Origin of the sequence: Confluentibacter flavum, from assembly GCF_002843175.1 — a bacterium.
GTDB classification, from domain to species: domain Bacteria; phylum Bacteroidota; class Bacteroidia; order Flavobacteriales; family Flavobacteriaceae; genus Confluentibacter; species Confluentibacter flavum.
Window position 1 is genome coordinate 1 of sequence record NZ_PJEO01000042.1, and the last position, 57,671, is coordinate 57,671.

Consider the following 57,671-nt stretch of genomic DNA (forward strand, 5'->3'; position numbering starts at 1 on the left):
ATTCGAAGAAAATACCTCGAGGCTCTGCCTCGGGGACAATAGAGGAAAAGTTTGAAAAACGGATGGTTTTTCATAACACTTTGAAAAAGTGTAGTTTTGAACTATGGATGATCATATTTTAAAAAGACATAACAAAACATTACTTCTGTATCATTTAGTTTTTCCTGTAAAATATAGGAATTCAGTTATTACAGAGGAAGTTGGATTTGGTTTGAAAGAAATATGTATTGATTTGTCACAACGCTATGAAATACATTTTGTGGAAGTTGGTTATGAAGAAAACCATGTTCATTTTTTAATACAAAGTGTTCCCAGTTTGTCGGTGAGTGAAATTTGTATGAAAGTAAAGAGTATCACGGCGAAAGAAATTTTCAGACGATTTCCTGAAGTGAAGACAAAGCTTTGGGGAGGAAACTTTTGGACAAGTGGTTACTATGCAAACACAGTAGGTCAATACGGGAACAAAGATGTTATCAAAAAATATATTGAAAATCAAGGTAAAGAAATAAAATATCAAAAGGTATATGAAGCTCAGCTTACACTTTTTGATTTCTAATACTTCGGGGCTCTGCCCCGGGGTAGTTTATTATGAATTGAGTACCTTGTTTCAAAAACAATACAAAATGAAAGACAGTAAAAAATTATATAAGGTCGCTTTTGGATTGGCTGTTTTTACCATTATCTATAACATTTTGGAAGGCTTGATATCGACCTATTTGGGATTTGAAGATGAAAGCTTAGCCCTTTTTGGTTTTGGTGCGGATAGTTTTATTGAAGTGATTTCTGGTTTGGGAATTGCCCACATGATTTTAAGAATTCAAAGTAACCCTGAAAGCAAAAGGGATGGTTTTGAACGTACCGCTTTAAGAATCACAGGGTTTGCTTTTTATATTTTGGTTGTTGCACTGGTCATAACCAGTATGTACAATATATGGATAGGGCATAAACCCTTAACCACCTTTTGGGGCGTTATTATTTCGGCCATCTCCATCGTGGTGATGTGGGCTTTGGTGGCTTGGAAACGCCGTGTGGGCAACCAACTAAACTCGGCACCTATTTTGGCAGATGCCAATTGCACCATGGTTTGTGTGTATATGTCCGTTATTTTGCTTGTAAGTAGTGGTATTTATGAACTGTTTGGCATTCTTTATATAGATAGTTTGGGGACGCTCGGTCTGGCTTATTTTGCATTTAAGGAAGGCAAAGAATGTTTTGAAAAAGCCAAAAACGATACACATTGCTGTTGTGATTGAAACGTATATGGAATGCTATTCTATATATTTAAAGGCATTTGGTTATTAACGTGTAATGACATTATTTTCTTAATAAAGGGTGTTGTGGTGTGTTGATTTTCTGATATAAATAATTTAAATTCGTTTGTTGGTGCTGAACTTGTTACAGTGTCTTTGGATATGAATATTAAAACAATTTAAATCCTCAAAACGTAAGCAGGCATAGATAAACTAAATACAAAACCTTTAACAAATTAACTTGACGCAACATCTATTCTTTAGTTTAGCGATAATATTATTTATTTCTAATTCAAATGCGCAAACAAATAATCTTACACCCGAGCAACAACGACTCACTTTTATTGTTGGCAGTTGGACAATCGATGGAAGTGAAAAAACTTATATTGAAACTTGCGATTGGATCCAAGGAAATCATTTGCAGTGTCTTTCCGTCGATAACGAAAATGAGAAAACCCGTAAATCTGTTAGTTACTTCACATATTCTCCATCGGAAAAAATCTATATTTACTATGGATTATATAGTGGTGGAGGTTCGCGAACATTGCGCGGTTCATGGATTGAAGATAGATTTAGCTTCGAGGGTCAACAACAAACAACTGATAAACTTACGAGATATCGGGTTACAATGAAACCTAACCAAGGTATGATTGATTTTTTCGAAGAACGCTCCATAAATAATGGAGAATGGAAGGAAATCGCAAAATTCCAATACAAACCTGCCAACTAAAACCTCCGCTTTGCGAAGTTTGCAACTTCGCATATTTAATTAATTAAAAAACAGCTACGAAGTCAGGGACTTCGCAGAGCTGGTGCTTAAGAGGACGAAACACGCTTCCGCACACTTCCATAAGACAAAGTATTTTACTGAACACTCCTGCTAACTTTTCCACTGCAATACATTTCTTGTAAATTCATCTTCCAAACACCAGTTAATACACCGCTAGCGCTCGTTTGTAACGAGTGCCTTCGTAGTAAATCAGTTATAAAACAAAAAATAGATTATATGCATAACAATCCAGTGGAAAGCAGTTTTAGAAATAGATAGCACTGGTTTTTTTGACTAATTGTAATTGGGCACTCGTTGCAAACGAGCGCTAGCAGCAGGGACGTAATAGGACGAAACACGCTTCCTCACTCTTAAAACAATAGCAGAAAACCACAGAATTTATAAACTTACATAAGACAAAGTATTTACTGAACACTCCTGCTCACTATGGCACTCTGCAATACATCTCTTGTAAAATTCATCTTCCAAACACCAGTTAAAAAATGTGAATACTGTAAATCTTCACAGTAATTACATAACTCATTTATAAGTCTATAAACTATCTTGTAGGATATTATTTGTTTAATTAATTTTTTCATCAAGAAAAAAAAATACTGGTGTATATATTTTAGTGTGACATTTAATATATATAAAACATTTAAAAAACTAATGATATGGCTAATAAGAAAATCTCCGTATTGGTTGGCAGTCTGAGAGAAGGCTCATTTAACAAAAAGATAGCGACCGAAGTCATGAAATTGGCTTCCCCGAATTTAGAATTAGAAATCGTGGAAATTGGTCAACTTGTATACTATAATGAAGACTTAGATCAGGGAAACCCACCACAGGAATGGGTGCAATTCAGAAACAAAATAAAAAATTCGGATGGATTTTTATTCTTCACCCCGGAATACAACCGGGGCATTCCTGCTGTTTTAAAGAACGCTATAGACGTAGCTTCAAGACCCTATGGCAAAAATAGCTGGGCAGGAAAACCTGGTGCTGTGGTAAGTGTTTCCATTAGTGCTTTGGGGGCATTTGGAGCCAATCACCTTCTTCGCCAATCGATGGTGTTTGTCGATGTTCCCATGATGCAACAACCTGAAGCCTATATTGGAAATGCACAAAGCTTATTTGATGAAGCAGGCACTTTAGTAGAGGACACAAAAACCTTTCTTCAAGACTTTATCAGGGCTTACGAAAGCTGGGTGAATAAATTTTAACGCCACCCAATACATCGTAAAATATGGGGCCATTAGAATCCAATAATTAAACCTTCAAAACTCACTCATTCCCAAACGCCTTCATTTCCTGTAATGGCTCAAGCGTCTCTTCACTCCCCCAAATGGTATTATCAAACTTGGTTAAGGATTGGTAAGGTGTCTTTTTTTGTTGTGTAATACTATTGTAATCATTTAGCGTTGTTGCTTTGGTGTTGGTTATTAAAAGTTCTTCTTTAGTACGGTTGCTGCCTTCTATGGTAAAGTCGGTGCTTAATTTATAACGGTCTTTGCTATTTTCAATAAGCGTTAAATCCCGGCTTACGTAAAAATAGCTGCCACTTTCATGTTTTATATATTTGGGTTGGTAGGTACTATCATTTTGTTTTTGATAAAGCACCAACCCACTGTTTAGGTTTTCTTCATATTTAACACCAAGCAAAAGCTTCAAATTCACTTTGCTGCCATGTCGGTTTTCAAAATAGCTGTACGTGACCTTGGTAACGGCATAATCGCCATCGGTGACATACAATTTGCCACTGTATTTTGCTTTACCTTTTCTGGGTTGGTAGCTTATAATGTAGGTGAGCTGTTGGTTGTAAACGGTCATATCGTCTATGGTATAGTCATATAAGCGTGGGTTTAAAATAGTCATTAAAAACGAGTTATTATAAAATCTCGAATATCTTAGTAAGCCTTTAGTAGCTCCCTTTAGGCCGTTGATGTCAAATTCTTCTTTTTCCTCTTTTTTTTCCTCTTTTTTTATTTCTGCAAACGACAAGGAATCTTCAATTTTAAAGAGCCCGGTTTTTACTTTATAGGTTTTGGTGGTATCTAAATAGCGCAACATGATATTTTTAGCACGCTCCTGAACCTTGTCTATCGAGAAATCTTTATTGTGGTCCAACAATTTGGTGGCTTTGCTCACGGTGAGTTTGGTGGAGTCTTTGGTTTGGGTGTACAATGTGCCCTTAAAATCTATATAATGAACCGTTTTACTATTCCTAATGGCATTGGTCAACGCTTGTAAATCGGTATTCACCTGCTCCAATTGTTGCTTTTTAACTTGTGACGCTTTATCGATTTCAAAGTTGAGGTTTTCAAAATCGACATAATCGGCTACTCTTCTAAAAATGTCATATTGCCTTAAGTCGGTACTATAATTTTTGTTTGCATGGCGTTTTACACGGGCAATAATGGAATCGATGTTTGGTGTTTTATTGCTGAGGTACACTTCGTCAAGTTGGTTAACGGCTGGTTCTAATTCAATGCTGTAATTTAGGGATTTTATATCGGCAATAGTCAGCGTTTTGCTGCCATAACCCATGAACGATATGAGGATGTTTGTGTTTTCTAAAGCATTAGGATTAATGGTAAAATAACCTTCTTCATTAGAAATAACACCACTGTAGTTGCCCGTTTTTATAGTGGCAAAAGGAATTGGGGCTTTGGTAGTTTTGTCAATTAATTTGGCAGTGATGTTTTGTGCCGATATTATTTGCAAACCAAAACAAACAATGAAGGGGAATACTATTTTTTTCATAACAAATATGTTCTTTATAAAAACGATTTATAAGCTGAAACGTTACAAATAAAAACAAATAAAACCGAGCAAAAATAGCTCGGTTTTTACTTTTAACGTACTTTAACTTTTAAAATTTAAAATTAAGCTTGGCATAGTAATAAGCACCACCAAAACCCATTTGTACAGAATCCCAGTAACCACCAGCTTCTGTCCAATCATCTTGTTGGTCGGGGTAGATGTTGAAAAGGTTGTTGCTACCTACATTCAATTTTAAGCTTTCTGAAAGTTTAAAGCCTAAATTTAAATCCGTTACTATTTTTGCGCCATAAGTATCGGTTGCAGCTATGATTTGTTCATTGAAACCACCGTAATCTGCAGGGTCTTCATACATTTGGTAATCCAATAATTCGACCTCACTAAATCTGGTAAACGTTAAAGCGGCATCAAACCATTTTTTATCGTAATTAAGATTTAAGCTCATCTTGCTATTGGGTGCCGACGTTAATAAAAAAGCTTTGTCGCGTTCGCCAAAAAAGGTTTGTTCGTCTAATGTGCCATTTTTTACTTTATCAATTTTCATATCGTTAAAGTTGCCCAAGAATGTGGCACCAAAAGAACTATCACTATCTAAATTGGTTTTATAAGCTAAAATAACATCTAAACCAGTCGTTTTTGTATCGGCACCATTGGCAAAAAACTGAGCTGCCTCCACATTGGGTATTTGTGGTGCATCAAAATTACCGGTAAGTACAATACGATCCTTAACTTGTATGTAGTATCCATCAACTGTGGCTGTAAAATCGCCAAATGTAGCAGTAAAACCTAATGCTGTGTTGAGTGCTTTTTCTTCTTTTAACGGACCAATACCAAAGGAAGCTGTAACCGGACTGTTGTTTGGAGATAATAAAGATTCTAAAGCAACACCACCCACAAAGTTCGTGAACCTTAAGTTGTAATATATTTGAGCTAACGAAGGTGCTCTAAATCCTGTGCTGATAGAACCACGAATATTAATATTATCCGTAGCTTTTAAACGAGCTGCTAATTTTCCGTTAACAGTGCTTCCAAAATCGCTAAAGTTTTCAAAACGCGCAGCAGCACTTAATAAAAAAGCATCCGTTATATCAAATTCTGCATCAGCGTAAAGCGACAAATTACTTCTACTTCTATCAACGACATTCGCGGGGCTATACCCTGGAAAACCTTGGGAGCCACCAGGACGGGGATTACCTTCATCATCTTCAGCTTGTGTTTGTGTGCTTGGGTCTGTAATTAAAATACCATTTTCGGTGTATGTCCCATACGAAGCTTCTTCACCCGCATAAATCATAAATCGTTCTGTTCTATACTCAGCTCCAAACGCTAAGTTCATACCACTTAATACATCATCATAGTATTTTGAAAAATCAAAGTTGATGGTATTTTGACTTAGGCTATGTCCGCCCGCATCAAAATCGGTTGGCGATACATCCTCCAAAGAAGCGTTGAGCGTTCCTTTTATATAGTAATGAAAATCGTTTTTTCCGTAGGTATTACTAATATCAATTTTCCAACCGCTTGCTGTTGTTGTTCTTACGCCAGCAGCAACAGAATTATCAATGATATTTGAGGTGATTCTTGGTGTAAATCCGTTAGGATAAATAGATTCCACCACACGTTCACCGCCATTTCTTGTAAATGCAAACGCATCGGTGTCTCGGTAATTTCTACCTCCAAACGCATATATCTCCGTATTTTCAGAAACGGGAATGGCTAAGTTTCCAAAGAAATTAAAAGCATCAATTGAGGCTTCACCAAAACCTTTTCTAAAATCGAAAGCAGGGCGTAAGGTTTTATTTTTGCTTAAATATTCCGTGGTAAAATTAGCATAACCTTCTTCACCAATTTTAAAACCATAATTAGTGGTTACTTTTACAGAGCCGCCATCAAAATTTCTATCTTTTCCAATGGCATTGCCATCTTTATCGGTATCTAGTCTATATCCATCTGTGTTCCAAGCGCCATATTCGCCAAAATCACTTGTATTCACATCAGCGTTTGTGCTATAGGCGCCATAACTAACACTTCCAGTGAGTTCATCAACATTATCTTTTAAAACAATATTGATAACACCCGCAATGGCATCAGACCCATATTGTGCCGAGGCACCATCTCTAAGAATTTCTATTCTTTTAATGGAAGAAGCAGGAATGGCATTAAGGTCGGTTCCAGTATTTCCACGACCTCTAGTGCCAAAAATGTTTATCAAAGACGATTGATGTCTTCGTTTACCATTAATTAAAACAAGGGTTTGGTCGGGGCCTAAACCTCTTAAAGATGCAGGATCCACGTGGTCCGCGCCATCAGAACCCGTTTGTTTGTTCGCATTAAATGAAGGTGCTGCATATTGAAGCATTTCATTGATTTCAACTTTTCCCACTTGGGTAGTCACTTCAGAAACATCAATAACATCGATGGCTACAGCAGTATCTACAGCTGTTCTTTTTGGACTACGGGAGCCAACTATAAAAATTTCATCTAGAGTTTCACCATCCTCCAAGGTAACATCTAGAGTGGTTTGATTATTTACAGCGACGCTTAAGGTGTTATAGCCTACATAACTAAATGTTAAGGTCGCATTGCTGCCAACATCAATCTTGTATTTACCATCAAAATCTGAAGTAGTCCCATTTTGAGTGCTTTTCTCTACAATATTAGCTCCTGGGATTGGAACTCCATTAGCATCTTTAACAATACCGGAAACAGTTTGTTGGGCAAAAGTGGTTGCTGCTGTTAGAAATAGAAACAGGAATAATTTTTTTTTCATATTAAAAGGTTGTTTGAATTAGTCAAGACTAAGATATGTTAAAGTTTTATGAAAAACTATACGTAAATGGCAAAATATCAACATAATATTAATCAAAACATAATTTTAACTGGTTATAATTCATTTATTGCTATTGTAAAAAAATTATAAATTACTGTTAATATAGTCTATATTTGCACTCGCAAAATCTCCCATCCTCAATCCTTCCCAAAGAGAAGGAAGCAAGATGAAAAAATAAGTATAATTTAAAATTGCCCTGAAATTCCCTTTCCTCAGAAAGGACTAGGGATAGGAACATGAAACACCCATGAGAATAGCATTCACACACACGAGGATGATTGTTGAGGGTGTTGCAGCTGACAATTAAAAAACAATAAAAATCAACAGATGAAACACCCATGAGAATACAATCATGCATACGGATGATTGTTAAGGGTGTACCATCTGACAATTAAAAAACAATAAAAATCAACAGATGAAAGCAGGAATCGTAGGATTGCCAAACGTAGGGAAATCAACCTTATTTAATTGTTTGTCCAATGCCAAAGCACAAAGTGCCAATTTTCCATTTTGTACCATCGAACCTAACATAGGTGTTGTCAATGTACCAGATGCTAGATTGGAAAAGCTTACCGAATTGGTAAAACCAGTCAGGGTACAGCCAGCAACCGTAGAGATTGTTGATATTGCTGGATTGGTTAAAGGCGCTAGTAAAGGTGAAGGATTGGGTAACCAGTTTTTGGCAAATATTAGGGAAACCGATGCGATTTTGCACGTGTTGCGATGTTTTGACAACGATAATATTGTACACGTTGATGGCAATGTAAACCCGATTAGGGATAAGGAAACCATCGATATGGAATTGCAGTTAAAGGATTTGGAAACGGTTGATAAAAAACTGGAGAAGGTAAAACGTGCTGCTAAAACAGGCAATAAAGACGCCCAAAAAGAAGAAGCCGTTTTAATGAAAATCAAGGATAATCTGGAAGCAGGTGTTTCTATACGCGCCTTGGAATTTAGCGAAGATGATTATAACGATTTTGTAAAACCAACACAGTTTATTACAGAGAAACCAGTGATGTATGTTTGTAATGTGGATGAAGAGTCTGCCGTTTCTGGGAATGCTTATGTAGAATTGGTTAAGGAAGCTGTAAAAAATGAAAATGCGGAAGTATTGGTGTTGGCTGTGGCTATTGAAGCCGATATTAATGAATTGGATGATTATGAAGAACGCAAAATGTTCTTGCAAGACATCGGATTGGATGAAGCGGGTTCGGCTAAATTAATTCGTTCTGCATACAAATTATTGAACCAACAAACCTATTTTACCGCTGGTGTTAAAGAGGTGAGAGCATGGACGATTGATATAGGAGCCACAGCGCCACAAGCTGCAGGAGTTATCCATACCGATTTTGAAAAAGGATTTATTAGAGCCGAGGTGATCTCTTATAATGATTACGTGACCTACGGTAGTGAGGTAAAGGTAAAAGAAGCAGGCAAAATGCGTGTTGAAGGGAAAAGCTATATTGTCAATGATGGTGATGTGATGCATTTCTTGTTTAATGTGTAAACTATTATCAGTAATAGGCCTATTTTTGTCCCCATTCCATAATTAAATAAAAAAATTGGTTTTTTGTAGGTAAATATTTATTTTATACGTTATTTTGTAATGTAAATACCTCAGAAATAGTCATGCCACTAATTGAAATACATACCCTTATTAATGCCGATGTTAAAACCTGTTTTGACTTAGCTCGGAATATTGATATTCATCAAGAATCGTTACGGCATTCCCAAGAAAAGGCTATTGCAGGAAAAATATCCGGACTCATAGAATTGGGTGAATGGGTGAGTTGGGAAGCGAAACATTTTGGTATTGTACAGCACTTAACATCCAGAATTACCGAATTTGATTCGCCCCATTATTTTGTGGATGAAATGGTTTATGGAGCATTTAAATCGTTTAGGCATGATCATATTTTCAAAAAATTGGACAATCAAACACTTATGGTTGATACATTCGATTTTGAATCTCCTTTGGGTATTATTGGTCAGTTGGCTAACCAGTTATTTCTTAAAAGATATATGGCCAACCTTTTAAAAACCAGAGGCAATTATTTAAAACAAAAGGCAGAATCGCTTAAAATTGATTAAATGAGCATCGTAATCTGTCAAATTTCTGCATTTTATTGAAAAAACACAGGGCTATCTTCGCCTCATGGGAATAAAAAAACCGACTACATTTATATATGGTGTTCTAATAGGACTTTTAGGAATTGTCCTTTTTTCATCCAAAGCAGTGATGGTGAAATTAGCGTACCAATACGATGTTGATGCCATAAGTATTCTGTTGTTGCGCATGTTATTTGCATGTCCTTTTTACATCATCATAGTCCTGTGGAACAGAAACAAACAAGCGCACGTTGTTTTAGAAAACAAGGATTACTATTGGATTGTGTTCTTTGGTATGATAGGCTATTACTTATCAAGTTACTTCGATTTCGTGGGCTTATCATACATTAAGGCGAGTTTAGAGCGTATCATATTGTTCTTGTACCCAACGATGGTGATTATTTTTAATAAGGTTTTTTTAAAAAATCGGATAACAAACGTTCAAATAGCAGCTATTATTTTAACGTATATAGGTATTGTAATCGCCTTTGGGGATGAGGTAGCTATTTCTGGAAACGATACTTATATTGGTGGATTTTTTATATTGCTAAGTGCCATTACCTATGCATCCTATTTGGTGGGCAGTGGTTGGTTAATTCCGAAATTTGGCGTCATGAAATTCACATCCTATGCCATGATTGTGTCCTGTATCTGTGTGTTTGTCCATTATTTAATAATTAAGGAAACCAGTATTTTTAGTTATACTTGGGAAGTTTATCTTTTAGGATTTTTAATAGCAATATTTGCCACAGTAATCCCCTCATTTCTAGTGTCTAAATCGATAAAAATGATTGATTCTTCAAATTTTGCCATTATTGCTGGTGCTGGGCCTATTTCAACCATCATTCTAGCGGGTATTTTTTTAGGTGAACAATTAACCTGGTTGCAATTGTTTGGTGCCTTGGTAGTTATTTTTGGTATTTTATTGGTATCGTTGAAAAGAGTTAAAAGTTAAAAGTTAAAAAAGTTTCAAAGCCTCAGAGTTTCAGAGAATCAAAGTTTCTGGGCTTCAAAGTTTAAATTGTTATTACCAACCAAGACCCAGAACCCAAAACCCAACACCCAAAACCTTGAACCCAAAACCTTGAACCCAGAACCTTGGACCCAGAACCTTGGACCCAAAACCTTGAACCCAAAACCTTGAACCCAAAACCTTGAACCCAAAACCCACCAACGAACTTATCAAAAAAATATTGTTAATTACTTTGTGTCATGGCAGTTTCTTTTTTTAAACTGAAATACTATATTAGCGTTCCCTCACAGAACATGCCAAAAGATATATGATCGAACAAACCAACTACACAGAAGACAATATACGCTCGCTAGACTGGAAAGAACATATTCGTATGCGTCCAGGGATGTATATTGGTAAATTGGGTGATGGGTCTTCTCCAGATGATGGTATTTATATTCTACTAAAGGAAGTTTTAGACAATTCCATAGACGAGTATGTTATGGGAGCTGGCAAAACCATTGAAATTTCCATTCAAGGCAATAAAGTGAGCGTACGCGATTATGGTCGGGGTATTCCTTTAGGAAAAGTGGTTGATGTGGTTTCCAAAATGAACACAGGAGGCAAATACGATTCTAAAGCTTTTAAAAAATCGGTTGGATTGAATGGTGTGGGTACAAAAGCCGTTAATGCGCTATCCTCTTTTTTTAGGGTAGAATCTACAAGGGATAATAAATCGGCTTCCGCAGAATTTGAACAGGGAAACTTAATCAATCAAGATTTACTGGATGATACGACAAGAAGAAAAGGCACCAAGGTGTCTTTTGTTCCAGATGAAATCATCTTTAAAAAATATAAGTATCGTAATGAATATATCATTAAGATGCTTAAAAACTATGTGTACCTAAATACAGGGTTGACCATCGTTTACAACGGTGAAAAGTATTTTAGTGAAAACGGCCTTAAAGATTTATTAAGTGAAAACATCAATGAATCGGATAGAGCTTATCCAATCATCCATTTAAAGGGTCACGATATTGAAGTGGCCATGACTCATAGTAAAACACAGTATAGTGAAGAGTACCATTCGTTTGTAAACGGACAAAACACCACGCAAGGAGGAACGCATTTGGTGGCTTTTAGAGAAGCATTGGTAAAAACCATTAGGGAGTTTTATGGGAAAAATTACGACCCGTCCGATGTGCGTAAATCTATTGTGTGTGCCATTGCTATTAAAGTCATGGAGCCCGTTTTTGAAAGTCAGACTAAAACAAAGCTAGGCTCAACCGATATGGGTGGGGATCTTCCAACGGTAAGAACCTATATCAATGATTTTTTAAAAACCTATCTGGATAACTATTTGCATAAAAACCCAGAGGCGGCAGATAAAATTCAACGCAAAATCCTTCAGGCAGAACACGAGCGTAAAGAATTATCAGGCATTAGGAAATTGGCAAAAGATCGTGCCAAAAAAGCCAGTGTTCACAATAAAAAATTACGTGATTGCCGGGTGCATTTGGGAGACATTAAAAACGATAGAAGTTTAGAATCCACCTTATTTATTACTGAGGGAGATTCTGCATCAGGAAGTATTACAAAGTCACGGGACGTCAATACACAAGCCGTTTTCAGTTTAAAAGGAAAGCCGCTTAACTGTTATGGTTTGAGCAAAAAAATTGTTTATGAGAATGAAGAATTTAATTTGCTTCAAGCAGCATTAAACATTGAAGAATCCTTAGAAGATTTAAGGTATAATAATGTGGTAATAGCAACCGATGCGGATGTAGATGGCATGCATATTAGGTTACTACTCATCACTTTTTTTCTGCAGTTTTTTCCAGAAGTTATAAAAGAAGGCCATTTATATATTTTACAAACGCCCTTATTTAGGGTTCGAAATAAAAAGGAAACCATCTATTGTTATTCTGATGAAGAACGAAGGGACGCGATTGAAAAGTTAAAACCAAAACCAGAAATCACACGATTTAAAGGACTTGGTGAGATTTCGCCTGATGAGTTTAAGCATTTTATTGGTGAAAACATTCGGTTAGATCCTGTGATGTTGGATGATAACATGTCCATCGAAAATTTATTGGAGTTTTATATGGGTAAAAACACACCTGATAGACAAGAGTTTATTATTGATAATTTAAAGGTAGAATTAGATATTATTGAATAAAAGGTATCCAAAATTATCTATTTGTTATTTTAAGATTAATAAAATGAGAATTTGATTTAAATTTTAGTTAAATAGAATTAAAATACAGAAGTTTAGACGTAAATTTGTACAAAAAAGTCAAATTAATATAGCCTGATTAATTCAGGCTTTAAAACTAAACAGATATGTTATATTCAAAAGAAACTAAATTGGTAAGAAGAGAGGTTTATGATTTTGTAACGGCATTTAATAGAAATATAAGTAAAGCCAAAGATAAGCCCTCAGGAAAAACGATGCTTACTGGTAGGCCAAAAAAATAGTAATAATTAATGATTGAAAACGGTAACGATTTAATTAACGAACAAGACGAACCAAAAGAAACCATTACCCGAGTAACGGGCATGTACAAAGATTGGTTTTTAGATTATGCTTCCTACGTTATATTAGAACGTGCTGTCCCGGCCATTGAAGATGGTTTTAAACCTGTGCAACGCCGTATTATGCATTCCATGAAGGATTTGGATGATGGGCGTTACAATAAGGTGGCAAATATTGTGGGTCATACCATGCAATATCACCCACACGGTGATGCTAGTATTGCCGATGCCATGGTTCAAATCGGGCAAAAGGATTTATTAATAGATACCCAAGGAAACTGGGGCAATATCTTAACGGGCGATAGTGCTGCGGCATCCCGTTACATTGAAGCACGTTTATCTAAATTTGCTTTAGACGTTGTTTACAATCCGAAAATTACCGAATGGCAGTCATCGTATGATGGCAGACGAAAAGAACCTGTAAATTTGCCGGTCATGTTTCCTTTGCTATTGGCACAAGGGGGCGAAGGGATAGCGGTCGGACTTTCAACAAAAATATTACCACATAATTTTATTGAACTCATCGATGCCTCCATCAAGCATCTAAAAGGAAAAAGCTTTACACTTTTTCCAGATTTTCCAACGGCTGGCATTGCCGATTTTTCAAATTATAATGATGGTTTGCGCGGTGGACGTGTTCGTGTAAGGGCCAAAATATCGCAGCTCGATAAATATACATTGGTCATCACCGAAATTCCGTTTGGAACCAATACCTCTACGCTGATCGATTCTATTTTAAAAGCCAACGATAAAGGCAAAATAAAAATCAAAAAGATTGAAGATAATACCGCAGCCAATGTTGAAATTTTAGTGCATTTACCGCCTGGCATTTCTCCAGATAAAACCATTGATGCCTTATATGCTTTTACAAGTTGTGAGACGCCCATATCGCCTTTAGGTTGTGTTATTGAAGACAATAAACCATTGTTTGTGGGGGTTTCGGAAATGTTACGCCGTTCTACCGATAATACGGTGCAGCTTTTAAAGAGTGATTTAGAAATAAAATTAAAGGAGCTAGAAGAACAATGGCATTTTGCTTCTTTAGAACGTATTTTTATTGAAAAGAGAATCTATCGTGATATTGAGGAGGAAGAAACTTGGGAAGGTGTTATCAGTGCCATCGATAAAGGATTGCAACCACATATCAAACATTTAAAACGTGCGATTACGGAAGACGATATTGTGCGTTTAACGGAAATCAGAATCAAGCGTATTTCTAAGTTTGATATTGATAAAGCCCAACAAAAAATTGAAGCTTTAGAAGACCAAATCGCAGAAGTAAAACATCATTTAGCACACCTAATAGAGTATGCCATTGCTTATTTTACTAGACTGAAAAATGATTATGGTGAAGGGCGGGAGCGTAAAACCGAAATACGGGCTTTTGATGATGTAGATGCCACAAAAGTGGTTATCCGAAACACAAAACTATATGTCAATAGGGAAGAAGGTTTTGTGGGCATGTCGCTTAAAAAAGACGAATATGTTTGCGATTGTAGCGACATTGACGATATTATTGTATTTACCGGAGAAGGGAAAATGATGGTGACCAAAGTGGATGCCAAAACCTTTGTTGGCAAAGACATCATTCACGTAGCTGTTTTTAATAAAAAAGACAATAGAACTATTTATAATATGATTTATAGGGATGGGAAAAGTGGCCCATCGTATATAAAACGATTTGCGGTAACGGGCATTACCCGAGATAAAGAATACGATTTAACCAACGGAAACAAATTATCCAGTATTTTATATTTTTCGGCCAACCATAATGGGGAAGCAGAGGTTGTTACTATTTTGTTACGTCAGGCGGGAAGTATCAAAAAGTTAAAATGGGACATTGATTTTTCAGATATTATTATTAAAGGAAGAGTTTCTAAAGGGAATTTGGTTACCAAGTATTCCATTAAAAAAGTAGAACTTAAAGAAAAAGGAATATCCACTTTAAAACCTAGAAAAATTTGGTTTGATGATGCCGTGCAACGTTTAAATGTAGATGGTAGAGGCGAACTTATCGGCGAGTTTAGAGGTGAAGATCGTATTTTAATCATTAACCAATCGGGTGTGGTTAAAACGATTGTTCCAGAAATTACAGCCCATTTTGATGATGACATGATTGTGTTGGAAAAATGGATTCCCAAAAAACCAATTTCAGCCATTTATTATGATGGAGAAAAAGAACGCTATTATGTGAAACGTTTTTTAATTGAAAACGAAAATAAGGAAGATGTTTTTATTTCCGAGCATGAAAAGTCACAATTAGAAATCGTCTCAACTGATTGGCGACCTATGGCAGAAGTCATTTACGTCAAACAAAAAGGTAAAGACCCAAAAGAAACGCAAATAGTCAATCTAGAGGATTTTATTGCCATTAAAGGTATAAAAGCCATTGGAAATCAATTAACGACGGATAAAATAAAGCAAGTTAATTTATTGGACCCGTTGCCTTATGAGGCTCCTGAGGAAATCCATGCCGACGAAATAGAGGTGGTTGATGAAGAAACTGTTTTAGATGAAGATTCTCAATCCACGGATTCTGACAGTAAGAACGATGATGATGATGAAGAGGGTTTTCAAATTGATGGCGAAGGACAAATTACTTTATTTTAATGATTACCAACTTAAACTATCACCTTCCTTAAGTAGCCAAGTATCAACAAGACCTGCATTAACTTCTAAAACATATTTGGCAGGAATGTTTGATGGCAATGAAGTTTCATCAAAGGGTTTAGCATCTTTTTGATAGCTCACAATTTTTTTGTTATCATCAATATAAATGATGTCCAAGGGAATTTGTGTGTTTTTCATGAAAAAATAGCGTTCCCTAACGTCATCAAAAACAAATAACATTCCTTGATTGGTTTTCATGGAGCTTCTATACATTAAACCTGTTTGAATATCATAATCCGTATCAGCAATTTCAATATCTAATGAAATTTCGGTAGAATCGGTTGCGATTTTAAATATAGTCAGGTCACCTTCTTTCGTAAATGTAACTTCAGTTTGTTTGATAGACTTTTTTTCATCCTTACAACCTGAAATACTATGAAGTAACATTCCTAAGCTTAAATAAACAACTATATTCTTTTTTAAATACATATTGAACTCATTATTTTACGGGTACTTTTGGTTTGTAAACAAACATAAAATAAAGACCGATGATGATAAAAGGAATACTTAACCATTGTCCGGTATTCAATCCATACCAATTAATATATTCCTCACCTTGCGGCTCTTTGAAAAATTCCACAAAGAAACGAATGGTCCAAAGCAACACTAAAAACAGACCAAATAGATAGCCCGTTTGATCCCTTTTTTGGGTTTTAGAATAAACAAACCACAAGATTAAAAATACAAATATATAACAAAAAGATTCATATAATTGTGCTGGATGCCTGTAAGGAACAGCGTCCAATAAATCAGCAAACTGTGGATTTTCTATAAGGGCATTGTAAGCTTTTTGAACGTCTTTAATACCTGTTAACTGGGTGATTTCATATTTGTTATAGTAGTCTTGTATAAAGCGGACACCAAAGTTAGAATCGGTTACCTTTCCAATAATTTCAGAATTAATAAAATTCCCTATTCTAATAAAAACGGCTCCTGAAGCTACTGAGATAACAACCCTGTCCAATATCCAAAGCAATGATTTATAATTATATTTTTTTCTATATAAATACATGCCGATAATAATACCAATGGCAGCGCCATGACTTGCCAAGCCTTGAAATCCTGTAAATTCAATCCCATTTTTAAAACTGAATGGTAAAAAAATGCTGAAAAAATCTTCTGAAATAAGTTCCGATTGATAAAACAGTACATGACCTAAACGAGCACCTAACATGGTCGCTAGAACAGTATATATAAATAAGGGATCTAAATAGTCTAAATCTATTTTTTCTCTAATGAAAATACGCTTCATAATATACCAACCCAGAATGAACGCGACAACCCACATAAGGCTGTAAAAATGGAGGTTAAAGTTGCCTACTATGTTAATGGCCGATATAGGATTCCAATCAAATTTTAATAAATACATAGATTCTTATTTCAAAATTTCTAAAATTTCAACTTCAAATATTAAATTGGTCTTTGGGGGAATATCTCTATTTCCAGTTTCACCATAAGCTAAATGATAAGGGATAAAAATCGTAGCTTTATCACCAACACTTAATTGTTTTAAACCTTCTTTAAATCCGGGTATCATTCTGGCATCTGGACCAATTTCAAAAATGATAGGTTCATACCCATTCGCTGCTTTTTGGCGGGGATTAACAGCATCAAGCGCTTCTGCGGTTTCTAGTTTGCTAGTCCCCAAGAGTTTACCGTCTTCAAAATAAACAGTATAATTCCCCAATATTTTATGGGTTTCAGTCAGTTTTTCACCTGTGCCTTTTTCGGTAATAATATATTCTAAGCCAGAAGGGAGGGTGGTTGTTTTTTCTTTTTGTGTATTGAATTTTTCTTGGTTAGACTTTAGCAAAGCCGCCTTCTTTTCTGCTTTTTCTTTTTCTATGCGTTCTATTTCCGCAAAATGATTTTTAAAAATACTGGCAGCATTAAACGATTTCGCTTCTTTACCTTTTCTAATAATATTTAATTCTTCAATAACAATAGCTTCTAAAGGCTTATTGGCGGGGTCAGTTTTTACATTAGAAATGGAATCCTGGACATCAATTCCCAGAACCAATTCACCAAAAATAGTATGCACATTGTCTAAGGAAGGTTTTGGTACTTCGGTTATAAAAAACTGACTTCCATTAGTATTAGGTCCTGAATTGGCCATAGATAATATGCCAGGTTTATCGTGTTTTAAATCAGGTTTAAATTCATCATTAAATTTATATCCTGGACCTCCCATGCCATTCCCCATAGGATCACCTCCTTGAATCATAAATCCGTCCATAACACGATGGAAAATAAGTCCGTTATAAAATTTTTTGCCCTTGTGCGTTTCATCAACAAGCGTGTTAGTGCCTTCAGCAAGCGACACAAAATTAGCAACCGTTATAGGTGTTTTGTCATAAAATAATTTAGCAACCATCGTGCCTTCGGTAGTAACAAATTCAGCATATATACCATCCTTTAAATCTGGGTATTGTGCCTTACATGACGAAAATCCTATTACAAAAATCAGGGATAAACTTAGAAGCTTTTTAAAAATTCGCATACATTAATCAGATTGGTTTTCAGTAATTGAATGAACGGTAACTTCGCACATAAGCGGTATGTTAGTTCCAATTTTATTTAAATCGCCATAATAACCATATGCTTTTTGGGAAGGAAATAAGAAGGTAACGGTTTCGCCGGTTTTCATAAGTTTTAATCCTTCACGAAGCCCCGTAAATAATTCTTCCTTATCCATGACATAGGTTTTGTCTTTAATATCGTCTTTGGAATATATTAAAGAACCATTTAAGTCTTTAACGTCATAATCGTAATTAATAACATCACCAAATTCAGGAGTCTCTAAGCTGTCACTTTCTACTTTAGTATTGTAATAATACCAAAAACCACTTTTGGAAGCAATGTAATCTTTCTTTTCTTGCTCCATTAATTTTTTAATGGTTGCTTGTTCTTTGGCGTTTAATTTTTTGTTCCTTTCTACAGAAGCATCAATGAATGAGCCTGTTTTTACAGAAACTGGTCTTCTGGCTTCTGGCATTTTACAGCTAACAAAAGCTAAGAAAAGGAGTGCTAGGGTTAGTAATTTATTCATTATTTAGGGCTTTATTATAATTAGGCAATATACTAATAAATTTTTCAACTGTATCTTTTAAGGACAAATGGCTTTTGCCTCCAGCAGCATTGGTATGGCCGCCACCTTCAAAATGAGTTCTAGAAAATTCATTAACAGAAAAGTCTCCTTTGGAACGCAACGATATTTTAATAATACCTTCTTGTTTGTCTTCAATAAAAATAGCAGCCATCACAATATTGTTTAATGACAAACCATAATTAACAACACCTTCCGTATCTCCTTTTTTGTAATTGTATTTATTTAATTCTCTTTGGGATAAAGTAATATAAGCCGTTTTGGATTCTGGAATAATTTTTAAGTTGCTAAGTGCACACCCTAAAAGTTGTAGTTTTTCATACGTATTGGTATCATAAACATTATTATGGATTTGGGAGTTGTTGGCTCCTTTTTCAATCAGGTTTGCAACGATGCGGTGTGTGTGGCTTGTCGTACATGAAAATCTAAATGAGCCAGTATCGGTCATAATACCAACATATAAACAGGTAGCAATATTAGCATCAATGTTGTTGGTATCTCCCAACATATCAATAAAATGATATACCATTTCGCAGGTAGAACTCATGGCAACATCCGAAAAAATGTAAGCAGCAAAGTCATCCGGTGCTTGATGATGGTCTATCATTATTTTTATGGCATTGCTTTCAGTTAAAACAGGTTCCATATTGCCGGTTCTATGCAAGGCATTAAAATCTAGGGTAAAAATAATATCGGCTTTTTGTATTAAATTATCACATTCTTTTGTTTGGGAATCGTGTTTTAAAACGGTGTTGTCGCCCGGTATCCACTTTAAAAAATCTGGATAATCATTAGGTGCTACTACGGTCGCTTGGTGATTGCATTTTTTGAGGTAATGATATAAACCAAGCGTGGCACCCATAGCATCACCATCAGGGTTTTTATGCGGAACAATAACAATCTGTTTTGGGGACGCCAATAATTGTTTAATTCGTTCAATATCTTGTTGTGTCATAGGAAGCGAAGATACAATTTTTTTAAAATTGGATTAACTTGTTTTAATGAGAAATACGTTACTTTTGCACCGAAAATTACAAATAGGGTTTCTAATATATTTTCTAAATACTTAGTTTATAATTTCATGAACTCCTAGTTATCAAATAGTTAAAAAATTGAATAATTTAAAATAAAAAAATGGCAACAAATAGAACATTTACCATGCTAAAACCAGATGCTGTTGAAAAAGGGCATATTGGTGCGATACTTGAAAAAATTTCAGCATCGGGATTTAGAATAGTGGCAATGAAATTAACACAAATGACAAAAGCTGATGCGCAATCTTTTTATGGAATTCATAAAGAACGCCCATTTTTTGGAGAATTGGTAGACTATATGACTCGCGGACCTATTGTAGCCGCCATTTTAGAAAAAGATAATGCTGTGGAAGATTTTAGAACTTTAATTGGAGCCACAAACCCAGCCGATGCTGCCGAAGGTACGATACGCAAAATGTATGCTGCATCATTAGGTGAAAATGCGGTACATGGAAGTGATAGTGATGAAAATGCCGCTATTGAAGGTGCTTTTCATTTTTCAGGAAGAGAGATGTTTTAAAAAAGCGAAACATCTTTATATTAAAAAGCCTGCTAATTAGCAGGCTTTTAAATTTCTCAAAAGTTAAAATAATAGATAATGTATATATATTAGATGACTTTTACGTTTACTGCGTTTAACCCTTTTCTACCTTCCTGTAAATCAAATTCAACGGTATCGCCTTCGCGAATTTCGTCAACTAATCCAGAAATGTGAACAAAATGCTCTTTTTTCGAACCATCTTCGACAATGAATCCAAAACCTTTAGACTCATTAAAGAATTTTACGGTGCCTTTACTCATACTTAAAAAATTAAATTTGTTATAATAACAAATATATAGAAAAAATTATTGGAGCAACAAAAAAAGCCTGTCAATTAATTGACAGGCTTTTTTTTGTAAATTGTTAAAGTATATATTAGATTACTTTTACGTTTACTGCATTTAGACCTTTTTTACCTTCTTGTAAATCAAATTCTACTGCATCACCTTCACGAATTTCATCTGTTAATCCAGAAATGTGTACAAAATGTTCTTTGTTGTTGCCATCTTCAGTGATAAATCCAAAACCTTTAGAATCATTGAAGAATTTTACGGTACCTTTACTCATTGTTATAAATATAAAAAATTAAGTGACAAAGATATAACTATAATTGATAATAACTAGTTATTTTTTAATTAATATTTTTTTAATTAATATAATGATAGTTATTAACGTAGCACTATTTTTTTAATTAAAGGCTTTCCTAGGGCTTCATTTAGCATAGAAATAATCTTCTCTTTTCCGTAGCTTAATTCTTCTCGAAGTACGCTAGAACTCAGTTGTACATAAAGAACATCACGCTCCAATTGTACCGATGTTGTATAATTATTAACCCCATTGCCCATTAAGTCGGCCCAAGCATCGGCCACATTAACTTTATTTAGCCCTGTTTCCAATTTATTGGTTTCAACAAATTCTTTAAGGGCATCGGAAATACTGATATGTTCGTTATGGCGTTTTGGCATTATTTTTTATTAAGGGGTTGGACTTAATTTTAAATACTAAATTCATATAATTTTTTCACATGCTTTTCTTTTTGATACCAATCGTTATAAACTAATTCTAAGTTTTTTACTTCAAAAGAACCAAAATCATAATGTCTATATGCTTCAATTATTTTTAAAAATGCTGGTTTATTATTTATTTTATTTTGAAATCTAACAACTGTAGTATGGGCAGTTTGTAGGGAATAACGTTTGTCTATACTTTGCTGTAAGTTACTATTTTTAAAGTTCTCTCTTAAATTATTTCTAATAAGATTTAAAAAATTGGTATTCATAAAACCTTGAATCATGATACATGAAGGTGATGCAGTAACACCTTTAAATTCAATTTTAATTTTAGAATTTTTAACTAAGCTTTTGGATATTAAATTAATGTATTCTGAAATATTGATGCGTTCTAACTGAAAACCGTTATAGCATGAAATGATAGACATAACCGTCACATGAATATCTGAATTCCCATAAAAATATTGATATGGGTCTATCGATTTAAGTTCATTTAAAAATTTTTGAATATCATTTTTAACTTCAACAGAAGGTCTTGTTAAAAGTGTTATACCGAACCTGTTGTCTAAAGGTGAATTTATTAAGTGGTCAATTTCGTAATCGTCATCCTTAATTTTAATTATGGAATCGGCATAAAGCTTATTATAATGTTCTTCCAGATTCATTTTCTAAAGCCTAAACATTTCATAAGATTGATGCACTTGTTTGATAACATCTTCAGTACGTTCTGCATGAGTATCGCTGATAAATAACTGCCCAAAATGTTCATCGTTGACTAATTTAATGATTTGGGCAACACGATTTTCATCTAATTTATCAAAAATATCATCCAATAATAAAATAGGGTTTACGCCACTTTGTGCTTTTATAAAATCGAATTGCGCCAATTTTAAAGCAATTAAAAATGATTTTTGTTGCCCTTGACTTCCAAATTTTTTAATAGGGTGCTCCTTAATATTAAAACTTAAATCGTCTTTATGGATACCAACATTGGTGTATTGTAAAGCCTTGTCTTTATTAATGTTGTTTTGTAAAAGTGTGTTTAGGTCGTTGTCGAATAGATCGCTTTCATAAACCAATTCTACAAATTCTTTATCGTTGCTTATGACTTTGTAGCGCGACTTAAAAACAGGGATAAACGCCTTTAAAAAAGCAGCTCGTTTTTCAAAAATACGTGTACCATAGTCTGTTAACTGATTGTTGTAAATATCAATGGTGTCCGCATTAAATGTGTGGTTCAAAGCAAAATATTTTAAAAGCGCATTGCGCTGAGCCAATACTTTGGTGTATTTTATTAAATCTGATAAATAATTTTTATCACTTTGGGAAATGACGCTGTCAATGAATTTTCTGCGGGTGTCGCTACCTTCAATAATAAGGTCTCTATCGGTGGGTGAAATGATAACCAAAGGCAACAATCCGATGTGGTCGCTAAACTTGTCATATATTTTCCCGTTGCGTTTTATTACTTTTTTTTGTCCACGCTTTAAGCTAACCACTATTTTTTCGGTGTTATCATTTTTATGGTAATCACCATTAATGACAAAAAAATCTTCATCATGTTTTATGTTTTGGGTCGCTACCGGATTAAAATAGCTTTTCCCAAAAGATAAATGGTAAATAGCATCTAAAACATTCGTTTTTCCTATGCCATTGTTACCTACAATGCAGTTTATCTTGTCGTTAAAGACAAATGATTTGCTATCAAAATTTTTATAATTAAGAAGTGAAAGCGATTTTAAAATCATATAAATAATAACTTATGGGGTATTTGGAGTGCAAACTCGTAAAAAGAACTGCAAATTATTGAAAAATATCAAATAAATACCCTTTTAGTTATGAAGAAAAATTATATTTTTGCGGCGCATTAAAATACAATACATGGCAACTTATAATAAAAGAGGAAACAGACCAAAAACAAAAGAAGAGATACAGCAGAATATTGAAGATGGTTCTACAACTGCTGAGGTTTTTAATACACTTGATGAAACTGCTTCAAAAACAGAAGCCTTCGTTGAAAAGAACCAAAAATATATTTTTATTGTAATAGGACTTGTTGCAGCAGTTGTACTTGGGTATTTAGGCTATAATGAATTTATAGCAAAACCAAAACAAGTGGAAGCTATGAACGACATGTTTCAAGCTCAGAAATATTTTAATGAAGCTGTAAATGGTGTTGAAAAAGATTCTTTATTCAATTTGGCATTGAACGGTGGCGAAGGTAAATATGGCTTCTTGGATATTATTGAAGAATATAGTGGTACCCCAGCGGCGAATTTAGCTAACTATTGCGCGGGTACTGCCTATTTAAGATTGAAAGATTACAAAAGGGCTGTTGAGCATTTGGGTAATTTTAAAAGTGATGATGAAATATTGGCCCCATTGGCAAAAGGAAATATTGGTGATGCATTTGTGCAATTAAATCAGCCAGAAGATGCTTTAGATTACTATGAGCAAGCGGCCAATATGAGAAATAACGAGTATACAGCGCCCATGTACTTATACAAAGCTGGCGCTATTGCTTTAGAATTAGGTAGAGCGGATAAGGCATTAACTTATTTCGAAAAAATTAAAGAAGAATTTCCTAATTCGACTGAAGCAGCAACTATTGATGTATTTATAGGAAAAGCGCAAGTGTTGGCAAATAAATAATATGGCAACAGCTAATAAAAACTTATCAGATTACGATAAATCTACAATCCCAAACGCGAAAGATTTTCGGTTTGGGATTGTTGTTTCTGAGTGGAATGATACGATTACCGAAGGCCTATTTCAAGGTGCTTATAGCACGCTTATAGAGAATAGTGTGTCGCCAGAAAGTATTATAATTTGGCATGTTCCAGGAAGTTTTGAGCTTATTTATGGTAGCAAAAAAATGCAGGAGCAAATGGTTGATGCTGTTATTGCCATTGGAAGTGTGATTCAGGGGGAAACCAAGCATTTCGATTTTGTTTGCGAAGGTGTTGCCCAAGGCATAAAGGATTTAAATGTGTTGCACGATACGCCCGTCATTTTTTGTGTCCTTACAGATAATACCATGCAACAGGCCATAGACCGCTCTGGCGGTAAACATGGAAATAAAGGGACTGAAGCTGCCATTGCTGCTATTAAAATGGCTGATTTGCGTAAGAACGCTTAAATAGAAGTTACAAAGTTTCAAAGTCTCAAAGACTCAAAGATTCAAAGTTTCTGAGCCTCAAAGTTGCAAAGTGACTAAGATTCAAAGTTTCTAAGCAGTTTTTAGTTTTAAAATTTTACCCTGCAACTCTGCAACTCTGCAACTTTGTTGCTTTGAAACTTTACACCTGTATAACCGTGTAACTCTGTAGCTCTGCAACTTTGCAACTTTGTAACTTTGCCACTTAGTAACTGTTAACAATTTTTAGCAATTCCTTTCCTAGTTTCTATCTATTTTTAAGTATTTTTGAGGTATAAGCAATACAGCTATTTTGTTTCATCAGCGTAAAAATAAATCATTCAATTATAAACCTAGATTTTCTAGAGAAACAAATTCAGATACGAATCAGGTAAACACTGATAAAGACACGGATTTTGTTTCTAAATGGAAACAAGGTAGCCACTTGAATAACCGCAAAGTAAAAGGTGGCATGTCAATGAAAATACTGATATTGGTTTTGGTATTATTATTGATTTGTATGTATGTATTGGAAAAAAAATACATGTAACAAAAACCGTAAAATCATGGGACTTTTAAAATTGCGTAAAAACAAAAAATTCAGTTATACACCTCGTTATTTTGATGATAAAGGAGAAGGTAGTCCTTTTGAAATTAAGCATAAATTTGATGAGTACAGAAAAACGGTTGGTAGTAACAACGGACTGAAAACAAAATTCACCAATGCTATAGACGATTTAAAGACAAATCCAGATAAAGAAGCCAATAAACGTATATTGATTATTGCGGCTATTCTGATTCTTATATGCCTTTTTATCATCGGATTCGATTTATCCATTTTCTTTTCAAAGTAATTCATGGCAGACATTATACAACTTTTACCAGATCATGTGGCTAATCAAATTGCTGCAGGAGAGGTTGTTCAACGTCCGTCTTCCGTTGTTAAGGAACTTTTGGAAAATGCCATTGATGCCGAAGCAACTACCATAAAACTTATTATAAAAGATGCTGGAAAAACCCTTGTTCAGGTCATAGACAATGGTAAAGGAATGAGCACCACCGATGCCCGACTTAGTTTTGAGCGTCACGCCACCTCTAAAATCCGTACAGCCGACGATTTATTTCAACTCCATACCAAAGGGTTTCGTGGGGAAGCATTGGCGAGCATCGCAGCCATTGCCCATGTGGAATTAAAAACCAAACAAGAGCATGATGACGTTGGTAATGCCATTATTATAGAAGGCAGTAGCATTGTTTCCCAAGATATTGTAGTTACCCCAAAAGGGACATCCATTTCGGTAAAGAATTTATTTTTTAATATTCCAGCGCGTCGTAATTTTTTAAAATCCAATGCTGTGGAATTGCGCCATATTATTGATGAATTTCATCGTGTTGCATTGGCGCACCCTAATATTTCATTGTCGTTTTTTAATAACGGGAGCGATGTTTTTAACCTTTCAATGGGTAATTATAGACAACGTATTGTTAGTATTTTCGGAAACAAAACCAATGAAAAATTAGTGCCTGTTGAAGAAACTACAGAGGTTTTAAAAATATCTGGATTTGTAGGCAAACCCGAATTTTCTAAAAAAACCAGAGGGGAACAATACTTTTTTGTAAATGATCGATTTATAAAGAGTGGCTATTTAAACCATGCCATATCGTCTGCGTTTGATGGCTTGTTAAAAAACGGTTTACACCCCAGTTATTTTTTATATTTAACCGTAAATCCACAAACCATAGATATCAATATCCATCCCACAAAAACAGAGATTAAGTTTGATGATGAACATACTCTGTATGCCTTATTGCGTTCGGCAGTGAAACACAGTTTGGGACAATTTAATATTGCACCGGTACTGGATTTTGAGCGAGACCCCAATTTAGATACGCCATATGATTATAATAAATCTGAAGCCAATAACCCAGTTATTGAAGTAGATAGAAGTTTTAATCCGTTTAAAGAGTCTTATAACCCTGGGAAACAAACAACAGCATTTAAAACCCAAACCTTAACGAATTGGGATAGTTTGTATGTCGGATTAGAATCAAAGGGAAACGATTTTAGAAAAGAATTTAGTGAAGTTCATTTTGAAAGTGAAGAATCCACGGAATCCATATTTGGTAGTGATACGCAGGCTGAATACGTTCAAACCACATACCAACTTCATAATAAATACATCGTTAGCACAATTAAATCGGGGATGCTTATTTTAGATCAATACAGAGCGCATCAGCGTATTTTGTATGAAGATTTTCTTAAGAGCATGACTATCAAAGAGGGGATGAGTCAGCAATTATTATTTCCGCTAGAACTCCATTTTTCAACAACAGATATAGACATCATTAAACAGTTAAAACAAGATTTGGAACATGCCGGTTTTGTGTTTTCAAACATTCATAAAGATCTTGTTGAAATTATGGGGTTGCCGGTTAATATTCCAGAACATGATGTGCGTAATATTTTAGAATATTTAATAAGCGATGTAGAAAATGAAGTGCCTGATAGTAATTTTAGTGCCACCGATTTATTGGCAAAATCCATGGCAAAAAGTTTGGCGATTAAAAGAGGACAATCACTTAAAAAAGATGAACAAGAACATTTGGTAAATAGCCTGTTTGCTTGCAAAGAACCTAATGTGTCACCCAATAATAAAGCAACGTTTATTACCATGAGCGTTGATGAATTGGATAAAAAATTTATATAGAGTATGATGAGGATTTCAGATACCGTGAAACATTTAATAATCATTAATGTGATTATGTTTATTGGCACCCTAACCATCGGTCAAGGTGTTTTATTTACAGATTGGTTTGCCATGTATTTTCCACAAAACGAAGCGTTTAAACCTTGGCAAATCATCACCCATATGTTTATGCACGGCGGTGTGATGCATATATTTTTTAACATGTTTGCCTTATGGATGTTTGGTTCTCCAGTAGAATATTATCTTGGAAGCAAACGATTTTTATTTCTTTATATATCAGCGGGATTAGGAGCTGTTGCGTTACAAGTAGGTTATTATTACATGGAATATTTACCAGCGTTTAATAACTTAATCAATTCTGGATTAACCTCTGACCAGATTTCACAAATGCTATCTACCAATAAGGTGTTACAAGGGGTTAGTCAGTCTCAATTTTATGAACTTCAACAAATATTTCCCATTTTTAATGCGTCTATGGTAGGAGCGTCAGGTTGTATCATGGGAGTTATGGCAGCTTTTGCCATGATGAACCCCAATGCAGAACTCATGCTTATTTTCTTGCCTATTCCCATAAAAGCTAAATATTTTATTCCTGGTATTATTATTTTAGATTTAATTTCTGGTGTAACGGGTCAATCGTTTTTCAGTCCGAGTAACACGGCTTACATGGCACACGTTGGTGGTGCCTTAACCGGATTTTTAATTATGTGGTATTGGAAAAAAAATCAGTTTAACAAAAATCGCTGGAATTAAAATGACATCACTCGCTCAAGATATAAAGACTAAGTTGGCACGCTTGAACGTGTTAGAAAAAATCATTGCTGTTAATGTCATTATTTTTCTCTTTGGTTTTGTTTTATCACTAATAATGGGATATTCAAATGGTGTTAGTTTAAGTTGGTTAGAATTACCAAGCGATTTTGAAACGTTTATTCTAAAACCTTGGTCCATTATTACCTATGCATTTGCGCATTACGATTTTTTCCACATCCTTTTCAATATGCTATGGCTGTATGTGATAGGGCAATGGTTTCTTAATTTGTTTAATCCGAAACTCGCATTAAACGTCTATTTTTTGGGAGCTATTAGCGGTGGACTCTTATTTATGATTGGTTATAATATATTCCCTAGTTTATTAGCAACATCCAGTTTAGTTGGTGCTTCAGCTTCGGTAAGAGCCTTACTTATTTTTCTTTGTGCTTATATGCCTAATAAAGAACTTCGATTTTTTACAATCAATCTTAAATTGTGGTACATTGGTCTAGCAATTGTTATTGTTGATGTTATTGGACTTTTCGGACTCAATACAGGGGGTAATTTGGCCCATCTTGGAGGAGCGTTGCTTGGTTATGTGTATGCAAAACAATTTGCTAAAGGACACGATATAGGTAAAGGATTTGGAAAATTTATGGATGCTTTTGTTGATTTTTTCAGTTTTTCAAAAAAATCGCCATTAAAAACAGTCCATAAAAATAAAAGTAAAGTCGGTGGTTATACTAAAGCCGATTTTGATGAGTTTAATCATCAGAAAAAGATTGATGTTATTTTAGATAAAATTAGTAAAAGTGGTTATGAAAGTTTAACTGCCGAAGAAAAGGAATATTTGTTTAGAGCTGGTAAATAGATTATGCGAAAATTAAGCCTTATTGATAAAATTATATTTGTTTTAAATATCATTGGGGCTACTTTACTGCTGCTATCTTACATATTGCCTTATTTGCCCCCAAAAGCATTTTTTGTATTTTCTGTACTTAGTTTGGGTGTCTCGGTGCTTATGATAATCAATGTGTTGTTTTTTATGTATTGGTTGTTCAAATTAAAAAAGCAACTTATATTATCATTAGTGATTCTTTTAATTGGGTACATAACGTATGGCTCGTTGTATAAATTTTCATCTTCTAAAAATATTGGGCATGTCAACAATATTAAAGTGATGAATTATAACGTTAGGTTGTTTAATTTATATGAGTGGATTCCCGAAGACAATATAGATATTAAAATACTGGATTTTATTAAAAAAGAGTCACCAGATATTTTGAATATCCAAGATTATCATCCCAATCCTGACGTGGATTTTTCTTTTTTTAAATATAAATATGAAAAACTCTCTGGAAAAAAATTAAAAAGCGGACAAGTTATTTTTTCTCAATATCCCATTATACATTCGGGGTCTTTAGAGTTTCCAAATACGGCTAACAATGCCATATTTGCTGATGTTGTAAAAGGGAAGGACACGATTCGGATTTACAACATCCATCTTCAATCTTTAAAAATTGATACCAATGTTGAAAAGTTGAAACAAGAAAACACATCACATCTATTTAACCGTGTGGGGTCAACGTTTAGAATGCAGCAAAGCCAAACCGAGCTGTTTTTAGCACATAAGGAAAAGTGCAAGTACAAAATGATTATTTCTGGCGATTTTAATAATACCGCCTATTCGTATGTGTATAGATGTATTAAAGGCGATTTAAATGATACTTTTATTGAAGCTGGTAATGGATTTGGACGGACGTATGATTTTAGGTTTTTTCCCGTTAGAATCGATTTTATGTTTGCAGACGACGCTTTTGCTGTCAACGGATTTAAGACGTATAATGAGCATTATTCTGATCATTATCCGATTATGACTAAGTTGAGTTTAGAGGATTAACTTGTCATTGACTTCGTCGAATCTTCGATTTCCTGCGCAGACAGGAATCTATTTTGTCAATATTCGTGAATTCGTGGCAACTTTTCACATAAAAGAACAATCCACGAAATCCGCTATTATGTGAATCACCAACCCCAAAGCGACTAATCTAGATTTCTTCGGAAATAAAAGAAACACATAAAACGTCATGGCATAATAGGAGTGAAGTGGATGAAATCCAATACTGCATCTATTCGGGTCAAAAATAGGGGTTGCCAACAGATGATCTAAATCAATCAAAATACCAGCCAACATAACTAAAAACGCCTGTTTCCATTGCGATTTATACCAAATCAAAGCCACAAAAAGTGGTAACAATAGATGACATCCGTAATGGGCAACAGTTTGTATCATTATAAAGGTGATAAAGTTTGAGATTCCAAATAATTCAATGCGTTTGGGCCTTCATTAAAAAGTAAATCCAGAATGCTTAAATTATTTATAAAACCATGCTTTTCTTGAAAGACTTGGTTGTACATTTCAAAAGGTTTTAAATAGTCTTTTTTGGCATCTACCAAATATCTATAATCGTCTATGCCTTCAACTTCTTTTTGATAGATTGTTGTCTTTGATGTGTTTAATTCCAATTGCAAACAATCGCAAACGGTTTCAAAACAATTGAAATTGAAATCTAAAATATAATTGTTTTTTTTTTGAAATAATGGCTGAAGCTCATCTTCATAATACTCAAAAAAAGGTGATGTTCTGTAAGCTGACAATAATGATTTCCAATGGTGGTCTTGCCATTTTTCTTCATTGAATATTTTTACGTCTTTGTATTTCTGACGGTTTTTTTGAGTATGAATAACGGGGATGTTTAAAGCTAACTTTCCATTGGCCGCATATATATAGGTGCGATTTCTATAAGTTTGTTTTAAAAAATTATCATCCATTTCAAACACGACTTCATCTGTATCTACCATGGCGACAAAGTGGGAGATATTTGGAAAATATGTTGGATGGATTAAAATATTTTCCATTCAGAATTTTAACCCTCTTTATCAATTACTACAGATTTGGCAACATAGTCATGGATTGCTTTTTTCTTTTCATTTCCAGTAATAGTTAAGAGTGAAATCCATCCTAAAGTTACTTTAAATAAAAATCTGATAAAAGCATTCGGGAAGGAAATATATTTGTCAAATTCTCCATCTTTTCGCACCGTAATTTTTGATGCTGAATGCCCAATTGTTCCACCATTCATACTAGTTAATAATGGGTCATATAATACGAAAATTATAACAGAAACAATAATTTTCACAATATTTGGTATGGAATCAAATAACGCAAATATTTCAGAGGTTAAATAGATTGCACCAACTAAAATTACAGAATCAATGAAAGCAGCTTTAATTCTATTTGCTACTGATGAATATTTTTTTTCTGTCCCAATTGTTTTGACAATTAGTTTCTCTCTGTTTTTCTGAAACCACTTATTAAATAAAATAAAAGCAACTAGTAAAATTAGAAAAGGAATAAAAAAAGAGGTTGCTTTTCCACTATCATTAACGGTTGTAAACATGCGTTCCCAACGAATCTTATTAAATCCTTGTCCGAAACTATTCCAACTCATCCAAATAAACACAGGTTTTCCAACTACGTGGGTAAATGGCACTAATCCCCAAGCTCTAGCATCTAAGGAGTTATGACGATTGTCACCCATCATCCAATAGTAATCATGCTTAAAAGTATACGTGGTTGCCACCTTACCATTAATATAAATTTGCTTATTTTTTACTTCCAACGTATTGCCTTCGTATTCCGAAATAGCACGTTTGTATAGTGGCAATACTTCTAAATTAATGTCTATGGTTTTTCCAGCTTCTGGAATGTATAAAGGACCAAAAAAATCATTGTTCCAATTATATTGTGGGTTATGAGGGAATATACCTGGGTCTCTTTCACCTTTTTCCTGTATGTTAGGTGTGATACTAACGACGTTAGGATTGTTTTTGAAATTTTTTAAAGCTTCATCTGAAATGGCTGAAAAATAATAGGTGTTTTGATTGTTTATGATTTGAAATCTATCCGTAATATCATACCTGTTAGCCATAAACATAGGGTCAAACTGACTTGTTTTTGGCTGAACGAAATAGCTAAATTGTAAATGGGCTCTATCGGGTAACTCATTCTTTTTTCCATTGATGTAAACATAGCCCGCTCTTACTTCTAAGGAATCACCTGGAACACCTACACAGCGTTTTACTAAATTTGTTTTTTTGTCTATGGGTTTATAATAATTCCTATCTGGTTGAAAATTATTCATATCCAGCAGCGTGTCTGCGGGCTGATTAAAAACCACAATATCGTTTCTTTTTATTTTTTGGAACCCAGGAATTCTTAAATAGGGGAGTTGTAATTTATTCATCCAGGAGTCACTTCCTTTATGGTCGTCAAATAAATAAGATTTTACGTTTAATTTAGGAATCGTATCATGAACCATAGGTGCAGCAACCGTTGTCATTGGTACTCTGGCACCGTAATGGAATTTACTAACAAATAAAAAGTCGCCCACCAATAAGGATTTTTCTAAGGACGATGATGGAATGGTAAATGGTTGAATAAAATATGTATGTACAATAGTAGCGGCTACAACAGCAAATAAAATGGAACTTGCCCACTCACCTGAACTTGATTTTGGGTGCAAGCTTCTGTCTTTTACATGTTCAACATGGGTGAAATAATTCAAATAATAATTATAAAATCCAAAAGTAATGATGGCTAAAAACGTGTCTATAGGTTGGTTTTTACCAAAACTTCTGGCAGTTTCTACCCATACCACGATAAACATGATCAGGTTTACTACAGGTAAGAACATTAAAATAACCCACCACCACGGTCTGTTTATTATTTTCATCAATATCACACCATTGTAAACAGGAACAAAAGCCTCCCATGCTTGTCTGCCTGCTTTTTGGTATAACTTCCAAGTGCCCAATCCATGGATCACTTGAATAATCAAAATAAATATTAACCATTGTGTTAGCGTCATAATCGTAATTTTTTAATTTATAAAGTTAGTGGGTTGGCATGTAAACCTGTTACACGGTTGTAATGGATTAACCAATATTTAACACATCATTCATGGTAAATATACCTGTTTTTCCAACAATCCATTCTGCTGCAATTACAGCACCAAGAGCAAAGCCACCCCTGTTGTGTGCCATATGCTCAATGGTAATGGTATCTACATCACTTTCATAAGTAACGGTATGGGTTCCAGGAACATCTTCTATGCGCTTTGCAATGATAGGAATTGTGTTCTCATTTCCTTCATGCAATGCCCAATTTTCGTAAGTACTGTGTTTAGCAATTATGTCATTCGCTAGAGAAATAGCCGTTCCGCTAGGCGCATCCAACTTTTTTGTATGATGAATTTCTTCTAAAGAAATATTGTATTGCTTTAAATTGCTCATCATTTTAGCGAGTACTTTATTAAGCTCGAAAAAAATATTTACGCCCAAACTGTAATTTGAAGCATAAATAAAAGCCCCTTTTTTTTCTTTGCAAAGTGCGATGGCGTTATCGTAATCATGTAACCAGCCTGTAGTACCAGAAATAACGGGAACCTGATTGTTTAAGCACATGGAAATATTATTAAAAGCTACATCGGGGATACTAAAATCTATGGCGACATCGGCTTTTGTAATATCGTAGCCGGTATCGTCTTTATCAACTTTTAAAACAATCGTATGCCCACGTTTTATAGCAATTTGCTCGATGGTTTGTCCCATTCTTCCGTATCCTAGTAAAGCTATATTCATTTCTTTTTTAAAATTTAAAATTTAAAGTTACCCCAGTCTGACCTTTACCATCTATTTCATTTAATTTGTAATGCGGCGTTAAAGTCAGATTTTCATCAATATTATATTGCATCAAATGGGCATCAACGTTGGCGTCAATGATGTTTAATGCATAAAGACCAACTGTAATTAAAATGGAAAGGTCTTTGTTTCTTCTGTAAAATTCTTGTCCACGCTCTAAACCTTCTGTAGTTACTCTTGGACTTGCTAATGGATTGCCTTGGGCATCAAAATAGAATTCATCATTTTTAAAACCGGCCAGCCTACTTTTATAAGCATCTCGGTATCGGTTGTATTCTTTATTATTTGTTGTGTAAAAATAGACACCTGTGCCTATAGCCCCAAGAACGATAGGTATTTTCCAGTATTTTTTATTGTAAGCTTGTCCTAAACCGGGTAATATAGCTGAATAAAAAGCAGCTCTGGCTGGTGCTAATGCGTCAATGGGTTTGCTAATAACTATGGTAGAATCTATAATGACCTCTTTTGGTATGCTAATTTCTGTAGAATCTTTTTCTTGGGCTATCAATGAATGACAAAACAAACAAGAACACACAAAAATTACCAGAAATTTATTTAGCACCTTCAACTAATTTTTTTAAACGGTTAAAATCTTCTTCAGAATGAAAAGGAATCGTGATTTTTCCTTTGCCATTGCTAGAAACTTTAACGTCAATTTTGTGTCCAAAGTATTCAGAGAACACTGGAATACCATTTTTCACAAAATTTGGAATTGCTTGATTTTCAGTATTTTTTGATGGCGTTTCAATATTTTTGGAAACATTGAAATTACGAACAAGTGCCTCGGTATCTCTAACGGACAATTGTTTTTCCAATATTTTCTCGTAAATATCCAACTGGATTTTTTGGTCTTCAATATTTATAATGGCACGTCCGTGACCCATAGAAATAAAGCCGTCCCGAATCCCTGTTTGAATAATGGGATCCAACTTAAGTAAGCGAAGGTAATTGGTGATGGTTGAACGTTTTTTGCCAACACGTTCACTCATTTGTTCCTGCGTTAAATTAATCTCATCAATTAATCGTTGGTATGATAAGGCAATTTCAATGGCATCTAAATCCTGGCGTTGGATGTTTTCAACCAAAGCCATTTCCAGCGATTCTTGGTCGTTGGCAATTCTTATATATGCAGGAATGGTTTCCAATCCAACAATCTTGGAAGCTCTAAAACGACGTTCTCCAGAAACTAATTGGTATTTGTTAAATCCAGATTTTCTAACGGTTATTGGTTGAATAATACCTAATTCCCTAATGGAAGAAGCTAATTCTAAAAGTGATTCTTCACTAAAATTGGTTCTTGGCTGAAATGGGTTTACCTCAATAGCATCTAAATCCAATTCAATAATGCTACCAATTACTTTGTCAGCATTTTTATCTTTAACAGACTGTATGTCGTTGCTAGGGTCTTTTAAAAGAGCGGACAAACCTCTACCTAAAGCTTGTTTTTTGAGTGCCTTAGCCATAATTTAAGAGTTTTTATCAATAATTTCTTTTGCCAAACTTAAGTAATTACTAGCTCCTTTGCTAGATGCATCGTAATTAATTATATTTTCACCATAACTAGGTGCTTCGCTTAGCCTTACATTACGTTGAATAATGGTTTGGAATACCATATTATTAAAGTGTTTTTGCACCTCTTCAACAACTTGGTTTGACAATCTTAAACGTGCATCGTACATGGTAAGCAATAAGCCTTCAATATCTAATTCTGGATTATGAATTTTTTGAACACTTTTTATCGTGTTTAACAACTTGCCCAAACCTTCCAATGCAAAATATTCACATTGTATAGGAATAATAACTGCATCAGCTGCGGTTAATGCATTAAGAGTTAATAAACCTAAAGAAGGGGCACAGTCAATGATGATAAAATCATAATCGTTTTTAATGTCGGCCAATGCTTTTTTAAGCATGTATTCGCGAGCTTCCTTATCAACAAGTTCAATTTCAATAGCCACTAAATCTATGTGGGACGGGATGATGTCTAAATTAGGCGTATTTGTTTTTATTATGGCTTCTCTGGCTGTGCTTGAATGTTCTAAGAGTTGATAGGTACCTATTTCTATGGATTCAACGTCTATTCCTATTCCGGAGGTTGCATTTGCCTGAGGGTCAGCATCAATAAGTAACACTTTTTTTTCTAAAACACCAAGAGAGGCTGCTAAGTTAATAGATGTTGTTGTTTTTCCAACACCTCCTTTTTGGTTTGCAATGGCAATGATTTTACCCATCGAATGATTTGGTTTTATTAGCGGTAAAAATACGATTATTTATGAGGAATAAAAACTCAGCTTATTAATAATAGATGAGTTTTTTAAAATGCTTGGATGATCATGCATTTTAAGGGGATTATTAATTTTGACAAAATGTAATAAAATTCATAATTTTTTGTTTCGAATAAAGAATTTAAGTTTTATATTTATAAAAATTAAAAAATAGATTAAATATGAAATGAGCATGACTTAAAAATTGGTCGCACAAACTGATTTCGATATGCGAATAACATATGACAAATAAAAATCAATAAATATCTACATATGAAAAACATCAATCAAAATCTTAATGCTTTTGCGCTTTTAGTGATGCTATTAGTGGCTTCCATAACGTATGCGCAAATTAAAGAAACAGCCACTGTTGAAGGTATTACGGAATACCAACTGGAAAATGGGTTAAAAGTACTTTTGTTTCCCGATAATTCATCGCAAACCATAACTGTAAACATTACCTATTTAGTAGGATCGCGCCACGAAGGTTATGGAGAAAAAGGTATGGCTCATTTATTGGAGCACATGTTGTTTAAAGGTTCCACCAACCATCCAGATATTCCGAAAGAGTTAACACAATATGGGGCAAGGCCAAACGGAACCACGTATTTTGACAGAACAAATTATTTTGAGGCTTTTAATGCGAATGATGAAAATTTGGAATGGGCATTAGATTTGGAAGCCGATAGAATGGTTAATTCATTCATAGCCAAAAAAGATTTGGAATCTGAATTTTCAGTAGTTAGAAATGAATTTGAAAGTGGTGAGAATTCACCTTCTAATGTTTTAAGACTTAAAGTAATAAACACGGCATATCTATGGCACAACTATGGTTCTGCAACTATTGGTAATCGTTCTGATATAGAGCGTGTTCCTATTGAAAATTTACAAGCTTTTTACAAAAAGTATTATCGTCCAGATAATGCGGTGTTAATGGTTACAGGAAAATTTGAGAAAGATAAAATCTTGGCTTTGATTGAGAAAAAGTTTTCAGGTATTAAAAATCCCGAAATTCCATTAAGAGATATTCCTACTATAGAGCCGGCCCAGGATGGTGAAAAAAGAGTGACCCTTAGCCGTGTAGGTGATTTGCAAATTGTATCGGCATTATATCATATTCCAGCTGGATCGCACGAAGATTATGCTGCAATGGCTATTGCTGAGGAAATTTTAACGGACCAGCCTTCCGGTAGATTATACAAGGCCTTAATTGATGGGAAAAAAGCAGCTTCGGTATATTCTTATTCGCCATTTACTAAAGAACCTTCTTTTTTGTATTTTAATGTTGATGTGCCTTCCGATAAATCTTTACAAGAAGCTGAGACCACTTTATTGTCAGTTCTAGATGGTTTTGTAGAAACACCTGTGACCGAAGAAGAAGTTAACAGAGCAAAAGCCAATTTATTGAAACAATACGATCAAATTAGTAGAAATTCGGCTTATTTAGGCACTTATATGAGTGAGTTTATTGGTGCCGGAGATTGGAGACTTTCTTTTATTCTACGCGATAGGGTAGAAAGTATGACTGCCGATAAAGTGAATGCTGCCATACAACGCTATTTAATAAACACAAATAGAACCGTTGGGAATTTTATACCTAGTAAAGAACCCATTCGTGTAGAAATCGAACATACCGAAGGATTGGAAGCTTTGGTTTCAAACTATAAAGGGAAAGAAGGTTATGGTGCTGGTGAAGCTTTTGATGTGTCGTATGAGAATATCCAAAATAGATTAGATACAGGCTTACTTCCAAAAAGCCCTATAGAATATGGCTTTATTAAAAAGGATAATCGTGGTAAATCGGTAACCTTAAGATTCATGGTAAGAACTGGTAACGTAGATGATTTTATGAATAAAGGGAAAGTAGCTAGTTATACTTTGAGAATGTTAAATAAAGGTACTCAAAATAATTCGAGGCAGGATATTGAGGATAAATTGAGTGCCATAAAATCATCAGTTTTTTTTAATGGTTCAAATGGTAAAGTTGCAGCAACTATAAATACAACCGAAGAGCATTTAATGGAAGCGCTTGATTTAATGACAGATATGCTTAAATACCCAAAGTTTGATGAAGCAGAATTGGAAAAACTTAAAACCCAAGAGTTAGCCAGCATCGAAGCAAATAAAACAGAACCAAATTATTTGGCAAGCAAAAATCTGGCATTGATAAATCAAAAATATGAAAGAGGGCATCCACTTCATGTTAATACCATAGCAGAAGATATTGAAGATGTTAATGCTGTCACTATTAAAGCTTTACAGGATTATCATGCTACATTTTTTGGACTTTCAAATAGTGCAACCTTAGTGGCTATTGGTAATATTGATGAACAAGCCTTGAAACTTTATTTTGAAAAGGAATTTGCCGATTATAAATCTGATAAACCTTATACACCAATTTCAAATAAATTTACACCCAATAATGTGGCTAATGAAAAAATCAAAACACCAGACAAAAAGAATGCTATTAGTATAGGTGTTTTAAATGCAGAAGTTAGTCAAAATGATGAAGATTATGCGGCTCTTCAAATTGCTGGTGAGATTTTTGGTGGTGGCTTCATAACTTCAAGAATCGCAACGCGTTTACGGCAAAAAGACGGTGTTAGTTATGGTGCTGGGGGACAGTTAAGTGTAGATGCCGATAAAAATGACAAGAATTCTTCAATATTGGTTTATGCCATTTATGCTCCAGAAAATGCAGCTAAAGTACAAGCGGGTTTTAAAGAAGAAATTGAACGTTTTATAAAAGATGGGATTACTGAGGATGAATTAAAAGTGGCGGTTACAAGTTGGGTGCAAGGAGAAAATGTGTCGAGGGCAAAAGATGGTGAGCTCACAGAAACTATAAACAATAATTTATATTATGATAGAGATATGATGTTTCATAAAAGTATTGAAGATAAAGTGACAAGCTTAACAGTTGAAGATGTCAATAAAGTGATAAAAAAATACTTTAAAACCCTTGATAAATGGACTGTAGTTAATGCAGGTGATTTTGTAGAAGATGCCGACATTAAAAGTACAGATAAAAAAGTGGATTAATTTTTTGTGTCAACTTAACTTCGACTCGACATTTTAAAACAGACAAAAGCCAGATTAAAATAATCTGGCTTTTTTTATTGTTGTTGTTTTTGAACAAAACTCAACTTTTGCCTAACCGCTTCATGGCTACCCATTGTTTTAGCATTTCCCTGGCTTCTTGGGCAGGATAGCCCAGAACCGTTTGACCCGCAGCAACATCTCCCATAACACCAGAGCCTGCACCTACGGTTGCTCCAGAATGTATAGTCGTATGGTCTTTTATGGAGGCACTGCCCCCAATTATCACACCATCTCCTAAAGTTACAGAACCTGCCAAGCCACTATGTCCGGCCATGATGCAAGAACGTCCCATAATACTATTATGGGCTATTTGCACCAAATTATCAATTTTACAACCATCCCCAACAATAGTTGAGCTAAACTTGGCTCGATCCACACACGAGTTAGCGCCTATTTCAACATAATGCCCAATAATAACATTGCCTATCTGTGGTATTTTTGTTAGGCCTCTACCATCATCACTCGGGCGATATCCAAAGCCATCAGCACCAATACTCACATTAGTATGGAAAATACAATGGCTTCCAATAATACATCGCTCCCGAATGACTGTTCCCGACCAAACAATGGTAAAGTCTCCAATAGTGGTTTCATCAAACACACATACATTAGGATATAAAATAACGTTGTTTCCTAAAACTACATCTTTGCCTATATAACAATTAGCACCTATTTTACAACCGTTACCTATGGTAGCGGATTTATGAATAACAGCTGTAGGGTGGATATCAACCTCAAATTCTGGGGATTCCGGATTGAATAGCTCTAAAACTTTTGCCATCGCCAAATCGGCATTCTTGACTTTAATAATAGCGCAATTTTCTTTATGTTCTAAAGTTAAGTTGTCATTTACAATAACAGCACAAGCTTTTGAGTCTGCCCACTGTTTTATATATTTTGTGCTTCCTATAAATGTAATTTGTGTATTGGTAGCTTTTTTTAGTTCCTCAGGACCTGTAATTTGTTGTGTGGTATGTCCAACTAGTTCGCCTTTTAAAACGTCGTTAATTTCATTAATTGTATAAGACTTCATAAGTGGGTTTTTAGATTAGTTTGGTTGGATTGTTTGGTAAATCTAATGGAAATATTTGTAAAAATGCCTTTAACTAATCGTCAATTCTATTGTCATCAAATGCTGAAGGCAATAATTTTGGGATGAATTTTATAACCAAAGGCAGTAATAATGCACCGCCTGGAAGCATAAATATAGCAAGACTCGGTATAGATTTAAAAATATCCAAAAGCTGTTCTTGTACTTTTTTTTGTTCTTTTGGTGTTAGATCCCTCCTGGTAGACTGTGTGAGAAGAACCATTAATTCCTTACTGTTTTTTAACTCTTGGTACAAACGTTTGCTATTTCTAGTAATGAGTTTCATGACCATTTTACTCGAGTTGTCGTAAAAACTATGTACGATGTTTTTTGAGCTCAACAAGGCAATATCATTTTTATGTTTAGTATAAAATTGATTGATAGCTAAAATAGATTCTTTAATTCTATCTGGTGTAATATGTAAGTCCGTACCTAATTGAACGAGAAATTGTTGTTCTTTTTTATCAATTTTTAAATCGCTCCAAGTCGCCATGCACGCTAAATCCAGAACGTAATAGGTCTCGGTCGTGTTTCTTATATAACCGATGGCTTCAGGGTATTTTAAATGCGTATCATCTTGATACCTTAGTGAAGCATCAAAAAGCTTTATTAAACTTTCGTCGTAGTGGTTTTTGCTTTTTTTAGAATTTAAAGCATCCAAAGAAATGAACGCAATAGACGCCTCTAGATTTTTAATATGGGTTATTGAAATATTTTCCCGATTTAAATATTCTTGATAGGCCAATAGGTCAATATATAACAACGCATTTATAATAAAGTAGTTGAAATTTTTGGTAATAACATTGGTGTCTATTTGAATGCGCTTATTTATGATTTTTTCAAGAAGGTCATGAGAATTTTTATTACCCAGTAAATCCTTAAAAAAAGATGTTTTATGCTCGTTGATTATTTTATAAAAATCTACAACGGTTTCAATAAAGGCTTTTTTCGAATTTGTATTGCTGTGAATATAAAGAAAAGATAATAATAAATTGACTTTACAAAGCTCTTCTTCGGTAAGATCATTCTTATGTATGGTATTGGCAATCACTTCCACATTGCTGCCATATATAAAGCCACACGTTCTCAGGGCATCATAAAATTCAATGTCATTCAACTCCAAGAATGAATTGTTCTTAACAACGTCTTTGAGTAATTTTTTTATCCAACCATTAGCTGATGGATTCATGGCTTTATTTCTTTTTGCTGCAAAAGTAATGTTTTAGAGGTGAAATTTGCAAATTTTCATTTTAACAAATTTTTAACAAAACCGATGTTTTCATTATTGCGTAGGTATGAGTGAGAATCGAAAATAACAAATAACAAAATCTCAAAAATCATGAAAAATTTAAAAAAAGTTTTAGGAATTGGAATTATAGCGATAGCTGGATTCTTAGTAGTAGTAGCGGCAGACCATATAGATGCGCCTGCCGTTCAAGGCGGTAACAGTGATGTTACCGATTTTTATGCCTTTCAAGGTGAGAATACGAACAATATGGTGTTTGTGGCCAACGTACAAGGCTTGTTAAGCCCTGCAGCAACTAGCAATGCTTCTTTTAGCGAAAATGTTTTAATTGAATTTAATATTGACAACGATGGCGATTTTGTTGAAGATTTGGTAATTCAAGCCATTCCTAGAAATGGTAAAATGTATTTCTTTGGACCTGTGGCTCCTTCACAAACAGGACTTAATAGTACCATTGCTGTAACATCAGCTGTCGGTGGAGTCGTTGATATTACTACAGGATCTAATGCTGTGGTGGCAACAAATGCTGGAATGAGCTTTTTTGCTGGCCCGAGAGACGACCCCTTCTTTTTTGACTTTGCCCAATACTCTCAAATCATTGGCGGTATGGCAACAAGTTTTAACAATCCAGGGTCTGATACGTTTGCAGGAAGCAATGTACTATCTGTTGTAGTTGAAGTGCCAAAATCCTTGATTGGTGGTTCAGGAACTATAAACACTTGGGTAGAATCAAAAACAAAATAATAACAAATAATCTTAAAAATTAATATTATGAAAAATATAAATATAGTAGCATTGGCTATAGCAGTTTCGTTAATGGCATTTAATTGCAATAATGATGGTGATAATAAAATACCGACTGGTCCAGATTTTTCGGGAACTTACACCCAAGCAGATCAAATGGGTAGACCAGCCGTAAACACGGTATTTGTGTCTTCTGGAAGCAAAGATATGTTTAATACAACTATACCTTCAGCTCAAAACGCAGCATTTCAAAGTATGTTTGAAACTAATTTAACAGCTTTAAGTCCAGCCTATGCAAATCCAGGCGATCAAAATGCACTAGGACTTGATGCCGCTGCTTTCACAGGGGTATTGGCGACCGATGTTTTAAATGTGTCTTTAGATGGAACCACCACATTTTTTGATGGAACCAATGTGCTAACTGGTCGTAACCTAAGTGATGATGTGATTACCGTAGAATTACTTCTAATTTTTGGTGGTGAAGATTTTACTGAAAATCCAACCTTAAGTGATGACCATGTAGATGCAAATGATAAACCTTTTTTGACCTCATTTCCATATTTAGCATCCCCTTGGATGTAGTTTAAATGTCCTTAAATCAGAGTATGCTGCCTACAGGCATACTCTGATATATTACCTACAAAAAACAAAACCTAATAAAAACAACGATTATGACACGTCATTTTAACCTTATTATATGTGCTTTGTTACTACTAATTAATAGTTGTAAAGAAGCCCCTAAAAAAATTACAGACTCAATAGATTACAATGTGTATTTAACACCTGTTGAGAACGAGATGCTGCAATTAACCCAAGAGGATTTTAAGTTTTGGGAAGAAAAGCTAGAAAAAGAACCTGCACAGTTTCCTTATATGGTTAAGGCTGCAGCATCTCAATCTCAATTATTTAAAGAAACTGGCCATATTGAAGCATTAATTCAAGCAGAGCAAAAATTAGTTCAAGCCAATGAAAAAACAAATTATAACACACCTAGTTATTTAAGAGCTTTGGCAAGAAATTACATCTCTCAACATAGATTCCAAGAAGCGCTAGCTATATTAAAAAAAGCTGAAATTATTGGAGAGGGTTTAAGCGCAACACAAAAAATGCTTTTTGATGTGCATCTGGAATTGGGCAATGTGGATAAAGCAAAAGCATATTTAAACAAAATTGAAAATTATAAAGATTTTGATTTTCTTATTCGTTTATCAAAATGGAGCGACCATAATGGTGATTTGGATAAAGCTATTTTGTATTTAGAAAAAGCGACTGAAATGGTTGAGTCTTCTCAAGATAAATGGTTAATGCAATGGGCATATACTAATTTGGCTGATTTTTATGGGCATAACGGACAAATTTCAGCGTCTTATAATTACTATTTAAAAAGCTTAAAGTTAAATCCTAATGATGCGTATGCTAAAAAAGGAATTGCATGGATTGTTTATTCTTATGAACGGAATCCTAAAGAAGCTTTACGAATTTTAGATGCCATCATGGTGCAACATAAATCACCGGATTATTATTTGTTAAAAGCTGAGATAGCGGAGTATATGAATGATTACAATGCGAAACAAACTTATTTGGAATCTTATTTTGCTGAGGTCAAAAATGACTATTATGGCCATATGTATAATGCTTACAATGCGATTCTTTATACTGAAGACTTAAACAAGATTAAAGAAGCCACTGATATAGCCTTAACAGAAATTAAAAACAGGCCTACACCACAATCTTATAGTTTGTTAGCTTGGGCATATTTTAATTATGGAGATGCTAAGGAAGCCTTAAAGATTATGGAAGAACATGTGGCCAATAAAACCTATAGTCCAGAAACATTATTCCATTTAGCTAAAGTTTATAAAGCCAATGGAAAAGTAAAAGAGGCCGAAGCTTTAAAAGAAGAATTGTTAAAAAGCACTTTTGAATTAGGCCCATTAATGGAACAAAGAATTAATAACATTTAATAACAATTCATTTTTAAAAAAGCTTGTATGGGATTGACTATTAATTTGAGGGAGTTAATAAATGAAGTGAAAATTCAATTTTAAGGTAACCTAAAGTTTGGTTTTGGGTTTTTTTGTTAGGTGGAAAGTTGCCCGGTTACAGATATAATCGGGCACTTTCTTTATGTTAAAGTGTGTTTTTAGCGCTTAAAAGTATCATTAAAGAAAACCAGTTGATATTTAATGGCATTTGTCCAATAATTCCAATTATGTGTTCCAGGTCTTTCTATATAATCGTGAGCAATGTTTCTCTCAACTAATTTATCATGAAGTCTTTTATTATCATCAAAAAAGAAATCATCATACCCACAGTCTATAATGATTTTTAAATCGGCATCCAGTAAATAAACCAAATTGATAACACTATTTTTTTCCCAATTTTCTTTGTTCTCAGGATAGGTCCCTAAACGTTTTTTGATATCCCAGTTGTTTGGGAAGGGACGAATATCCACACCGCCACTCATACTGCCAGTAGCGCCCCAAACATCTTGATGTTTAAAAGCAAGATATAGCGCACCGTGACCGCCCATACTTAGTCCTGTAATGGCACGACCATTTTTATTAGGGATGGTTTTATAATTCTTGTCAACACCTTCAATTAATTCGTTAGATACATAGGTTTCATATTTCATCTGGTCATCAATAGGACTATCAAAATACCAACTGGTAACACCACCATCGGGACAAACAATCATAATATTAAAATCGTTGGCATATTGCTTAACTAAAGGCGCTTTAGAAATCCAGTCTTTAAAATTTCCTCCTGCGCCATGAAGTAAATACAATACAGGTAAACGCTGATTATTGCTGGCATAATTATCAGGAGTAATTACCATATTTGGAATATTTTTATTCATCGATTTACTAAAAACCATCAAGGTGTCAACCTGTGATGTTGCAACGTTTATAAAAAATACATGGATGGTTAGTAATAGGAGTGTTGTTTTTAATTTAATCATAATTGGTTTTGGTTTAGTTTAAATTGTTGTTTCGTCCTAAAATATGGTAAGTGGTGGTTTGAGCATTTCTTTACTAAATACAAATAAAGAATTAAGAAGGTGCCTACAACGCACAACTTACTACTGTCCACGCCATTTAACAAAGGGCGTGATCATTGCTTGTGTTATTTTCTGGCTAATTTTAAAAGTAATGAAGTTTTATTCAGCTGTAGTTGGGTCAATAATTGTTGATACTTTACTAACTGAATTTGCTGGAAATCCACCTTGCTTTGCATGTTCACGAACCATGTCTTCATTTGGCGCATTGTAAACACAATAGATTTTATCAGTAGTAACATAACTATGAACCCATTGAATTTGAGGTCCCATATTACTTAACACGCCACAAGACGTTTGCGAAATGCCTTTTAACTGTTCGGCAGTCAATGTTCCTGCACCAGGAATGTTTCTTTCAATTACATATTTTGGCATGGTCTTAAATATTAATTATTTCGCCTACTCTGGTCAGTTTTCGGCCACCCCGTTATTGCATTTACACGTTATGCCTATTGCGCAACTACACAAATATACCCAAAACAGTTTTTGCTTAGATGACTTTTTTTGTTAATTTACTTGATGCAATAAAAAAAAATATACATCCTTAAAATGCTGTCACTAAGTTCAATTTCATAGCTCAATTAGGGAACATAATTACTACAGCTTGTTGGGTATAATGGTATGTTGGTTGCAAAGTCACTAAATATTTTGAATGGTTATTCTTCTTTTTTCTTTTAATGCTTTAAAATGCGATGGGGTCAATCCGGTTACCTTTTTAAACTGCGATGATAAATGGGCCACACTGCTGTAATTTAGTTTATTTGCAATTTCGGAAAAGGTGTCTTCTCCAAAAATAATCAACTCCTTTATCCGTTCAATTTTTAATGCAATAATATACTGTTCGATGGTAGTGGCTTCAATCTCTGAAAAGAAATTGGCTAAGTACGTGTAACTATGATTCAATTCTTCACTTAATAGAACAGAGAATTTAATATTTGGCCTGTTCTCTGAATTGGAAACATAATCAACCATAACTTTTCTAATCTTCTCAATCAACACACCTTGCTTTTTTTCTAACAGCTCCATGCCTGCTTTCTTGATTTGGGTATTCAGTTTCCTTTTGTCGTCATCAGAAACATCTTCCTTGGTGTCTATTTCACCCAATTCAACCTTAGCGGGCGATATCCCAAGTTCATCTAAAGCTTCTTTAACAAATATTTTGCAGCTTTCACAAGCCATGTGTTTTATGTAGATCTTCATAAATTATTTCTTTTAATTTTTTATTGCACTAATACTAGCGCTAACACTTGGCTAATTGAGTGCGTATAACTTTTTTGGCTGTGGTTTCGTTGCGTTAGAAGAGTATTAATCGTAGTAAAGATACAATTAACGTTTATTTTTACGTGTTTTTTCCGAAGAATAAAAGCGAAGTGAACCAGCGGAGGCAAATAAGGACCTTACATTGAAAACGTGGATTGTAACTGAGTTAAAAAAAGGCATCTTAACTCAGTTCTTTTTTTTTCGTTTTGTTTGCATCCTGTAATTAGAATTCCAAAAACCATAATTACTGATACGATATTTGTATTAAACGTAATTTCTGTAATGGAACACGGAAATTTTATAACATATTAAAAAAGTTATGAAACAAATCTAAAAATTAAAGAGATAAATTTGTTTTGTATATTCTATAGCCAAATTACGAATGGTGTAACAACAACACAAAATGGATAAAATTATTAAAAAATACTATATACCAGATACTGAATTTTATAGCCAAATAATAGATAGCTTACAAGACTATGCCATTTTTACGGTGGATATAGAATTAAACGTGAATAGTTGGAATTCGGGTGCTAACAAAATATTTCAATATTCCACAGAAGAGATCATTGGGAAACCATTTGAAATCATTTTCACGGAAGAAGATAAAGTAAACGGCATTCCTAAACAAGAAATTGAAATCGCTTTAAAAGACGGCAGATCTAACGATATACGTTGGCATTTATGTAAAGACGGCAGTACATTTTATGCCGATGGCTTAGTATTTCCATTAAAAGATGAAAAAGATGTAGTTATTGGCTATGTAAAAATATTGCGCGATATTACTGCAAGAAAAGCATCAGAAGATGCTATAAAAAAATATGCAAAAGAGTTAAAGGAACTTAACACTCATAAAGAAAATGTGCTAGCCATTTTATCGCATGATTTAAGAAGTCCGCTTGCGGGTATCATTCAAGGTGCTGAATATTTGAAATTGAATTTCGATACCATTGAAGCCGATGTCGCTAAAGATTTGCTGGAAGAATTTCATAAAGCAGCCGTAAACGAATTAAATATGTTGGATTATCTGGTAGAATGGGCAAGGATAAAATATGCAGCCGACGTATTTGTGCCCGCTAAAATAGACCTTCTGCAGTATGTAAATAAAGTTTTTGATTCATTAAAAGAAACCGCAGCCATCAATGCCATCAATTTTCATAATGATATCGAAGAAAATAGCAGCGTATTTGCTGATGAAAAAATGCTCATATCCATTCTTCAAAATATCGTGTCCAATGCCATAAAACATTCACATAAAGGTGGAAAAGTGACCGTATCAGCTAAAAAAAGTGAAGACATGCTTATTGTTGAAATAAATGATACAGGCAAAGGAATGACTAAAGACATTCAAGATACGCTTTTTACGCCTCAAGTAAAATCGCTTTCCAAACCAGTTGAAGAAAACAAAGGAGCGGGTATAGGTCTATTATTGGTAAAAGGCTTTTTAGAAAAAAACGGGGGACGTATATGGGTTGAAAGTACAGAAGGTAGTGGGTCGTCTTTTTATTTTACATTGCCTATTAATAAACCTTTAGATACCATTGATGTTTTAGAAGAACCACAGGAGATTGAGAGTATATAAAAACGCTATATTCTCATTCGATTAAGATTAAATTGAGTCTTCCAAACCTTAAATAAGCCCTTGATTTTGGTTCTCTGTCTTTCAAGGAAGTACTGTCGTGTCAAATTTAACGTTCATTAAATCCGCAGTAAAAAATTTTTTCTATCAAAAGAATTCACTTCATATAAATGCGTAGCGGTGACTGCTTTGTATAATAATTGTTTGAGGATATTAAAATCATCGGATTTAGTAATATAAATATTTGCTCCATTACCAAATGTATCTTCCATATCTTTTTCACTAGATGATGTTGAGTAAATAGCGATGGAAATATTTTTAAGTTTTTCATGGCTTCTAATTTCTTTCAAACATTCCAAACCATTTTTGATAGGCATGTTAAGGTCAAGAAAAATGAGATGGGGCAGTGGTGTTTTTTTTTGCGTGAGATAAGCCATCAATTCCATACCGTTATTAACGGTTTTAACAATGGGCTTTAACTTCAATTCTTCTAGTGCTTGCTTGAATATAAGTCTGTCGTCTTCATCATCATCTGCAAGTAGAATATGGAATGGTTTGTTGTTCATTTTTAATTTTTTTTATAGTGAAGCAGGAATATAAATATCAAATATTGTCCCTTTATTCACCTCGCTTGTTGCGGTAATGATGCCGTCGTGATTGTCAACTATTTTTTTTACGATAGCAAGGCCAATGCCGGTACCGGCATATTGTTCTTTGCCATGGAGTTTTTGGAAAACTTCAAATATTTTTTCGCTGAATTTTTTTTCAAAACCAATACCGTTGTCGGTGATGGTGATATGGCAGTATTCTTTTTGTAAAGGAAGGTTTGCGTCATTTTCTTTACTGTATTTTATATTACGGCTCTCTATTGTTATGTGAGGCGGTATGTTTGGATTTGAAAATTTGAGCGCATTGCTTATAAGATTGTGCATGAGCTGGCGAAACTGAAAAGGAATAATATGGACTTCGCAGATTTCCTTCAATTCTATCACAGCGTTTTTTTCCGCAATCGCTTCTTTAAATTCTATTAAAACGTCTTCTATAATGAGGTTCAGGTCCGTGGTTTCAAATGTTCGTTCTTCAGCACTTACACGAGAGAAGGCAAGTAAATCCTGGATGAGTTGCCGCATTCTTTCTACTGCCTGTTGCATCAAATGGAAATAATTTTTTCCCTTTTCAGATAATTTATCATTTTCATTTTCTAGAATAATCCCCGCAAAGGTTTTTAATTTCCGAAGTGGCTCTTGTAAATCGTGACTAGAAACATACGTGAATGCTTCAAGTTCTTTGTTCATATTCAGAAGTTCTTGGTTTTTATGTTCTAGCGATTCATTGGCTTCTTTTAATTCCTGTGTTCTTTCGGCAACCGCGTTTTCTAATCTTGTTTTTTCCGTTTTACGCTCATTAATTTCTTTCTTGAGCAATTCTTTCTCTCTTAGTTCTTTTTCTGCTATCAGGCGTCTTACTTCCGTAATATCAGCAATAATAAGAAGGATTAATTGTTCACGATGTGTTTTTTGGATTAAACGGCTGGCATTAAGCGACATTATTTTTTCGCCTAAGTCCACGAAGGTGTGCTTAACTTCGTAATTATAAAAGGGTGAATTTTTGGGTATGATGTCTTCAAGTAATTGACGTAGTGCGGGAATGTCCCATTGTTTGTTGCCCAAATCATATAAAAGGACACCCTCGGTTTGTTCTTCGGTAACACCAAATTTTTCGTAGAATGCTTTGTTGGCCGATTTTACACGAAGGTCTTTTCCTAAAATAAGCATGGGTTCATGCATGGTGGAAACGATGGCATTGGAATATTCATACGATTCATTAAGCAAATCGTTGCGTGTTTGCAATTCCTGATTGGTGGTGGTGAGTTCTTCGTTGGCAGATTCTATTTCTTCTTTTGAAGTTTCCAGTTCTTCATTCAAGGTTTGCAATTCTTCGTTGCTTGAAACCACTTCTTCGTGGGCACTTTGCAATTCTTCGGTAAATGCTTCCTGCTCTTGTGAGATAGAAAGCGCATCGCTATGTGCTGTTGCTAATTCCTGTTCTAATTTTTTTATCCTTCGGTCTTTTGCCGCCCCGATAGCTATCGGGACATTTTCTCCGTTATTGGCCTGCTGAGAATAAATTTCCGTAGGTTCCTGTTCGGTAAAAAGAATAAGGAGCAAGGGTTCGTGCCATTCTATGGGAAGCGGAACAATTTCTAAACTTATAATTTTTACGGTCGAATTTATCTTCACTTCAATGCCGGTTTTGCGAAAGATTTCTTCCGTTTTAATAACTCTTGAAATGGCATTGCGTAATTCAAAAGCAATTTCAGGTCGTGCCATTTTTAAAATATTAAAAGTGGCACGGCCTTTTGGGTGTGTGAGGAAAACATCGGTTATGCCGCGAAACTGAATAATTTCCATTTGGTGATTGATAACCACACTGGCAGGCATAAATTCGGCAACAAGCATGGCATCAATAGCTTGGTCGAGGCCCTTTTGATTAATAACGGTATTTTGCTGTGTTACATTGCGATAAACTAACGGAACATTTTTTTTGGATACAGTTTGATGGGTTATACGGGGTGAAAGTTCAGGTAGCCGCTGTGGGCCTAAATTTATTTTGCGCGAAAATATTTTATACTTTTTATTGGTGATTGTAAAAAGATTCGTTGAGTGGCTAATGTTTTCTGATTTGCCGAGCATTAAAAAGCCATCGCTGTTTAAGGCATAATGAAACGTGTTTACCGCTTTTTTTTGTGCAACGGTATCTAAATAAATAAAGAGGTTGCAACAACTTATAAAATCAAGACGCGAAAAAGGCGGGTCGCGTAAAATATTATGCGGTGCGAACACACAAATATCGCGTAGGGCCTTGTTCACACGAAAACTACCGTCTGCTTTTGTAAAAAATCGCTGAACACGCTTTGGTGAAACGGTTTCTAATTCCTCTTTGGTGTAAACACCAATGCGGGCTTTGCCTATGGCGCATTCACTAAGATCGGTTGCAAAAATCTGAACAGGTATGTTGGTGTTTAGGCTTTCCTGGATCTCAATCAGCATAATGGCCATGGAGTAGGCTTCTTGGCCTGTGGCACATGCCGGTATCCATATGCGCAGCGAGTCTCCCAAAATTTTACTTTTGATCAATTTTGGAAAAAGACTTTCTTTTAAATATTTGTGCGTGTCGGTGTCGCGAAAAAAACTGGTAACATTAATAAGCAAATCCTGAAAAAGAATATCTATCTCTTCTTTTTTTTGGGTAAGCAGTTTTGCATATTCTTTAAGGTTAGCTATTTTATACAACAACATTCTACGAATAATGCGTCTTTTAATGGTGTTCATTTTATAGGCACTGAAATCAACACCTGTGGCTTTATGTAATAGATTGAGAATAATTTTTAAATCAGGATCTCTATTGTCAATTAAATCCTCGCCATTGGTTTTTGTACCGTTGGCTTTTACAAGCGGATGCTTGCTCAGTCGCGCCAACTCGAGTGCAATTTCCTTTGGGGATAAAATAAAGTCAACCACACCTGCAGAAATTGCAGAATGGGGCATACTTGTAAATTTAGCCGTATCGTCTTGCACAAAAGTTAAGCCGCCCTCGTGCTTAATGTCTTTTAAACCAATGGTGCCATCGCTTGCGCTACCTGAAAGGACAATGCCGATAACGCGTTCTTTTTGAGCCTGGGCAAGTGAGGAGAAAAGAATATCTATAGAAATGGCATTACTGCTTTCTGATCGGGGAATTAGTTTAATGTGTCCGTCCGTTACTTCAATGCCTTTGTTGTACGGAATGACAAACACATTATTGGGTTTAATTTTATCCATATCGTCAATCTCCTGCACTTTCATTGCAGTCTTATTAGATAAAATTTCAGTCAGCATACTTTTGTGATCGGGACTCAGGTGCTGCACATAAATGAAAGCCATGCCTGTGTTAGATGGTAGGTATGTTAATAACTCTATCATCGCTTCCAAACCTCCGGCAGATGCGCCAATGGCAACTACCGGAAAAGAATTTTCTTTTACTTCCTTTTTTGGAGATGATTTTTTTTTGATTGAATTGGATTTCATATCATAAAAGATTAACTTTTTAAGCTTCTAAGTAAATATTTTTCTTTAGGTGGTTGTGAACTGTTTTTTTCTGATATAAGCAAGAGCGCTTTTTGAATTATTTTTCTGAGTTCAGAAAAATCCGCAGGCTTGCAGATGTAATGATGTGCCCCTTTTTTGTAAAACTGGTCGGCAACGCTTCGATCACAAGAGGTTGAGAAAATAATTACAGGAAGCGATTTTAGTTTATCGTTGTTTTTTATTTCTTCGAAACAGGCGAAACCGTTTTTACGTGGCATGTTGAGGTCGAGAAAGAGAACATCAAAAATGTTCTTTGAATTTTTTAGGAGGAGTTGCATGAGCTGTTCACCATCATGCACTAAAGTGAGGGTGGTTTGTAGTTGTAGTTCATCCAATGCTTCTATGAACAACAGACAATCGTCTTTGTCGTCATCGGCAAGAAGTATGTTGATATGTGTATAAGCCATCTTGTTAAGTTAGTCATATTTACTTGAAATAACTATGAATTAAGCAAATATATTTAAAAGAAGCGAACTGTAATAAGCAAAATCAGAAGTAATTCGTCTTACACACAGTTGTACATAGTTTTATATAATTTTAAAAGTTCATTGAAAGGCCAATTCCTTTTCCATTATACGTGTCCTTTTAGCCATTTTTTATCTTTTTGCACAGCTCAAAAAATAGCACAAGTAATAACCATCAAATCAATGGACTTGGTTCCTGCTCTAAAACAGTTCAATATAATCTGTTTATTTTACTAAACTTTTAAAAGCCGATCCAAAAATTAAATAACTGGTATTTCCACCAATCGTGCCCTCGTTTTGTCCCCACAGAAATGGCCAGTCGTCGTAGTTTTCAAAGTGATCGGGTTGTCTGAATAATATACCCGGAGCAACATTGCCTGGAATAAATGAGAAATCAGCCCTGTTATTACCATAAAAGACAGCTTTGGGACGAGTGGCGCCCACCGTTGCCACTAACGAATAATTGTGATACGGATGGCAGCCAAATAGCCAGTTGGTGGTTTTAAAAGCATGGCTAGCGTCGATAATATCAGGGAAATATTTGCTAGCAAAGCAAATGGTAGTACCAAAACTCACCACACCTCCACCGCCTGCCCAATTACCAAGACCGATAGGTACTCCATAGGGATTATCTTTTTCAAGCCCATCGATGTATTCTTTGTACTTTACAACATATGGCCGGAGCTTTTCTTTATAAGATGCGTCCATGTGCGGTATGGCATCTAATGCTGTGAGAAGGCCGAAATTAACGTTACGCTCAAGTGCAGGCCATAAAAGTTCCTGAAATTTATCGATATATTGTTTTTCACCAGTTGCGATGTAAAGTTGAAGATTGGTGGCCATATTTGCAGATCCACCTCTCCTGTCAGGGCGATCCTGTGGTTGATTGGCAAGTAACTCGGTTGCCTCTATTAGAAGCCTTTTTGACTGTTGCAAGGCTCTTTCCGAAAGATCATCGTTATAACCTTTCAACGCTCGGCTTGTTGCGGCAAACATGGTTGCTGCTCTAAGATCGAGGCTTGGGTTGCGGCTAGTAAATGCCCACAAATCATCTTTAACGCCGCTCGACCGTCCGTCAGGGGCTACTTCGTAAGGACCAAGGTTCGGATTATAAGGAAGGCCGTCAGTTAATGAGGCTGCGTCACCAAGGTGATGGTAATTATCGAGAACCGAGTTAGAGAGCGTTTGTGTCATATGGCCGATAATTTCTGCCTGAGCTACCAGGTTCAAAGTTCCATGCTCGATAAATTGCAATACGTCTGGTATCCCATCGGGTCGGTGAAGATCAACATAACGTTGCTTCTGATCAACAAAAGTTTGATCGCGTAAGGGTTTGAAATATTCCCATGTTTGGACAAAGTTCTGCACAACACTAATGTTCGATCCTGTTTCGATATCAAAATCTCCGGCATCGAAAAAACCGCCTATGTTTAATCCAGGGATTTTTTCCAGTGCTTTATACTTGGTATCGGTTGTTGGTCCTTGTGCATGGAGGTCGAAGTGATCGGTGTTTGGCGGAGCCTGAAGATAACCGTCCTTAAAAGGTTCGCCATGCCACACCCTATAAGCCTCGTTCACAAACATGTGATTCATATGTATTGGGATCCATATATCGCTGGTGGCGTCGGTGATCTTATCGTAAACGTTATTTTCTATTAAAAAGTTATTTGTTTTAAAGTCGCCATACTGGATATAGTATATGCCGGGGGTGTTAACGGAAGAAAAATCGAATTTTACATAGTGATATTTATAATAGTCACCCCAGGAAGCTATATTGCCACTGAATACTTCGGCAGCATTGCCGTCGTCACCTATTTTATAGATTGATGCTTTTGCAAGCGGTTTGTCTTTTTTATCGAGTTCAATAACAGAGACTTTTTGTTGCGAAGGAAGATAGCCCACTTGAGAGAAACCAATATTTGGCTCTCTTAACCAACCGTTAATGGCATTTGGTTCAATGGTCCAGGTTAAAACCTTGCCTGTTTTTCCTGCCGGAAGTAAACTGCGAACTACAAACCAGCCATTTTGTGCCAGCATGCGGCCATCGAAAAGCATAATATCAGCATCATGTGAGGTGATTTTAACCAAACGTTCGGGTTCATCGGGTGCAAGCAGAAAGGTACGACCAGTTTCCAAAGGAAGCGGATCGATAAATTTACCGGTACCCCTATCATCGTAAGTTACATACCCCTTAAATTGCTTGAGTTTTTCACTGTTTGGCCTCGTAATGGTGTTGCCTACCACATAGCGTGGGAATCGATTGATACGTCCATCCATCACATAGGTCTTTGCCCAATATTGCGAGGGAAGAAACTCAAGATTAAATCCGGCACTCCCTTCAAGTGCTTTGGGAACGGGTTTGTCAAGGTAAACAGATATCTCAACACCTTTACCCTTAGCCGTGACAACCACACGGGAATCAAAATCGTAATCTTCATACCTTAACGTAGCTTCGATGGTATTCGACGCACGGTCAACCTTTCGGTTTGAGATTGCAGGAACAAGATCCCACTGCTCTGGCGTATTGGAAAGTCTCACAGCGCCACCTTGCGAAGTTCTCACGCCGTGGTGAATCAATTCTATACCAGCGGTCTTTTCATCATTAAAACCTCCTGTAAAAAGGTTATTGTACACAAGAATATTGACACCTTGCGTCTCGAAATACTCAAGATCATTGATTTTCAAATCCTGGCTCGATGCATTATGGAATGACGCTAATAGTAGCAGTAAAACTGATAAAAATGTTAGTCTTTTCATGTGTATGTAATTGATTTTCAAAGGTCACACGGAATGTCCGAAAAACATTAAAACTAAACTAAGCCTTAATTTTCCTTCCAATATTTACTGTCGGTAGGTATAGCTCACTTTATGGACATGTCATATTGATTAAAAATTAAAAAAATAATCCTCTATTTGACCCCGGTTGCTTTCTTGTAAAGATACGCAAAACAGTCTTAAATTCAATGGCAAATGAGTGATCAAAAGTAGTACAGGCTAAAATTATAGTGCAACTAAGTTTGTTTTCAAACTAGATTAAGATTGCTTGTTAAATTAAATAAATTTGAATTTGAATCGGTTCTAATTTTAGGGAACACGACAGTTGAACCTGTTAGGCTGAAGACTTGCATCTCATACATTCCAAAAAACAATACCCAAAAGGCATTTTTTTTGGTGCTTTAATCAAAAGTTCCTTATCTTTCTAGCAGTCCTTGAGTATAATAGCTAAAACCAATATTACTTGAAAAAAATACCCGTTTTAAAAAATTTTGTGAATCGTCAACAATTTCAGGATGATTATCGTTCCATGTTTTCAAAATTGGATAAGGATATACCAGCTGGTATCGTGGTATTTTTGGTGGCATTACCGCTTTGTTTGGGTATTGCCTTGGCCAGTGGCGCACCGTTAATTTCTGGGTTGATCTCTGGAATTATTGGTGGTGTTGTGATTGGTTACCTGAGTAAGTCTGGAACCAGTATAAGTGGCCCGGCAGCCAGTGTTTCAGCGGTGGTATTGCTAGCTATAAAGGATTTAGGAAGTTTTCAGCTTTTCTTAGGAGCTTTGATTATTGCCGGGATCATTCAAGTTGTATTGGGCGTTGTGAAAGCTGGAATTCTTGCCGACTATATGCCCAAAAGTATCATCAAAGGCCTTTTGGCCGGTATTGGCATCATTCTTATACTATCCCAACTCCCGTACACCATTGGATATGAGTTCGACAAAAGTAAAACGCTCATTTATTCCGAAGATTACTGGAGCAATGTCCTATATATGCTATCGGAATTTCTCAATGCCTTTACCATTGGCGCCATTGTGATTTCTATTATTTCCTTGGGTATTTTAATTTATTGGGATAAAACGCCATTGAAAAATTTTAAATTGATTCCACCTGCCTTGGTCGTGGTGATTTTAGGGGTTCTGCTCAACCAGCTTTTTAAATATGCACTTCCTTTTTTATACCTTGATGGAATTCATTTGGTGAACATTCCGGAAGTAGATAGTATACGCACCTTTTTCACATTTCCAGATTTTACTGGGTACAATAAGCCCAAAGTTTGGACAACAGCACTAACAATCGCCATAATTGCATCAATTTCCACATTATTGAATATTGAGGCAACCGATAATATTGATAAATTAAAACGGAGGACCCCACCCAATCGTGAACTTATTGCCCAAGGTATTGGAAATACGCTTTCAGGTTTTTTAGGTGGTATTGCCATCACGTCTGTGATTGTTAGAAGTTCAGTAAATATTGAAGCTGGTGCCCAAACAAAGCTCAGTACCATCATACATGGGTTTCTGTTGTTGTTAAGCGTGTTGTTTTTGAGCCATGTACTTAATTTGATTCCTTTGGCATCCTTGGCCGCCATTTTACTTGTTGTGGGTTATAAACTGGCCTCTGTAAGTGTTTTTAAAAATTTATATAAACGTGGCTGGAATCAATTCTTACCATTTGTGTTAACCGTGGTATTTATTGTAGTAACCGATGTACTAACAGGCGTTTTAATCGGTTCGGCATTAAGTATTTTCTTTCTGCTTAGAAGCAATTATTACAATCCATTTTACATTGAAAATATAAAATATATACAAGATGAGGTCATTAAGTTGGAGCTATCAAACGAGGTTTCCTTTTTCAACAAAGCATCCATTAGAAACACGTTATGGAGTGTACCAGATAATAGCAAAGTATTGATCGATGCCACTTTTACAAGTTATATAGACCCTGATGTTATTGATATTTTAAACGATTTTCAAAATACGGTGGCCGTAGACCACAATATAGATG

General features: G+C 35.0%; 50 protein-coding genes and 3 pseudogenes (1 of these 53 running past the window's edge). 24 read left to right on the forward strand and 29 right to left on the reverse strand.

Features of this window, described 5'->3' with window-relative positions; translation table 11 throughout:
* Window positions 1-103: 103 nt before the first annotated feature.
* The 4 genes from tnpA (at window position 104) to CSW08_RS11460 (ending at window position 3,242) form a co-directional block, all read left to right on the forward strand.
* The gene (gene tnpA, locus CSW08_RS11445; RefSeq protein ID WP_106658059.1) at window positions 104-556 is read left to right on the forward strand and encodes an IS200/IS605 family transposase; all 453 of its coding nucleotides are present in this window, start codon (window positions 104-106) and stop codon (window positions 554-556) included.
* 67 nt (window positions 557-623) lie between these two features.
* Window positions 624-1,253, forward strand: a complete 630-nt coding sequence (locus tag CSW08_RS11450; protein WP_106660021.1) for a cation transporter — start codon at window positions 624-626, stop codon at window positions 1,251-1,253.
* Window positions 1,254-1,491: 238 nt separating this feature from the next.
* Window positions 1,492-1,980 (forward strand): hypothetical protein, encoded by a 489-nt coding sequence (locus CSW08_RS11455; protein WP_106660022.1) that lies wholly within the window; start codon window positions 1,492-1,494, stop codon window positions 1,978-1,980.
* Window positions 1,981-2,693: 713 nt separating this feature from the next.
* The gene (locus CSW08_RS11460) at window positions 2,694-3,242 is read left to right on the forward strand and encodes an NADPH-dependent FMN reductase (RefSeq protein WP_106660023.1); all 549 of its coding nucleotides are present in this window, start codon (window positions 2,694-2,696) and stop codon (window positions 3,240-3,242) included.
* 61 nt (window positions 3,243-3,303) lie between these two features.
* On the opposite strand, the gene CSW08_RS11465 is transcribed toward CSW08_RS11460, so the two are convergent.
* Together CSW08_RS11465 and CSW08_RS11470 are read right to left on the reverse strand one after the other, a co-directional pair.
* Window positions 3,304-4,782, reverse strand: coding sequence for a carboxypeptidase-like regulatory domain-containing protein (locus tag CSW08_RS11465; protein WP_106660024.1), 1,479 nt, complete (start codon window positions 4,780-4,782; stop codon window positions 3,304-3,306).
* Between the two features lie 109 nt (window positions 4,783-4,891).
* Complete coding sequence (locus CSW08_RS11470; RefSeq protein WP_106660025.1) at window positions 4,892-7,570, reverse strand: TonB-dependent receptor; 2,679 nt, start codon at window positions 7,568-7,570, stop codon at window positions 4,892-4,894.
* 475 nt (window positions 7,571-8,045) lie between these two features.
* Between CSW08_RS11470 and ychF the strand changes: the two genes are divergently transcribed.
* The 6 genes from ychF to CSW08_RS11495 all read left to right on the forward strand — a co-directional run bounded on the left by ychF (window position 8,046) and on the right by CSW08_RS11495 (window position 15,839).
* A complete protein-coding gene (gene ychF / locus CSW08_RS11475) occupies window positions 8,046-9,140 on the forward strand; it encodes a redox-regulated ATPase YchF (RefSeq protein ID WP_106660026.1) in 1,095 nt (364 codons plus the stop codon).
* A gap of 122 nt (window positions 9,141-9,262) precedes the next feature.
* On the forward strand, window positions 9,263-9,724 hold the full coding sequence (locus CSW08_RS11480; protein WP_106660027.1) for an SRPBCC family protein: 462 nt from the start codon (window positions 9,263-9,265) through the stop codon (window positions 9,722-9,724).
* Between the two features lie 64 nt (window positions 9,725-9,788).
* Window positions 9,789-10,697, forward strand: a complete 909-nt coding sequence (locus tag CSW08_RS11485; RefSeq protein ID WP_106660028.1) for a DMT family transporter — start codon at window positions 9,789-9,791, stop codon at window positions 10,695-10,697.
* A gap of 325 nt (window positions 10,698-11,022) precedes the next feature.
* Window positions 11,023-12,873, forward strand: a complete 1,851-nt coding sequence (locus tag CSW08_RS11490) for a DNA topoisomerase IV subunit B (RefSeq protein WP_106660029.1) — start codon at window positions 11,023-11,025, stop codon at window positions 12,871-12,873.
* A gap of 164 nt (window positions 12,874-13,037) precedes the next feature.
* Window positions 13,038-13,172: a hypothetical protein gene (locus CSW08_RS18435; protein ID WP_262496554.1), complete on the forward strand. Its 135-nt coding sequence runs from the start codon at window positions 13,038-13,040 to the stop codon at window positions 13,170-13,172.
* A 9-nt stretch (window positions 13,173-13,181) separates the two neighbouring features.
* Window positions 13,182-15,839 (forward strand): DNA gyrase/topoisomerase IV subunit A, encoded by a 2,658-nt coding sequence (locus CSW08_RS11495; RefSeq protein ID WP_106660030.1) that lies wholly within the window; start codon window positions 13,182-13,184, stop codon window positions 15,837-15,839.
* A gap of 3 nt (window positions 15,840-15,842) precedes the next feature.
* On the opposite strand, the gene CSW08_RS11500 is transcribed toward CSW08_RS11495, so the two are convergent.
* From CSW08_RS11500 to CSW08_RS11520, 5 genes are read right to left on the reverse strand one after another with little or no spacing between them, the layout of a single operon-like run.
* Window positions 15,843-16,328 (reverse strand): DUF192 domain-containing protein, encoded by a 486-nt coding sequence (locus CSW08_RS11500; protein WP_106660031.1) that lies wholly within the window; start codon window positions 16,326-16,328, stop codon window positions 15,843-15,845.
* A 10-nt stretch (window positions 16,329-16,338) separates the two neighbouring features.
* Entirely contained in the window at window positions 16,339-17,268 is a 930-nt protein-coding gene (gene lgt / locus CSW08_RS11505; protein ID WP_106660032.1) for a prolipoprotein diacylglyceryl transferase, read from the reverse strand.
* A 6-nt stretch (window positions 17,269-17,274) separates the two neighbouring features.
* On the reverse strand, window positions 17,275-18,399 hold the full coding sequence (locus tag CSW08_RS11510) for a peptidylprolyl isomerase (RefSeq protein WP_106660033.1): 1,125 nt from the start codon (window positions 18,397-18,399) through the stop codon (window positions 17,275-17,277).
* 3 nt (window positions 18,400-18,402) lie between these two features.
* A complete protein-coding gene (gene gldI, locus CSW08_RS11515; protein WP_106660034.1) occupies window positions 18,403-18,948 on the reverse strand; it encodes a gliding motility-associated peptidyl-prolyl isomerase GldI in 546 nt (181 codons plus the stop codon).
* A complete protein-coding gene (locus CSW08_RS11520; protein ID WP_106660035.1) occupies window positions 18,941-19,960 on the reverse strand; it encodes a DHH family phosphoesterase in 1,020 nt (339 codons plus the stop codon). Before CSW08_RS11520 ends, gldI begins: the two co-directional genes overlap by 8 nt.
* A gap of 179 nt (window positions 19,961-20,139) precedes the next feature.
* Here CSW08_RS11520 and CSW08_RS11525 point away from each other — a divergent pair, with 179 nt between their 5' ends.
* The gene (locus tag CSW08_RS11525; RefSeq protein ID WP_106660036.1) at window positions 20,140-20,559 is read left to right on the forward strand and encodes a nucleoside-diphosphate kinase; all 420 of its coding nucleotides are present in this window, start codon (window positions 20,140-20,142) and stop codon (window positions 20,557-20,559) included.
* A gap of 89 nt (window positions 20,560-20,648) precedes the next feature.
* On the opposite strand, the gene CSW08_RS11530 is transcribed toward CSW08_RS11525, so the two are convergent.
* The 5 genes from CSW08_RS11530 to recF all read right to left on the reverse strand — a co-directional run bounded on the left by CSW08_RS11530 (window position 20,649) and on the right by recF (window position 23,338).
* A complete protein-coding gene (locus tag CSW08_RS11530) occupies window positions 20,649-20,840 on the reverse strand; it encodes a cold-shock protein (protein WP_106660037.1) in 192 nt (63 codons plus the stop codon).
* 115 nt (window positions 20,841-20,955) lie between these two features.
* Window positions 20,956-21,147 (reverse strand): cold-shock protein, encoded by a 192-nt coding sequence (locus CSW08_RS11535; protein WP_100612358.1) that lies wholly within the window; start codon window positions 21,145-21,147, stop codon window positions 20,956-20,958.
* Window positions 21,148-21,248: 101 nt separating this feature from the next.
* Window positions 21,249-21,545 (reverse strand): DUF721 domain-containing protein, encoded by a 297-nt coding sequence (locus CSW08_RS11540; protein ID WP_106660038.1) that lies wholly within the window; start codon window positions 21,543-21,545, stop codon window positions 21,249-21,251.
* Window positions 21,546-21,574: 29 nt separating this feature from the next.
* The gene (locus CSW08_RS11545) at window positions 21,575-22,255 is read right to left on the reverse strand and encodes a mutarotase (RefSeq protein WP_106660039.1); all 681 of its coding nucleotides are present in this window, start codon (window positions 22,253-22,255) and stop codon (window positions 21,575-21,577) included.
* Window positions 22,256-22,258: 3 nt separating this feature from the next.
* On the reverse strand, window positions 22,259-23,338 hold the full coding sequence (gene recF / locus CSW08_RS11550) for a DNA replication/repair protein RecF (RefSeq protein WP_106660040.1): 1,080 nt from the start codon (window positions 23,336-23,338) through the stop codon (window positions 22,259-22,261).
* A gap of 133 nt (window positions 23,339-23,471) precedes the next feature.
* On the opposite strand from recF, the gene CSW08_RS11555 reads away from it, so the two are divergent.
* The 7 genes from CSW08_RS11555 (at window position 23,472) to CSW08_RS11590 (ending at window position 30,087) form a co-directional block, all read left to right on the forward strand.
* Window positions 23,472-24,242, forward strand: a complete 771-nt coding sequence (locus CSW08_RS11555) for a tetratricopeptide repeat protein (protein WP_106660041.1) — start codon at window positions 23,472-23,474, stop codon at window positions 24,240-24,242.
* A gap of 1 nt (window position 24,243) precedes the next feature.
* Window positions 24,244-24,729 (forward strand): 6,7-dimethyl-8-ribityllumazine synthase, encoded by a 486-nt coding sequence (gene ribH / locus CSW08_RS11560; RefSeq protein ID WP_106660042.1) that lies wholly within the window; start codon window positions 24,244-24,246, stop codon window positions 24,727-24,729.
* 563 nt (window positions 24,730-25,292) lie between these two features.
* Window positions 25,293-25,580: a riboflavin synthase subunit beta gene (locus CSW08_RS11570; protein ID WP_106660075.1), complete on the forward strand. Its 288-nt coding sequence runs from the start codon at window positions 25,293-25,295 to the stop codon at window positions 25,578-25,580.
* A 3-nt stretch (window positions 25,581-25,583) separates the two neighbouring features.
* A complete protein-coding gene (gene mutL / locus CSW08_RS11575) occupies window positions 25,584-27,434 on the forward strand; it encodes a DNA mismatch repair endonuclease MutL (RefSeq protein WP_106660044.1) in 1,851 nt (616 codons plus the stop codon).
* Between the two features lie 3 nt (window positions 27,435-27,437).
* Window positions 27,438-28,187, forward strand: coding sequence for a rhomboid family intramembrane serine protease (locus CSW08_RS11580; RefSeq protein WP_106660045.1), 750 nt, complete (start codon window positions 27,438-27,440; stop codon window positions 28,185-28,187).
* A 1-nt stretch (window position 28,188) separates the two neighbouring features.
* The gene (locus CSW08_RS11585; RefSeq protein ID WP_106660046.1) at window positions 28,189-29,058 is read left to right on the forward strand and encodes a rhomboid family intramembrane serine protease; all 870 of its coding nucleotides are present in this window, start codon (window positions 28,189-28,191) and stop codon (window positions 29,056-29,058) included.
* Between the two features lie 3 nt (window positions 29,059-29,061).
* On the forward strand, window positions 29,062-30,087 hold the full coding sequence (locus tag CSW08_RS11590) for an endonuclease/exonuclease/phosphatase family protein (RefSeq protein ID WP_106660047.1): 1,026 nt from the start codon (window positions 29,062-29,064) through the stop codon (window positions 30,085-30,087).
* 84 nt (window positions 30,088-30,171) lie between these two features.
* Here the strand turns inward: CSW08_RS11590 and CSW08_RS11595 are convergent, their stop codons facing one another.
* The 8 genes and pseudogenes from CSW08_RS11595 to CSW08_RS11625 form a co-directional block, all read right to left on the reverse strand.
* Window positions 30,172-30,480 carry a DUF6122 family protein gene (locus CSW08_RS11595; protein ID WP_106660048.1) on the reverse strand — a complete coding sequence of 103 codons (309 nt, stop codon included), beginning with the start codon at window positions 30,478-30,480 and terminating at the stop codon, window positions 30,172-30,174.
* Window positions 30,480-31,106, reverse strand: a complete 627-nt coding sequence (locus CSW08_RS11600) for a WbqC family protein (RefSeq protein ID WP_106660049.1) — start codon at window positions 31,104-31,106, stop codon at window positions 30,480-30,482. The genes CSW08_RS11595 and CSW08_RS11600 overlap by 1 nt, the downstream gene beginning before the upstream one ends.
* 8 nt (window positions 31,107-31,114) lie before the next feature.
* Entirely contained in the window at window positions 31,115-31,531 is a 417-nt protein-coding gene (locus tag CSW08_RS18380) for an RDD family protein (protein ID WP_238987254.1), read from the reverse strand.
* A 6-nt stretch (window positions 31,532-31,537) separates the two neighbouring features.
* Window positions 31,538-33,118 (reverse strand): annotated as a pseudogene (lepB, locus tag CSW08_RS11605) (signal peptidase I); the annotation flags it as partial.
* A gap of 67 nt (window positions 33,119-33,185) precedes the next feature.
* Window positions 33,186-33,890 carry a 4-hydroxy-tetrahydrodipicolinate reductase gene (gene dapB / locus CSW08_RS11610; protein ID WP_106660051.1) on the reverse strand — a complete coding sequence of 235 codons (705 nt, stop codon included), beginning with the start codon at window positions 33,888-33,890 and terminating at the stop codon, window positions 33,186-33,188.
* A gap of 7 nt (window positions 33,891-33,897) precedes the next feature.
* Entirely contained in the window at window positions 33,898-34,512 is a 615-nt protein-coding gene (locus CSW08_RS11615) for a DUF5683 domain-containing protein (protein WP_106660076.1), read from the reverse strand.
* The gene (locus CSW08_RS11620) at window positions 34,502-35,413 is read right to left on the reverse strand and encodes a ParB/RepB/Spo0J family partition protein (protein ID WP_106660052.1); all 912 of its coding nucleotides are present in this window, start codon (window positions 35,411-35,413) and stop codon (window positions 34,502-34,504) included. The genes CSW08_RS11615 and CSW08_RS11620 overlap by 11 nt, the downstream gene beginning before the upstream one ends.
* A gap of 3 nt (window positions 35,414-35,416) precedes the next feature.
* Window positions 35,417-36,181: a ParA family protein gene (locus CSW08_RS11625; protein ID WP_106660053.1), complete on the reverse strand. Its 765-nt coding sequence runs from the start codon at window positions 36,179-36,181 to the stop codon at window positions 35,417-35,419.
* Window positions 36,182-36,487: 306 nt separating this feature from the next.
* On the opposite strand from CSW08_RS11625, the gene CSW08_RS11630 reads away from it, so the two are divergent.
* A complete protein-coding gene (locus CSW08_RS11630; RefSeq protein WP_106660054.1) occupies window positions 36,488-39,256 on the forward strand; it encodes a M16 family metallopeptidase in 2,769 nt (922 codons plus the stop codon).
* Window positions 39,257-39,356: 100 nt separating this feature from the next.
* Here the strand turns inward: CSW08_RS11630 and lpxD are convergent, their stop codons facing one another.
* Window positions 39,357-40,349 (reverse strand): UDP-3-O-(3-hydroxymyristoyl)glucosamine N-acyltransferase, encoded by a 993-nt coding sequence (lpxD, locus tag CSW08_RS11635; protein WP_106660055.1) that lies wholly within the window; start codon window positions 40,347-40,349, stop codon window positions 39,357-39,359.
* Between the two features lie 73 nt (window positions 40,350-40,422).
* Entirely contained in the window at window positions 40,423-41,595 is a 1,173-nt protein-coding gene (locus CSW08_RS11640) for an LETM1-related biofilm-associated protein (RefSeq protein ID WP_106660056.1), read from the reverse strand.
* Window positions 41,596-41,745: 150 nt separating this feature from the next.
* Between CSW08_RS11640 and CSW08_RS18515 the strand changes: the two are divergent.
* The 3 genes and pseudogenes from CSW08_RS18515 to CSW08_RS11655 all read left to right on the forward strand — a co-directional run.
* Window positions 41,746-41,973 (forward strand): annotated as a pseudogene (locus tag CSW08_RS18515) (DUF4331 family protein); the annotation flags it as partial.
* Window positions 41,974-42,054: 81 nt separating this feature from the next.
* A pseudogene (locus CSW08_RS18385) lies at window positions 42,055-42,978 on the forward strand (DUF4331 family protein).
* 89 nt (window positions 42,979-43,067) lie between these two features.
* Window positions 43,068-44,360 (forward strand): tetratricopeptide repeat protein, encoded by a 1,293-nt coding sequence (locus tag CSW08_RS11655; RefSeq protein WP_203226884.1) that lies wholly within the window; start codon window positions 43,068-43,070, stop codon window positions 44,358-44,360.
* A 179-nt stretch (window positions 44,361-44,539) separates the two neighbouring features.
* Here CSW08_RS11655 and CSW08_RS11660 read toward each other — a convergent pair whose 3' ends face one another.
* The 3 genes from CSW08_RS11660 to CSW08_RS11670 all read right to left on the reverse strand — a co-directional run bounded on the left by CSW08_RS11660 (window position 44,540) and on the right by CSW08_RS11670 (window position 46,654).
* Window positions 44,540-45,358 carry an alpha/beta hydrolase gene (locus CSW08_RS11660; RefSeq protein ID WP_106660059.1) on the reverse strand — a complete coding sequence of 273 codons (819 nt, stop codon included), beginning with the start codon at window positions 45,356-45,358 and terminating at the stop codon, window positions 44,540-44,542.
* A gap of 198 nt (window positions 45,359-45,556) precedes the next feature.
* A complete protein-coding gene (locus tag CSW08_RS11665; protein ID WP_106660060.1) occupies window positions 45,557-45,829 on the reverse strand; it encodes a DUF4242 domain-containing protein in 273 nt (90 codons plus the stop codon).
* Window positions 45,830-46,093: 264 nt separating this feature from the next.
* Window positions 46,094-46,654 carry a helix-turn-helix domain-containing protein gene (locus CSW08_RS11670; protein WP_106660061.1) on the reverse strand — a complete coding sequence of 187 codons (561 nt, stop codon included), beginning with the start codon at window positions 46,652-46,654 and terminating at the stop codon, window positions 46,094-46,096.
* Window positions 46,655-47,117: 463 nt separating this feature from the next.
* Between CSW08_RS11670 and CSW08_RS11675 the strand changes: the two genes are divergently transcribed.
* Entirely contained in the window at window positions 47,118-48,296 is a 1,179-nt protein-coding gene (locus CSW08_RS11675; protein ID WP_106660062.1) for a PAS domain-containing sensor histidine kinase, read from the forward strand.
* A 116-nt stretch (window positions 48,297-48,412) separates the two neighbouring features.
* Here CSW08_RS11675 and CSW08_RS11680 read toward each other — a convergent pair whose 3' ends face one another.
* The 4 genes from CSW08_RS11680 to CSW08_RS11695 all read right to left on the reverse strand — a co-directional run bounded on the left by CSW08_RS11680 (window position 48,413) and on the right by CSW08_RS11695 (window position 55,641).
* The gene (locus CSW08_RS11680; protein WP_106660063.1) at window positions 48,413-48,859 is read right to left on the reverse strand and encodes a response regulator; all 447 of its coding nucleotides are present in this window, start codon (window positions 48,857-48,859) and stop codon (window positions 48,413-48,415) included.
* Window positions 48,860-48,871: 12 nt separating this feature from the next.
* Complete coding sequence (locus CSW08_RS11685) at window positions 48,872-52,360, reverse strand: chemotaxis protein CheB (RefSeq protein ID WP_106660064.1); 3,489 nt, start codon at window positions 52,358-52,360, stop codon at window positions 48,872-48,874.
* Between the two features lie 11 nt (window positions 52,361-52,371).
* Window positions 52,372-52,827, reverse strand: a complete 456-nt coding sequence (locus CSW08_RS11690) for a response regulator (protein WP_106660065.1) — start codon at window positions 52,825-52,827, stop codon at window positions 52,372-52,374.
* Window positions 52,828-53,109: 282 nt separating this feature from the next.
* The gene (locus CSW08_RS11695) at window positions 53,110-55,641 is read right to left on the reverse strand and encodes a cellulase N-terminal Ig-like domain-containing protein (protein ID WP_106660066.1); all 2,532 of its coding nucleotides are present in this window, start codon (window positions 55,639-55,641) and stop codon (window positions 53,110-53,112) included.
* 481 nt (window positions 55,642-56,122) lie between these two features.
* Between CSW08_RS11695 and CSW08_RS11700 the strand changes: the two genes are divergently transcribed.
* Window positions 56,123-57,671: the 5' portion of a bifunctional SulP family inorganic anion transporter/carbonic anhydrase gene (locus CSW08_RS11700; protein ID WP_106660067.1), read on the forward strand. Its footprint extends 701 nt past the window's final position; only the first 1,549 of its 2,250 coding nucleotides appear in the window; the start codon lies at window positions 56,123-56,125; its stop codon lies off the right edge, out of view.

What these genes read in the sequence shown, in the direction of transcription:
- tnpA (WP_106658059.1), top strand. Translation starts at nt 104, where the DNA reads ATGGATGATCATATTTTAAAAAGACATAACAAAACATTACTTCTGTAT.
- CSW08_RS11450 (WP_106660021.1), top strand. Translation starts at nt 624, where the DNA reads ATGAAAGACAGTAAAAAATTATATAAGGTCGCTTTTGGATTGGCTGTT.
- CSW08_RS11460 (WP_106660023.1), top strand. Translation starts at nt 2,694, where the DNA reads ATGGCTAATAAGAAAATCTCCGTATTGGTTGGCAGTCTGAGAGAAGGC.
- CSW08_RS11465 (WP_106660024.1), bottom strand. Translation starts at nt 4,782, where the DNA reads ATGAAAAAAATAGTATTCCCCTTCATTGTTTGTTTTGGTTTGCAAATA.
- CSW08_RS11470 (WP_106660025.1), bottom strand. Translation starts at nt 7,570, where the DNA reads ATGAAAAAAAAATTATTCCTGTTTCTATTTCTAACAGCAGCAACCACT.
- ychF (WP_106660026.1), top strand. Translation starts at nt 8,046, where the DNA reads ATGAAAGCAGGAATCGTAGGATTGCCAAACGTAGGGAAATCAACCTTA.
- CSW08_RS11480 (WP_106660027.1), top strand. Translation starts at nt 9,263, where the DNA reads ATGCCACTAATTGAAATACATACCCTTATTAATGCCGATGTTAAAACC.
- CSW08_RS11485 (WP_106660028.1), top strand. Translation starts at nt 9,789, where the DNA reads ATGGGAATAAAAAAACCGACTACATTTATATATGGTGTTCTAATAGGA.
- CSW08_RS11490 (WP_106660029.1), top strand. Translation starts at nt 11,023, where the DNA reads ATGATCGAACAAACCAACTACACAGAAGACAATATACGCTCGCTAGAC.
- CSW08_RS18435 (WP_262496554.1), top strand. Translation starts at nt 13,038, where the DNA reads ATGTTATATTCAAAAGAAACTAAATTGGTAAGAAGAGAGGTTTATGAT.
- CSW08_RS11495 (WP_106660030.1), top strand. Translation starts at nt 13,182, where the DNA reads ATGATTGAAAACGGTAACGATTTAATTAACGAACAAGACGAACCAAAA.
- CSW08_RS11500 (WP_106660031.1), bottom strand. Translation starts at nt 16,328, where the DNA reads ATGTATTTAAAAAAGAATATAGTTGTTTATTTAAGCTTAGGAATGTTA.
- lgt (WP_106660032.1), bottom strand. Translation starts at nt 17,268, where the DNA reads ATGTATTTATTAAAATTTGATTGGAATCCTATATCGGCCATTAACATA.
- CSW08_RS11510 (WP_106660033.1), bottom strand. Translation starts at nt 18,399, where the DNA reads ATGCGAATTTTTAAAAAGCTTCTAAGTTTATCCCTGATTTTTGTAATA.
- gldI (WP_106660034.1), bottom strand. Translation starts at nt 18,948, where the DNA reads ATGAATAAATTACTAACCCTAGCACTCCTTTTCTTAGCTTTTGTTAGC.
- CSW08_RS11520 (WP_106660035.1), bottom strand. Translation starts at nt 19,960, where the DNA reads ATGACACAACAAGATATTGAACGAATTAAACAATTATTGGCGTCCCCA.
- CSW08_RS11525 (WP_106660036.1), top strand. Translation starts at nt 20,140, where the DNA reads ATGGCAACAAATAGAACATTTACCATGCTAAAACCAGATGCTGTTGAA.
- CSW08_RS11530 (WP_106660037.1), bottom strand. Translation starts at nt 20,840, where the DNA reads ATGAGTAAAGGCACCGTAAAATTCTTTAATGAGTCTAAAGGTTTTGGA.
- CSW08_RS11535 (WP_100612358.1), bottom strand. Translation starts at nt 21,147, where the DNA reads ATGAGTAAAGGTACCGTAAAATTCTTCAATGATTCTAAAGGTTTTGGA.
- CSW08_RS11540 (WP_106660038.1), bottom strand. Translation starts at nt 21,545, where the DNA reads ATGCCAAAACGCCATAACGAACATATCAGTATTTCCGATGCCCTTAAA.
- CSW08_RS11545 (WP_106660039.1), bottom strand. Translation starts at nt 22,255, where the DNA reads ATGAATCTGGAAGAACATTATAATAAGCTTTATGCCGATTCCATAATT.
- recF (WP_106660040.1), bottom strand. Translation starts at nt 23,338, where the DNA reads ATGATTTTAAAATCGCTTTCACTTCTTAATTATAAAAATTTTGATAGC.
- CSW08_RS11555 (WP_106660041.1), top strand. Translation starts at nt 23,472, where the DNA reads ATGGCAACTTATAATAAAAGAGGAAACAGACCAAAAACAAAAGAAGAG.
- ribH (WP_106660042.1), top strand. Translation starts at nt 24,244, where the DNA reads ATGGCAACAGCTAATAAAAACTTATCAGATTACGATAAATCTACAATC.
- CSW08_RS11570 (WP_106660075.1), top strand. Translation starts at nt 25,293, where the DNA reads ATGGGACTTTTAAAATTGCGTAAAAACAAAAAATTCAGTTATACACCT.
- mutL (WP_106660044.1), top strand. Translation starts at nt 25,584, where the DNA reads ATGGCAGACATTATACAACTTTTACCAGATCATGTGGCTAATCAAATT.
- CSW08_RS11580 (WP_106660045.1), top strand. Translation starts at nt 27,438, where the DNA reads ATGATGAGGATTTCAGATACCGTGAAACATTTAATAATCATTAATGTG.
- CSW08_RS11585 (WP_106660046.1), top strand. Translation starts at nt 28,189, where the DNA reads ATGACATCACTCGCTCAAGATATAAAGACTAAGTTGGCACGCTTGAAC.
- CSW08_RS11590 (WP_106660047.1), top strand. Translation starts at nt 29,062, where the DNA reads ATGCGAAAATTAAGCCTTATTGATAAAATTATATTTGTTTTAAATATC.
- CSW08_RS11595 (WP_106660048.1), bottom strand. Translation starts at nt 30,480, where the DNA reads ATGATACAAACTGTTGCCCATTACGGATGTCATCTATTGTTACCACTT.
- CSW08_RS11600 (WP_106660049.1), bottom strand. Translation starts at nt 31,106, where the DNA reads ATGGAAAATATTTTAATCCATCCAACATATTTTCCAAATATCTCCCAC.
- dapB (WP_106660051.1), bottom strand. Translation starts at nt 33,890, where the DNA reads ATGAATATAGCTTTACTAGGATACGGAAGAATGGGACAAACCATCGAG.
- CSW08_RS11620 (WP_106660052.1), bottom strand. Translation starts at nt 35,413, where the DNA reads ATGGCTAAGGCACTCAAAAAACAAGCTTTAGGTAGAGGTTTGTCCGCT.
- CSW08_RS11625 (WP_106660053.1), bottom strand. Translation starts at nt 36,181, where the DNA reads ATGGGTAAAATCATTGCCATTGCAAACCAAAAAGGAGGTGTTGGAAAA.
- CSW08_RS11630 (WP_106660054.1), top strand. Translation starts at nt 36,488, where the DNA reads ATGAAAAACATCAATCAAAATCTTAATGCTTTTGCGCTTTTAGTGATG.
- lpxD (WP_106660055.1), bottom strand. Translation starts at nt 40,349, where the DNA reads ATGAAGTCTTATACAATTAATGAAATTAACGACGTTTTAAAAGGCGAA.
- CSW08_RS11640 (WP_106660056.1), bottom strand. Translation starts at nt 41,595, where the DNA reads ATGAATCCATCAGCTAATGGTTGGATAAAAAAATTACTCAAAGACGTT.
- CSW08_RS11655 (WP_203226884.1), top strand. Translation starts at nt 43,068, where the DNA reads ATGACACGTCATTTTAACCTTATTATATGTGCTTTGTTACTACTAATT.
- CSW08_RS11660 (WP_106660059.1), bottom strand. Translation starts at nt 45,358, where the DNA reads ATGATTAAATTAAAAACAACACTCCTATTACTAACCATCCATGTATTT.
- CSW08_RS11665 (WP_106660060.1), bottom strand. Translation starts at nt 45,829, where the DNA reads ATGCCAAAATATGTAATTGAAAGAAACATTCCTGGTGCAGGAACATTG.
- CSW08_RS11670 (WP_106660061.1), bottom strand. Translation starts at nt 46,654, where the DNA reads ATGAAGATCTACATAAAACACATGGCTTGTGAAAGCTGCAAAATATTT.
- CSW08_RS11675 (WP_106660062.1), top strand. Translation starts at nt 47,118, where the DNA reads ATGGATAAAATTATTAAAAAATACTATATACCAGATACTGAATTTTAT.
- CSW08_RS11680 (WP_106660063.1), bottom strand. Translation starts at nt 48,859, where the DNA reads ATGAACAACAAACCATTCCATATTCTACTTGCAGATGATGATGAAGAC.
- CSW08_RS11685 (WP_106660064.1), bottom strand. Translation starts at nt 52,360, where the DNA reads ATGAAATCCAATTCAATCAAAAAAAAATCATCTCCAAAAAAGGAAGTA.
- CSW08_RS11690 (WP_106660065.1), bottom strand. Translation starts at nt 52,827, where the DNA reads ATGGCTTATACACATATCAACATACTTCTTGCCGATGACGACAAAGAC.
- CSW08_RS11695 (WP_106660066.1), bottom strand. Translation starts at nt 55,641, where the DNA reads ATGAAAAGACTAACATTTTTATCAGTTTTACTGCTACTATTAGCGTCA.